Source organism: Methanohalophilus sp. WG1-DM (assembly GCF_004104135.1).
GTDB classification, from domain to species: Archaea; Halobacteriota; Methanosarcinia; order Methanosarcinales; family Methanosarcinaceae; genus Methanohalophilus; species Methanohalophilus euhalobius.
On the sequence record NZ_RRBA01000003.1, the window covers coordinates 114,092 to 171,762 of the forward strand.

Below are 57,671 nucleotides of genomic sequence, written 5' to 3' on the forward strand. Positions count from 1 at the left end.
GCGCAATAAACCCAGACCCGGTCATGCGGATTTTACCTATATGGAAAAATATGGCCACAGAGACCACAGGGGGGGAGGACGGTCGTCAGGACGTGAGACCATTGGCAGGGTAGCAGCCGGCGCAATTGCAAAAAAATTACTTGGAGCATACGGTATCGAAGTAGTTGCACATGTAATAGAACTCGGAGGAATACGGGCAGAAAATATCGATCCGGATATCAAAACTGCAATCGAAAAAAATCCTGTACGCTGCGCAGACCCTTCAGCTGCTACAAAAATGCTTGAAATGATAGAGAAAATGCGCAACTGCGGGGAAAGCACCGGAGGAATTGTGGAAATCCTTACCACAGGTGTACCGGCAGGATTGGGAGAACCGGTATTCAATAAGATCGATGCAGATATTGCGGCTGCAATGATGGGTATCGGTGCAGTCAAGGGAATTGAATTTGGTGCAGGATTCAAGGCAGCCCGAATGAGAGGCAGTGAGATGAACGATGCCTTTGAAGTTGACAACGAAACAATAAAACCACTTACCAACAACGCAGGCGGGGTGCTCGGAGGACTTACCACAGGCATGCCAATAATTTGCCGCTGTGCTGTAAAACCCACACCATCAATCTCATTACCCCAGCATACGGCAGATATGATGACAAAAAAAGAAGAAATTATAGAAATTAAGGGTCGCCATGATCCGACTATCCCTCCGAGAATGGTACCTGTCGCCGAGGCCATGATGGCAATTGTACTGGCCGATTATATGATACAGAGCGGCCGTATAAATCCGGATAGCATACTGCCTGAAAAATGAAAAGAAAGAGAAAGGAAAAGATTACAAATCCAGTTTTTCCATTCTTCCTACGGCTTCTTCTATACGTTCAACAGTCTGGGTGAGAGCGAACCTGATATAGCCTTCACCATAATCGCCAAATCCTACACCCGGAGTCGCGACAATTCCCGCTTCTTCAAGCAGGAGGGAAGAAAAGTCAATTGAACTATATTTTTCGGGAACCCGGGCCCATACATAGAAGGTGGCCTTTGGCGGATTCACATCAAGACCCATCGCGTCAAGACCTTTCAGCAGGGCATCACGTCTTTGCTTGTATACACTATTCATATCTGTGACACACTGCTGGGAACTGTCCAGTGCAGTAATTCCTGCCTTCTGAACAGCCTCGAATGCACCTGAGTCTATATTGGACTTGACCTTTCCAAAGCCGGTGATTATATCCTTGTTACCCACGGCAAAAGCAATCCTCCAGCCTGTCATATTGTAAGTTTTGGAAAGAGAATAGAATTCAACACCTACATCCATCGCACCATCAACACTCAGGAAACTGGGAGCCTCATAACCATCATAAACCATATCGGAATAAGCATTGTCGTGGACTATCACAACATCATTTTCCCGTGCAAAATCCACAACCTCTTCAAAGAACTTGAGGTTTGCTGTGGCTGAAGTCGGATTGTTGGGGTAATTCATGAACATGAGTTTGGTTTTCTCAAGTACATCCTTCGGAATCGAATCCAGGTCCGGAAGGAAATCATTTTCCTCAAGCAGAGGCATAATATGAGGTACACCACCTGCAAATTGGGTGCCTATCTTGTACACCGGGTATGCGGGATCAGGCACAAGGGCTACATCTCCGGGATTGAGGAAAGCAAGAGGGATGTGTGCTACACCTTCCTTGGAGCCAATCATTGTGAGGGCTTCGGTGGCCGGGTCAACATCAATTCCCTTTGTATCCTTACACCAACGAGCTGCTGCCTCCCTGAAAGCCGGCATGCCAGAATAGGACGGATACCTGTGGGTTGATGGATCGCGGACTGCCTCGCACATGGAATCGACGATATGCTGATGAGTAGGTTGATCAGGGTCACCCACACCAAGGTCTATTACATCCACTCCTTTTTCCTTTACCCTGGCTTTGGCTTCATCTATCGTTGCAAACAAATACGGTGGTAGTGCATTTATTCTGTCTGAGTACATTGCTTCACCTGAATTACAATCAAAAATTTTGATATAGCAGTATCAGTAGTCATATTGTAATGAAGCTATTTAAAAATCATGGGTGGTAAAAAAGAAAAAAGGTCACTTATTGCTCAATGGCTTCAAGGACATCTTTATTCCCAGGTGATACATCAGAGAACGATGATGATTCGGGAATTGACAGGGTGAAATCATATGTATAATCCAGTTCAACTGAGCCAGAGGTCAGATTACATGCAAGCACATGTCCACCGATTTCTTTGTTTGCATCTATGAAGTGGAAATGATAACCCGGCACATTGATGTTTTCAATATAATAGGGAAGAAGGAAGCCAACCATTGTACCATTAATATTTTCATGATGATACACAGCTTCCTCTTCTGCCACTACGTCCAGCAGAGGGCGATAGGGCTTACTCTGGGCAGGTACACTTCGTATACTTAGGTTTTCAAATGTTCCCTCTATTTTCAATGCATACAGGAGATTTGGGCCGGGAATGTTTTCTTTAATCATGGATTGGAGAGACGCATAATCCGTATTTGACCCAATTGTGATCGTGTCATCTGCTTCAAAGAAGGTCACTGCCGCAAAAGGAGTTGTAGCCGTATCGTTTACCTGATAAATGTAACCATCTGCTTTTGCCCGGTAAACTTCACCGTCAATAACTATCATTTCACCATCCAGCCGATCAAAGGTACCCAATCCAATATCACCCTGTTCCTTAAGATCGCGAACCTGCATATCCCCATCATAGGAGCCGGCAATTAAAGAGTCAATTGTGGATGTCTGGAAAAGAACATCATTATTGGATACGGCAGGTTCATCAGTTGTTGTGGTACAACCTGAAAAAGTAAGAAATAGCAGAATGCCCAGCAGCACAATACTCCAGATATTATTACTCATAGTGAAGTGTATGAAAATAAAAGTATAAATATTTTTTTTGTGTTGGGGTAAAATTCCATTTTTCCAACATTGGAAGCATAAATGTGCCGCTGCATTCATAACAATTTACAAATCCATTTTTTGTACTATACCAAAAATACCAAAAGGTTTAAACTTGAAACACAATGTATGAGTGAATAACCAGAATCATTTATATATAAAGAATGTGAAAAGAGAGAGAGAGAAATGAGAGAAATTATTGGGAATATTGTTTTTTGGCCAAATACCAAAAAAACATTTTTGCTTATATTAATACTAGCCATAATTGCCACTACAGGTTGTACGGAGGAAAACAGTTCAGACCAGCCTGAAAAAACAACGGTTGTTGTAAGCATACCTCCCCAGGCCGAATTTGTGGAAAAGGTCGGAGGAGAGCATGTTGAAACAATCGTAATGATTCCGCCTGGTGCAAGTCCTGCCACCTATGAACCAACTTCAAGTCAGCTGAAAGAACTCAGCAAAGCGGAAATATACGTAAAGGTTGATTCCGGATTACCTTTTGAAAAAGTATGGCTGGAAAAAATAAAGGACCTGAATGATGACATGTTATTTGTGAATTCTTCCAAAGGCATTGATCTGAGGCCAATGGGAGAAGGAATGGACCCCCATGTATGGAATGATCCCAATAATGCAATTATAATGGTCGATAACATATACAAAGCCCTGGTTGAGGTAGACCCATCCAACGAAGAAACATATACACAAAACCGGGATTCCTACACCGAGGAACTTAAGTCTCTTGACAGGGAGATTCAGGAAACACTTGAAAACAAATCGGGGAATAGTTTCATGGTCTATCATCCTGCATGGGGATACTTTGCAGAAAGGTACGATCTTAATATGGTACCCATCGAAACCGAAGGTAAGGAAGCAAGTGCCAGACAGCTCAGTGAGGTCATAACTTTTGCAAAGCAGGAAAACATAACTATTATCTTTGTGCAGTCCCAATTCAGTACACAGAGTGCAGAAGCCGTTGCAGAAGAAATTGACGGCAAGGTTGTGAAAGTGGACCCCCTTGCACGCAATTATACAGACAATATGTATAAAGTAACAGAGGCTTTCCGTGAAGGACTTAAATAACCATCAGCATGCAGTGGAAATAAAAAATATGTGGTCGTATTACCACGATGTACCTGCCCTCAAGGAGATAAATCTTGACGTGCAGGAAGGAACTTTCCTGGGAATCATTGGACCTAACGGCGGGGGAAAAAGTACTTTATTAAAAGTAATTCTCGGCCTGATAGAACCAGACAGAGGTGATGTACGCATATTCGGTAAAAAACCGAAGGAGGGGAGAAACATTGTAGGTTATGTCCCCCAGCACAGTGCATCCAGACTGGATTTTCCCATCAATGTATGGGATGTGGTAATGATGGGACGTATTGGAAAAGCATCCCTTTTCAGAAAATACAGTCCTGATGACCGGAAAGTGGTGAAGGAAGCCCTTGAAAAGGTCAAAATGTATGAATACAGGGACCGCCACATTGCCGAACTTTCCGGCGGGCAGAGGCAAAGGGTTTTCATAGCCCGGGCACTTGTCACAGAACCAAAACTGTTACTTCTCGATGAACCTGTGGCCGGAATAGATACAACTATGCAAAAGGAGTTCTATGAAATACTTGAAGAACTCAAATCCCGGGTTACAATCATTATGGTATCCCACGATATTAGTGCGATCTCTGTCTATGTAGATAAAGTGGCCTGCCTGAATCAGAAACTCTACTATCACGGTACTAAAGAAATAAAGCCCGAGGACCTTGAAGAAGCCTATAAGTGTCCCGTAGAAATGATAGCACATGGTGTACCCCATAGGGTATTGAAAGCCCATTGAGGAAATTGAACATGCTGGATATCTTACAATACACATTCATGCAAAATGCTATCGTTGCAGGCCTGCTGGCCAGCATAGCATGCGGGATTATCGGGGTATATGTGGTTGTCAGGAAGATCGTTTTCATAAGCGGAGGGATTGCACATGCCTCTTTTGGCGGTATTGGGCTGGGCTATTACCTGGGAATTAATCCCCTTTTCAGTGTCCTGCCTTTCAGCCTGCTTTCTGCACTTGTAATAGGTCTTGTCAACAGACGTACCAATATAGCCGAAGATACCGCAATCGGAATACTATGGTCTGTAGGTATGGCACTGGGAGTCCTATTCATAGGCCTTACACCGGGATATGCACCGGATCTTATGACCTACCTTTTTGGTAATATACTGACAGTCCCTGTAAATGATATCTATTTGATGCTAGTAATTGATATCCTGATCATTGCAAGTGTCTATCTGCTTTACAAAGAATTCATGGCCATAAGTTTTGATGAAGAATTTGCACAGGTTTCAGGACTGCCGGTTGAAAAGCTTAGTCTGTACATGCTTTGCCTGATAGCCCTTACCATAATAGTCATGATCAGAGTTGTAGGATTGATTCTTGTTATAGCCCTGTTAACGATACCGGCATCATTGAGCCGTGAATTTACAGATAAACTTGACAGGATGATGATGCTTGCTGTTATATTCGGCACGGTATTTACCTTTATAGGCCTGTTTTTATCCTACTACTTAAGCGTACCTTCCGGAGCCACTATAATATTAACAATGGCGGCTGGTTATATGCTGCATTTCCCATTCAAGGGAAAAAATAAAAAAACCGCATAAGATTAATGATAAAATATTAATTGAATCAGCCAGATATTCAATATTGTAATCTTTTTATGGGCGAGATGACAAAGGGTACTACAATGCAAAATCTTCTGGAAAGAATACTTGACACTATTTGCAAAGGCACATGGGTCGTTGACAAAGACGAGATTTTTATCTATTTTGACAAGGGAATGGAAGAAATCACCGGTATCAAAAGCGAGGAAGTGATAGACAAAAAACTGGAACAATATATGTCTGCCTCCCGCCACAGTGTTGGTGATGAAGCCCATTTCAGGGAAATGTTCCTGAGGGCAAAAGATTCTCTGAAACCCATACCCTACAAAACCATGCCAATCGTTACAAAGGGCGGCAACTTAAGTTTCCAGACAGGCAGATTGATTCCTTTACTCAACCAGAAAGGAAATTATGACGGGATGATCTGTACTGTAGAAAGCGTTAGCGAGCAGAAGATAAGCCAGAAAACCTTACGTAAAAGACTCCGTTCGGACAGGAAACTCGAGGAAATCTATAAAAACAGTCCTGTTGTGGCCTTCCTGTGGACCGCAGAGAAAGACTGGCCTGTGGAATTCGTATCCGGAAACATTTCCCAGTTTGGTTATACGCCCGAAGATTTCACTTCCGGCAAACTTATCTATGGAGACATAATATATCCCGATGACCTCGATATGGTACGCAGCGAGGTCAGCGAGCATGAAATTGAAGGCAAGATCTTTTTTTCCAAGGAATACCGCATACTCACCAAATCCGGAGAAATACGCTGGGTGATTGAGCGGTCCTTTATAGGAAGAGATGAAGTTGGAGAACCTTCGTACTACCAGGGCATCATAATTGATATTACAGACCGTAAATTGGCCGAAGAGGCTATGCGAGAATCTGAAAAGAAATACAGATTGATCTTTGAAAATTCTCCCCTGGGAATATTCCATTTCGATGAAAATGGTGTGATAACCCACTGCAATGAGAATATAATGCATATTCTCGAGATGACCAGAGACCAAATAATCGGTTTCAACATACTCAAGGATTTAAAAGACAAAAAGATGTATGAAGCTGTAAAAGCTGTATTCCTGAGACGTTCTGGTCATTATGAGGGAAAATATCATTCCACCACAAGTGAAAAAGTAACCCCTATAAAAGCCGATTACAGCCCCTACATATCAGAAGATGGCGAGCTGTTGGGAGGAGTCGGGATTGTTGAAGATATCAGTGACCGCATGAAAGCCGAAGAAGCCCTCCACCTGGATGAATCGCGCCTGGAAACCCTTGTAAAGCTTAACCAGATGACAGAAGCCTCCCTGAAAGAAATCATCGATTTTGCAAGAGCTGAGGGAGTGCGACTTACAGAAAGCAAGATTGGCTATCTTGCATTTGTGGATGAAGATATAGGTGCCATACAACTGAAATCCTGGTCCGATACTCCAATGAATCGCTGTAAAATTAAGGACAAGAAGATAGAATACAAGATCGAAGATGTAGGACTCTGGGGAGAAAGTATACGACAAAGACGACCATTTATAAATAACGATTACAATAGGCCACATCCCAGGAAAGGCGGATACCCAAAGGGTCATGTGGAACTGATTCGCCATATGGATGTACCTATTTTTGAGCGAGGCAAGATTGTAGCCCTTGCCGGAGTGGGGAATAAGAATGAAAATTATGACAGTTCTGATGTAAGACAGCTTACCCTCCTCATGCAGGGGATGTGGAGAATCGTACAGCGCCGCAAAACTGAAAAGGAACTTGAAAGATCAGAAGATAAGTTCCGCACAATATTTGCCAGCACCAATGATGCGATCTTTGTGCATGACCTTAAAGGCAACATTATGGAAGTTAATAAAGCGGCCTGTGAAACCACGGGATACAGCAGGGATGAATTACTCCGCATGAAAACAAAAGAAATAAACACCAGTCTTTCTATGGAAGAGATACCCCAAAGGATCAAAGAGGTCAAAGAAAAGGGGCATGCCATCTTTGAGGCTACATACAGACACAAGGATGACACTACAATTCCTGTAGAAATCAGTGCCCGTATGATAGAGTATAATGATAAACCTACAATACTGGTTGTTGCCCGTGATATTACCGAACGTAAAAGGGCCGAAGAAGAACTCAGGAAATATGCAGAAGATCTGGCAAAGGCAAATGAGGAATTGAAATCGCTGGATAAAATGAAAGATGAATTTCTTTCCAATGTGAGTCATGAATTGAAAACCCCTCTCACATCGATCATGGGTTATACAGAACTTCTAAATGACGGCAGCCTCGGGGAACTGGGAGAAGAACAGAAACATGCAGAAGAAACCGTGATGCGTAATACAAAAAGGCTGCAGAGACTCGTGGATTCACTGCTATATCTCAGTCGCACACAGGCAGGCACTGTTCAGTATGATTTTGAAACATTGAATATATCCGAACTGGCAGACCAGATTATAGAGGACCTGCAGATCCAGACTAAAGAGAAAAATCTGGAAATGATTAAGAAAATCGAACCGAACCTTCCTCAAATAAAAGGAGACCGGGACAAACTTACTGATATGTTCACCAATATAATAGATAATTCGATCAAATTCACTCCAAAGGGCGGTTCAATTACTGTCTTTGCAAACAAAGAAGATGGATACATACATATCAATATCAAAGATACGGGAATCGGCATACCGAAAGATATGATAGACAACTTATTCCAGAGATTTTACCAGATTGATTCTTCCCAGAAGCGTAAATACGGTGGTACAGGGCTTGGTCTCTATATCTCCAAGACCATAGTAGAGGCACACGATGGAGAAATTTGGGTGGAAAGTGAAGGTAAAGGAAAGGGAACAGAAGTGCATATTAAACTTCCTGTAGGCGAAAAATAAAGAATTACTTTTATCAGAACAGCTACTTTTATTTGATAAGACCTTGAATAGAAGGGCAGTCAGAAAGTCCCATTAAACCACTTTTCATGTGGGCAGACCCCTTAAAATTGTTCATTTGAGGAATAATCATGAGTGATATTTTACGAAGAGGACGCCTTGATTCTCTCCCGGACGAGGAAATAATGCGTTATACTTCATCCATGGAAGACGATAAATGGATATTTGATTCTGATGTCCTGGTGGATTTTGCCCACACGATCATGCTGAAAGAGCAGGGAATCATCCCCACAGATGATTGTGCCAAAATCCTGGATGGATTGAAGCGCATCCGCGAAGAGGGTATCGATTCCCTTGACCATAGTTACGAAGATATACACATATCCCTGGAAGCCAGACTTATTGATATGGCAGGAGAAGACGTAGGTGGAAGGATGCATTCCGGCCGCTCCCGCAATGATGAAGTGGCCACCTGTATCCGCCTGAGACTGCGCAAAGAAGTACTGGAACTGGCAGAAGAGATGTTGCAGCTTGTTACCACTATGGCAAAAATTGCGTCTGAGAACTATGATACCATCATGCCGGGATATACACACCTGCAGCATGCCCAACCTACCACACTGGCCCACCATATTATGGGCCACGCGGAGAGCCTGGGAAGAGATGTGGAAAGAATACTTGGATGCCTTGACAGGATCAACCGTTGTCCCCTCGGAGCTGCGGCTTTTGCTTCCACAGGCTTTCCGATCGACAGGAGCAGGACTGCAGAGTTGCTCGGGTTTGAAGAAGTAATGCAAAATTCCATGGATGCAGTCAGTGGCCGGGATTTCCTGCTGGAAACGGCTTCTGTACTTGCAAATATTATGGTAGGGATGAGCAGGATATCAGAGGAACTGGTCCTGTGGTCTTCTACGGAGTTTGGTTTTATTGAACTATCTGATCAGTACGCATCCACCTCATCAATAATGCCACAGAAAAAGAATCCTGATACTGCAGAGCTTGTGAGAGGCAAAAGCGGGATCGCTGTGGGAAGTCTGATGTCATTACTCACGGTCTGCAAATCCCTGCCGATGAGTTATAACAGGGATATGCAGGATGCCAGCCCCCATATCTGGAAATCCGTGGAAAACACACGTGCATCGGTGAGGATCATGGCAGGTATGCTGGATAGCATGAAGGTTGACAAGAATACTATGAAATGGCAGGCTTCAACCGGATTTACTACAGCCACCGAACTTGCCGATACCCTGGTCAGGGAATGCGGGATACCTTTCAGGACTGCACACCAGATAGTGGGAATTCTGGCAAAAGGAGATGTCGAACCAACCCTGGAAGATATAGAAGCGGTGGGGCGCACGGTCCTCGGGGAAAGCCTTACAGAAAAGGGATTGAATGAAGATATGGTAAAACAGGCTCTGGACCCAATGCTCAACATCCAAAAAAGAAAGGTCACTGGAGGACCTGCACCAGAAGCCATGAAAGCATCAATCGACAATTTTGGTATTAAAACCAGAATGTGGATAGAAGAGGTTGAAAGGATCAAGGACCATACCACAGATTCCATTGAAAAGCTGATGCAGATTGTCGAAGATTACATACAACAAAAATAAGATAATAGATTCATTGCAGGGATAATTATGGATTACAAGGAAGGAGACCGGATAAGGGTCGAGAAGGGCGGAGCTGCCTATGAGGGGGTTGTAATGCCCAGTGTCACCGGCCATATTGTGTTGAAGATGGTCAGTGGATACAATGTAGGAATCGAGCCGGATGGTGCACAGATCACATTCCTGGAGCCTAAAAAGGAAATTCAGAAGCCTGAAAAGCAAGTCAAGGTTACCAAAAATAAAGGGCTTAAAAATGTGGTTTTCATTTCCACAGGAGGTACCATTGCCAGTAAGATCGATTACCGTAGCGGTGCTGTGAGCTCACAGTGCTCTGCAGATGATATTGTCCGGACAATCCCCGAACTTGATGATATTGCCAATATAAGAGGCCGGGTTGTTACGAATATCCTATCCGAGAACATGAAGCCAGAAGTATGGACAGAACTTGCCCGGGTCGTATATGAAGAAATTGACAACGGAGCAGAGGGCATAGTAATTGCCCATGGTACCGATACGATGATGTATTCTGCAGCAGCCCTGGCATTCATGCTTGACACGCCAGTTCCTGTCGTTTTTGCAGGTTCCCAGCGCAGTGCAGACAGACCAAGCAGTGACAATGTAATGAATGCAATCTGTGCAACAAAAGTTGCTGTCAGTGATATTGCACAAGTTTGCACAGTCATGCATGAGAGCAGTTCCGATGATCGCTGCGGCATCCATTACGCTACCAGAGTCCGGAAAATGCACACTTCACGCAGGGATGCTTTCCAGTCCATCAATTCCCGCCCGATTGGTTTTGTGGATTATGCCACAGGACAGATTACCACAGAATCAGAATACACCGCACGCGGAGAGACAGAACTGGCCCTTAGGGATAAGATCGAGCCTGAATGTGCTATTGTCAAGTTCACACCCGGCGCAAGACCCGAAATCCTGGGCAATTATATCGATGCAGGATATAAGGGCATTGTAATCGAAGGAACCGGCCTGGGCCATGTGTCCACCGACTGGGTCCCTGAGATCAAGCGTGCAACACAAGCAAACATACCGATAGTGATCGCATCCCAGTGCCTGCACGGACGTGTCTGTGACCGTGTCTATGATACCGGCACGGATATGCTCAAAGCCGGAGCAATCGAAGCCGAAGACATGTTACCGGAAGTTGCCCTTGTAAAACTTATGTGTGTACTGGGCCAGACATCCGACCTGTCAGAAGTCCAAAAGTTGATGCAGGAAAAATGGGCTAACGATATCTCGGATTGCAGTCTAGAGTGAAATACCAATCGTTTTTCTCTACAATACCTATTTCCGGTATTCCAGGGGAAGGAGTTCCGGAATGTTTTTTATCAGAATAGTGTCCTTTGCAGAGGTAGCTTTCCTGAATTCATGGCATACGCAAAACATAGATTTCGGAAAAAAGAGAAAAAGTGGTGCCGCAAGTGCTGCGGCGGCGGTAGGTTTCAGGTTAAGGTTTAGAACCTTACTGTTGCATCACGAAGCATCTGCTGGGTTTGTACGTCAATAATCTTGAGGTCGATAGAGTCACCTGATTCAGCGACATTTTCTGTGGCACCATTTGTGGTATCAATAGTTGAATTATTTAGAGTGCCAATATAATAAGTTGGATCATCTGTAGAGGTGCCGTTATTAAAGATATAAAGTGACTCACCAACTTCAAAACTCTCCAAATCTGCATCACCTGTTAAAATCGATGAATTTACAGAGTTATCACCTATAGTAATCCTGGTGTTTGTGGTCTTCAAGTTAATTGCATCTCCACCCTGATGTTCCAATTTAACTACATTTTGATCAGTACCACCGGTGACAGTTACAGAATCAGAGCTGGCTTTCAAACTTGCCTGTGGTGCGGATTCAGGACTGTCAAGTCCGAATACGAACGCTGCTATAACCGCTGCGAGGATGACAGTAATGGCGACCATCAGAATGACACCAATGACCGGGGATACTGCATCGTCTTTTTTAAACATTTCTGGAATCTGCATTAAATCTCTCCTTTTCAGTCTTTCTTATTCTTTTTCTGCACGACCTTCTCCAGCTTGCGAGTCCACATTTCATCATCCATGTCAGTGTACTCACACTCGAGGTAATGTTGCACTGCAATACTGAGGGCATCCTTGGTAGAAGTTTCATTGCTTTTCTTCTTCAGTGCCGCGAGCTGCTCGTCAGTCAGTACAGTTTGAGCATGTACAATTTTCATTTATTACACTCTCCATATATAAATTGTGAGTATCGGTTCAGGTTCCTTCTCATTATGATAATAATGAGATTATGCTATAAGAGGTTTGCTAGCGAAAAAAGCGAGAGGCGTACAAAGGTGTAAATAAAATGATATTGCGGCAACTTAGCCGCATTATCCTGTCAACTAAGTTTCAGATCAGGTTACTATCTTATCCAGCTGTTCTGTTTCGATGGCTCTTCTGACCTCGTAAGCCACCCTGCGTCCCGTACTCATGGTTTTTCTCCACAGAGTGTTGCCGTAGGGGTGGCCCACGGACATGTGCACATTGGTACCGCCGCCAACCCGGGGTGCCACATCATAGATGTAGAAGTTCAGGTCCTTGTCCACGCAGGTCTGCAGGCAGAATGGACCGATTACACCGGGATCATAGTATCCCCTGGAAGCATCCACATACATTTCCGCAAGTTCGAACACCTTCTCCAGCAGGGATTCCCTCAGGGTTGCAGTATTGTGCCCGCAAACCGTATACTCGGGTGTCAACTGGTGCTCTGCCAGAGCCATCTGCTGGGGAGCGGGCAGCCTCACATGGCCGTCCAGGCTCGTCTCGAATCTCCAGTCAATGCCCAGCAACTCGATCGGGTTCATTTCCTCTTCAAGCGGGGAATAGAACAGGTCAAAATTGAACACCGGCCCGATAACATAGCGCTCAATACGTGCCTCTGCAAGCCCATCCCGGGTGATGACTCCCTGTTTGATCAGGGATTCGGATTTTTCAAGATATTCCTCATAACTTGAAGCCGTAAAGAATCCGCGCTCCAGTTTTTTCACAGCATGAGGCAGTTTGACAATACAGAGTTCATCGATATCCTGCGGATCACCGATCTTCTCCGGGAAAGGCATTCCCGCTTTTTCCAGAAGCCAGTAATAATCCTTCTCCAATCCCCTTTCCTCACTGCGCAACATGTTCCTGCTACCCACAAGCGGAACTGCAAAATCATTCTCTATCTCATCGATTCCACAGTATGAAGTAAAGGAGCGGTTGGGAATGAAAAGCACATCATTGTCCACAAGGCTTTTCTGGTTTTTCTCAAGCAGGACCTCATCGAAATTATCATAGTTCACATAATCATCGACCACGCCACGTACAACATTGCCATTCTGATCTCTTTGGGCGCGGAAATAATCCGTATAGGTCTTTTCACGGCCCTTCTGGCATATAGCATGCGTGTGGAAACCCTCCTCTACAGCTCCGTCAAAAACATCAAGGGCTGAGTGGGAAGCTACTGCACCTATCCGAATATTATCTGTATTATAATCATTAACTATATCGATGATCTCTTTCCTGTCAATCATGGGAAAATCCTCGTGAATCTTTCTGGAACATAATAAGAATCTGCAATAAAAGATTTGTTGTAAACCCTCAGACAAAGGCAATGAACATGGGGGTCACGAATGTCTCGATCACTGATGCCACCAGCAAGAGAGGTGCTACAAAACGTATGAAAACAGCCACACCTGCTGTTATTTCCTGTTTTACCGATACTGCCTGGCCCCGCAGTTTGGCAAGAGTGGTCAATCCTATACGTACTCCGATAGCAACCGAGAGAAATATCATCGGCAGCTCGATCAAGCCATGGGGAATTATCGCCAGTAAAACATATGAAAGGCCCTCCTCAGCACCGGTCACATAAGCCACTGCACCCAGCACATAACCGTTATAGGCCAGGAATAAAAGAGGAATGAAACCTATACTCACACCCAGCAGGATAACCGCCAGGCTTTTCAGGGCATTGTTCAGGAAAATAAAGAGCATTATCTGCAGGGGAGAAAGTTCCTTGATGATATCCACCAGGCTTTGTAATTCCTCCAGGGACATGTCCGCTGAAGCAGGACTCATGGAAGTATAAATGTAACCCGCCAATGCTGAGATGAAAAATACCGCAATGGACAGGACAAAAAGGCTTTTCAGTGAAATAAAGTATCTCTGCAGGTCTTCAGCAACCAGAGAGCCGGGAAAAATATCATTGCGTTTCATTTCAGATACCCAGTGCCATCCTCAGTGTGTTTCTTGTAGCAGGAGACAATCCCAGTACAATAATAACCATCTTTACGAAAGTTCTTAAAGATATTGATTCTTCGCTATCGTTAAACTGGGTATCCAGCACATAGATCACCGGGATGAAGATCGCAAGTTTGAGGGGATACATCACAAGTGCCGTGCCTGTCAGATCGATCAGGTAGGAAGGCACAACATGTTTTTCATAATATCCCAGCATATCAATACCGATAAATGTGGAAGATGCATCCATTAAATGAACCCAGAGAATGGTGAAATTGAGCCTGTCTGTAATCAGGCCGATTCCCTGCCAGCGTGCCAGGCCGTAAATGGAAAAAGCAATCAATGTTCCTATCACCAGAATCAGGACAAGCGCATCGGGTCTTACAATATCCTCAAAATAGAGCAGGGCGTACAGGTTGAATAAAAACCACAAACCTCCTGCAGCGGCAAATGTCTTTTCCCAGTCGCCTACAACATCCAGGTCATAGAGTTTTTTGGATACTACCAGACAGGCAAGAGTCACAACAAAAACCACAAAGTAGATGTTGGGGGTAATAAAGAGATATTTCAGGGGAGCACTGAAGACATTGGCATCCTCAAGCACCCTGAGGGACGAACCTGCCAGGATAAAGGGAATTATGGTCAAAATGAAGCGTTCATCCACTTCAACTTTCATCCGGTCAAGCAACTTTATAACACCAAAAACACATGCACCAAGAATCAGGGCCCATGTTAGTGTATTAACCGGGTTGTAACCACTATCATAGATAATGGGATCAATATAATACTTATTTACAAATTGCAAAATCTTATCAGTTAATGTATTCATCTATAAATCACAATCCGAAAAATCCCGTTGGGGCTAATATACAGAAGAATCCGGCTGGAAGCACAATTATAAAAGAGATAGATATAATATAAGTGTTTTTACAAATAAAAGCAGGGTAATTCAATTGAACGAACTCAAGAGCAACAAATGGATGCAACTTCCCCGGGACGTTCTGGTCGGCAGCAACATGTTAGGAAAGGTAGCCGATGTATGCAGTGATCTCAAACTCGGCCGCAATGCGCTGATCGTAACGGGCCAGAAAACCCGGGATATCGCAGGTATTAAGGTCGCAGAAGAACTTGAAGAGACCGGCAGGAGTGTCCAGATCCATGTCTCGGCCAGTGCTTCCATGGAAGAAGTGGAAAATGTCATGGAAATTGCCAGAGAAATGGATACAGATTTCCTGCTGGGAGTTGGCAGCGGCAAATCCATAGATGTAGCCAAACTGGCTGCTACCAGACACAATGTACCTTTCCTGAGCATACCCACAGCCGCTTCCCATGATGGCATCGTCTCGTCCAGGGCTTCCATAACACATAATGGTGAGACAGCCTCCATTCAGGCAAGTGCACCCATGGCAGTAATAGCCGACACCGAAGTCATCGCAAAAGCCCCATTCAGGTTACTTGCAGCAGGCTGTGGGGATATTATATCCAATTGTACAGCAGTACTTGATTGGCAACTGGCACACAGGTTGCAGAATGTTTCATTCAGTGAGTACTCTGCAGCTTTAGCCAGTATGACCGCAAACATTCTCATAGAATCCGCAGATTCCATAAAGCCTGAACTTGAAAGCTCGGTTCGGATGGTTGTCAAAGCCCTTGTATCAAGCGGGGTTGCCATGAGCATCGCAGGTTCATCCCGGCCTGCTTCGGGCTCGGAGCACATGTTCAGCCACGCATTAAGCCGCATCGCTCCAAATCCTGCCCTGCATGGAGAACAATGTGGTATCGGGACGATCATGATGATGTACCTGCATGGCGGGGACTGGCAGGAAATAAGGGATGCCCTCCGGATAATTGGTACTCCCACAACGGCCCATGAATTGGGCATCGAAGATAAATATATATTACAAGCGCTTGTTGAGTCTCATAAAATTAGGCCGGAAAGGTACACAATACTCGGGACCGGGATAACACCTGACGCAGCCGAGGTGGTGGCAAGGACCACCGGAGTAATTTCATGATTATTGATCATTACAGGTGATACTTATGGATGAAGAAGATACCATGATTACACTCATCGGAACTCAACTTGCCCGGGAAGGGGAAGAGTTCATATTTGAAGGGGAAGCTCCAGAATGCGAAAAATGCAAACTCAGGAATACATGCATGAATCTGGAAAAGGGACGCAAGTATGTAGTCCGGAAAGTAAGGACAAATACCCTGCACGAATGTTTTGTTCATGAACAAGGAGCATACGTGGTTGATGTTGCAAAAGCTCCGATCATTGCTGCCATTGATTCACGCAACGCTGTCCAGGGTTCCACTATCAGCTATAAGGAACCAAAATGTGACACAGATGACCAGGAATTGTACGACCTGTTCCACCCTGCAGGAATAAAAAATGGCGATAAATGTACAGTTGCAGAAGTCATGGGAAATATTGAAAGTGACCAATGCAGCGGATATAAGAAAGTCAGACTTAGGTTTTGAAAAATCCCTATATAATTTATAATGCGAGGGGCTAGAATGCCAGAAACTAGTGATAAACAGATATTTCATGAATTTTATACGGAAAAGCGATGGAACAACTGGCTTCAAAAAGTTGGAGAAAGCAATTTCAAGCTTGAAGAATCCGGGGATACTCCCGAGAATGATAGTGCTATTTTTGTGAACATGCAGGATGATGTGATCCTGGCATGCCTGAAGGTCATAGCTACCTGCCAGCGTGGAGAAAATTCTGTAGAAGAAACCCTTGATATCCTCTCCAGTATCGAAGAAATCGTTCTGAAAAAGGTAGATTCCATATCCGAAGACACCGATATGATGATCGAATCCCTTCAGAATTCTTTGCTGGCAACATTCGTCTCCTTCGAATGTTACCTGAACGGGGACTTTGATAAGGAATCAAAAATATCCGACCTCATAAAAAGTGCAGTCGAAGCCGAACATGATGAGGATTTCGAGGCCGCCCTGGGATATGTTGCAAGGATAGGTGCCCTTGTACTGGATGGCAAGGAACTTCCGGGCAAAGAAATGGAAGATATGCCCTATGGAATTGTTGCCGAATGGATGGACGGAATTGATTCCATAGAAGCCGCAATGGTAGGTACTGACAGTTACAAGGAAGACGATGGAGAATACGAAGTTGTCTGAACCTCACCCTTTTTGATCCCCTCCACCCTTATTTTTAATTAAAGTTCACCCTGCAAGATCGATCCGAATTATTTTTATGTAATCACTCATTCATAGGGAGTAACACAAACACCCTACGAAAGTAAGACTGGTGTTTTAATATGCATATTACACTGACAAAAAAGAGGTATTCCACATGAGTGAAAAAATAGGAATTCTAGCAATCGGACATGGAAGCAGACTACCCTACAACAAAGAAGTAGTTACAAACATCGCCAACACCATCGCAGAAAAACACCCTGAATATGTAATCCGTACAGGTTTCATGGAAAACTGCGGCCCCTCCGTAGAAGAAGCCATGAAAGAATTCGAGGGAACCGGAGTTACCAGGATTGCAGCAGTTCCCGTATTCCTCGCATCCGGCGTACACATCACCGAAGATATTCCTGAGATTCTCAAACTCGACCCCCAAACAAACGAAGGAAAATTTGAGGTCGATGGCAATGAAGTTCCCGTTGTTTACGGAAAACCCCTCGGTAACCACGAAATGCTTGCAGACCTTGTCTTTGAAAGGGCAAAGGAAGTAATCTGAAATAATTTATGAGACCACATGACAGCAGGACAGAGACATTTCATAGTGCTTGACCTGAATCACGGTGGCCTGTTGATAAGCAGTAAACTTGCAGGCCACGGATACAGCGTAACCGCAGTGGATGTTTACGGCACACTCCCCCCAAAAAAAATCTCTGACCTGCCTGCTGGAGTAGAGGTGGTTAGCAAGCCACCTCTGCCGGACAAAAACGCTATTATAATCACACCTGTCCATCTGGACCCCAACTATCCTGTTCTTACAAAAGCCAGATCGCAGGGAAATACCATCTATTCTCACCATTACATCACCGGCTGGATACTGCGTGAGGAGGGTATCTTCAGTCAAGCAAAAGTAATCGAGATCACCGGGGTTAAAGCCAAGACCAGTACTGCAACCCTTCTGGCCAGGATACTTTCCTTTAAGGAAGAAGTCATACTACATACAACCCGGGGCATAGAATACCTATCAGAAAACCAACACATCATGCTCCATAAAGGTCTCAGTATAACTCCCGCAAGCATACTTGAAGTTGTTAATATTGTCAGAGAGCAGGAAATTGAGCCATCGGTTTATGTGCTGGAAGAATCCCTGGGCACAACTGGCATGGGTGAAATGGGCATACTCACAACCCTCAGCCCTGACTACAGGATTGCTTCAAACAGCAAATGGGCAAGTGAAGCCAAATGGAAGATTATGCAACATCCTGTTGTGATAATGAATCATCAGGACACCAGCCTCATAGAAAATAACACAAAGACTGAGATCATAACATTTGCTAACGGCAATCAAAACGCCGATCTTATCAGCAGAATATCCAAAGAAACTATCAGTATTACTTATGATGAAAAAAACATCGACTGCAAACTCCAACCCGGTTATAATCCTGAAGAATATGCAATTGCTTTTGCCGCCAGCGCATGTGCCGGCCTGCGGGCAGGAGCAGACCCGCACGACATCCAGAGAACCTTTGAAGGATTTAGTGGTTTAGAAGGAAGAATGCAACGGGTGGAGTTTCAACAAAGGAGACTCATTGATAACTCCAGTTCGGGATTGGATATTGATTCAGCAAGATCGGCCATTGAGATGGGACTGAATAAATCTGCAAAAAACGTGCTGATTATCGGAGAACATGCCGCACAGGTATGCGAAGGCTTTGCTCCGGAAAACGTCCAGATCCTGCTTTCAGAATACAGACAGTTCCTTGACCATGTGATCCTGATAGGCAAACGCATGGAAAACTTAAGTTCACAGGATATCATTCACAGGAAAAACCTGCAGGAAGGCCTGGAAAGTGCCCTTTCGTTAACCGACAGCGGCGACACCATTATATCCTGCGTTAAATGTTTCAGGTAAAAAAGAGGAGAAAAATGCAGCAGAAGAACCTTTCTATCATGCATCCCCGCCCGAGTTCCATAGTCGCGGCGCTGTACACTTTGAGAGACCTTAATGTTGAAGTCGCAATCCTCCACGGGCCACCGGGTTGTTCTTTCAAGCATGCAAGATTGCTGGAAGAGGACGGGATCCGGGTTGTGACCACTGCCCTGGACGAAAACGGTTTCGTGTTCGGAGGACATGACCGACTTGTGGATATGTTACAGAAAGTAGAGGAAAGGTTCAGCCCGAAACGCATCGGTGTCGTCGGGACATGTGTGAGCATGATAATCGGCGAGGAACTCCATGAAGCGGTCATGGAAGCAAATCTGGATGCCCCTGTAATCGAAGTAGAGGTCCATGCCGGCTACAATGATAACACCAAAGGAGTATTGTTTGCCCTGGAATCCGCCCTTGATGTAGGAATAATCGACAGGCAGGAATTTGAAAGACAGCAACATCTTCTCAATGAAGCCACAAATGTCGAAAAAAAATATGGAGCAGCAAGCAAAGAGTATCTTGAACCATCCCGCGGTGATGTAAAATATACTGTGGCAAAAAGAGTCATAGAAATGCTCAAAGCAGGCAAGAAAGGAATCTGCATCCTCAATGCCAAAAAAGAGACCGCCTACATGTTTGCTGATATAACGATGGCCCTGCATGAAGTGGCCGTAAAACTCGGTGTTGAGGACAACATTGTCAATTTCGCAAATCTTGATACGGAGCTTGGGTTACCCCGGGTACGCCAGCATGCAGAACATATTCTTGCAGACATGCATGATAACGTAAAAATAGATGAAATAATAGGCGGACTGGATGAATATCCCATTGCAGGCCAGCAGGTCAGGCAACTTATAAAATCAAAATACAAAGATTTCGATTTTGCCGTGATCGCCGGTGTACCCCATGCAATACCAATGGAAGCGCTTGAAGGCATGGAACTTATATCTATCACTAATGGACCCAGACAGGTTCATCCCCTGAAAGATATGGGGCATAAACATGTGCTTGTGGAGATAGACCTCCATCCAAAAACACTGGGTGTGACAAATATTGTGGAATCTGAATTCGGAGCCACATTAAGGCAACTTGCCAGGGAGGAGTGAAATGAATCCACAGAAAAGGATTGCAATCTACGGTAAAGGCGGCATCGGGAAATCAAGTACTGCATCCAATGTAGCCGCTGCGTGTGCCGATGAGGGCTATAATGTCATGATCATCGGATGTGACCCCAAGAGCGATTCATCCATAACCCTCCTGGGAGGAAAACGTATCCCCACTATCCTGGATCTACTCAGGGAGGGTATGGAAATAGAAGAGGAAGACGACGTGGTTTTTGAGGGATACAAGGGAGTGAAGTGTGTAGAGGTCGGTGGACCCGAACCGGGTATAGGTTGTGCCGGCAGGGGAATCATTGTTGCAATCCAAAAACTCAAGAAGATATCCCAATCCATGAAAGAAATGGATCTTATCATTTACGATGTGCCCGGGGATATCGTCTGTGGCGGATTTGTCGCTCCGATAAGGAAAGGGCTGGTCAATGAGGCCTATGTCCTCACCTCCGGGGAATACATGCCCCTTTATGCAGCCAACAACATTTGCAAGGGATTGTCCCGTATCAATACGAAACTTAGCGGTGTGATATGCAACTCACGCAGCGTCAGCCGGGAAGAGGAGATAGTTAGCAAATTTGCAAATGAGATTGGAAGTGAGCTGGTGGCCTTTATTCCCAAGGAGCAGATTGTCCAGGACTGTGAAAGGGATGGCTATTCCGTGCTTGAAAAGGCAGGGGATACTGATATAGCCGAAGTGTATCGCACCCTTGCAAGAAATATAATGGCCAGCGATTGTGCGGTCGACCCACGGGCCCTGACAGACGAGCGCCTCAGGGAACTTAGCCGGTAAGGAATTGGTATGCCCGACCAATATCTTATGGAGATGCCCCGTCTGCTGATATCCGCAGACCGTTCCTCTTCCGGTAAAACGACAATTGTTGCCGGAATGCTGGCAGCCCTTACTGCAAAGGGATACAGGGTACAACCATTCAAAGTCGGCCTGGACTACATAGATCCGAGTTATCATTCTGAAATCACTGGCCGGAATGCCCGCAATATAGACGGCTACCTCATGGATGAGGAAGGCATCCGTGACGTATTCACCCATGGGTGTGAAACTGACAAGAAGGCAGATGTTGCCATCATCGAAGGCGTAAGGGGTCTCTATGAAGGCTTTGATAGTTTCACCGACACTGGAAGTACTGCCCAGATAGCAAAAATACTCAAATGTCCGGTAGTGCTGATAATCAATGCCCGCAGTATCACACGTTCAGCCGCAGCCCTTGTAAAAGGTTACACCTCTTTTGATGAAAATATAAACATTGCAGGAGTAATCCTGAATAATATCGGAAATCCCCGCCATGCAAAAAAGGCCAGTGAAGCCATTGAGCACTACACCGGGATTCCCGTACTTGGAACCATCCGCAGGGATAATGCAATGCAGATATCCATGCGCCACCTCGGACTGATTCCGGCTCTTGAAGGACGCAGACGTATCAGTGACCTGGACCAGCGAATAGGGACTATCCGGGACAGGGTGGACGAGGGGGTGGATATTGCAGAGATACTTAAAATTGCAAACTCTGCAGAACCTGTCGAAAAACCTCCAAGGAGCATGTTCACATCCCGTGACATAAACGGAAAAAGGCCTAAAATCGGTGTGGCACTTGACGAGGCATTCAATTTTTATTATTATGATAACATCGAATTGCTCCAGCTGGCAGGTGCAGACCTGGAATATTTCAGCCCGGTCCATGATGGTAAGTTACCGGATGTTGATGGATTGTATATCGGAGGAGGATATCCCGAACTTTTTGCCCCCCAGCTTCAGGACAATGAATCCCTGCGCCGGGAGATTCGGGAAGCATCCAGATCAGGAATGCCCATTTATGCAGAATGTGGTGGGCTTATGTACCTGACAGAGAAACTCACCACCGGCGTAAAAGGAAAAGGCACATACCATATGGCAGAAATGCCCGAAGCCACAACCGAAATGGTGGGAGCATTACCCGGCCACACCCTTATGGGACATACACGTGTGGTTAGTTACAATAACGGTCAAATCGTAAAGGATGCGATCATAGGCAGAAAGGGTAATACATTCAGGGGCCATGAATTCCACCACTCCGAGATAAGGGACATCCCGGATAGCACGGATTTTGCCATTAAACTTTCCCGGGGCATCGGAATCAAAGGTGAATGGGACGGGATGACAGTAGAAAATACACTGGGATCGTATGCACATCTGGAAGGCGTTTCCTACCGTGAATTTGCCAGGTCCTTTGTGGATTCTATACTGAAGTAAAACCAACCTATAAATAAAAGCAAATCTCATTGTGCCATCGCTATTTACTGTATACCGGGTGCTCGGCTTGATTGGAAAATTGAAAGAAGACAGGGTTGTTGCCGGCAAAGAGGCAATTGAAGAGATATATAAAACCAGTTATTACGGCAGACCCAAAAAAGACAATTTAATACTCACCCTGGTTGAAGCAGCACACCTGCTTTACCGTAAGAAACTCGAAATCGAAAAAGAAGGCAAATCACTTGGATTTGAAGAGTATTTCAAGATTGCATCCCTGTTAAACCCAAATTTTGAACTCAAATATATTGTGTATAAGGACCTTCGAGAGCGTGGGTTTTACGTTCAGCCTGGAGTTGCGGATTTCAGGGTATATCCACGGGGTGGCAAACCCGGAAAATCTTCATCCAGAAGTTATGTATATGTTCATTCGGAAAGAGTTGCCCTTCCTCTGTCCGTTCTTTTGAAAAATCTGGAATCAGCCTGTAACGTGCACAAACAGCTCATAATTGCAGTTGTGGACGAGGAAAGCGACATTACCTATTATGAAGTGCAGGAATCAGACCCTGCAGGTAATATGGAACAGCTGTATCCTTCACTGCATACTCCTGCAACTATGCTTGAGGATCGTGTCATTGTCTGGGACGGTGAAGCTTCCGGTAAACTGTACGAAAATGGTTTTTATGGAAAACCCCTGGATCAAAAAAGGCTACAATTGTCCCTTGTAGAGGGGGCTTTCCTGCTAAAGAACAACATAATTGAAGTAACCACACGAAAAGATGACAACAAACTCAATTTTGATGAATTCTGCGAAAGGGCCACGCATATAGAGCCTCTTTTCCAGAGGAAATACAGGGTATATGAAGACCTCAGGACCCGGAAACTCGTACCTAAAACCGGATTCAAGTTCGGTACACATTTCAGGATTTACAGCGAAGTGAAGTCCCCATCAGAGATTCCCCACTCCGAATACCTGGCCCATTCGATTGGTACACAGCATGAATTTTCCCTGCCGGTTATGTCAAGGGCAATCCGGCTGGCCAACAGTGTGCGTAAAAAAATGCTCTTTGCAATAGAAGCCGATGAAATACGTCATATTGATATTACACGTGTGAAAATGTAAAGACCCAAAAACACAGGCAAATAAAAAGACGAGCTTATTTCAATCCCGGGAACAACTCAAGCGAAGGTATAAGATGAGAAATGAAAAGGATACAAAAATGGCAATCGCTCTGCTTTTTATAGCAATACTTGCAGTTGCAATTACCTATGCTCTGTATCCCTATATTGAAGCTTTTTTTGCTGCCCTGATTATTTATGTAATAATGAAACCCGCGCATGATTTGCTGACAAAAAGGCTGAAAATCAATAACCGGGCTGCCTCCATTGTATTGATCGTGCTATCCATTGTAATTATAATAATTCCCCTGTACTACCTGATAATCCTTCTATCCCAGCAGGTAGGGCAGGTGCTGGAAATTGTAACAGTAAATATGGATATTATCTACGGGTATTTGCAAAAAATAAATGAACTGGTTCCGGCTCTGGACCTGGAACAGAAAGCATCGGATCTCGTCACAACAATTGGGGGATTCGTAAGCCAGCTTGTGCTGGAAACCATTCAGAACCTGGGAAACCAGCTTATCGGCCTGATTATAATGGTTTTCCTGTTGTACTACCTGTTTACCACGGATGATAAGACACTTAAGGACCTGACTTCCAATATAATCCCTTTCAGTGACAGCAACAAGGATAAATTGATTGGGGAAATGAAGAATATCATCCATTCCACAATAATAGCCACTTTCTTCATAGCAGCCGTGCAGGGCGGATTACTTGCATTCACCTTTTATCTGCTTGACATCCAGGGAGCAATACTATGGGGATTCGTCACACTGATTCTTTCAATAATGCCTGTTGTAGGTGCCCCTCTTGTATGGGGCCCGGCAATTATTTTCAAAGTAATCGAAGGAGATTTGTTTGCTGCAGGTGTCATTTTTATAGCAGGAATGGTAATCAGCAACATAGATAATTTCCTGCGTCCTTATATTCAGGATAAGGTAGGTGCAATCCATCCCTTTGTTTCCCTGTTGGGAATTTTCATAGGAATATACCTATTCGGACTGGTTGGTATCGTAGTTGGGCCACTGGTTCTTTCTTCCTTCCTGCTGATGTTAAGAATGTTCTATGAGGATTACATCAAAACCTGATATTCAATAACTGTTGACTTTTTTCCTGATGCCCCTGAACATCTGTCCTACCACATATTGAGGAGGTGTCAACTTACCCCCGGGTTTTACACGCCCTGCTTTTATCGCAGAGAGGACGGAATCCACCGATTCATCCTCTACATCGATGTCAGTATAGGACCTGCCAACCATACATGGCTCATGAGCATCACTGCCTCCTACTTGCGGCAATCCCAGCCTTTCGGCAACTATCTTTGCCCTTGTATTGGCATAAGGGGTTAAACAACGAGAATTGAAAACTTCAACTGCATCCACATCCAGACCTTTCAGATGCCCGATCCCATGAGAGGTTTTTTTGTAGGGATGAGGTATGATTACAACCGCTCCCAGTTTACGTGCAGATTCAATCGTGGAAAATACATCCATTCCCGCAGGCACACTTTCCGATGCACCCAGCACAAGCACATGGCCTTCAACAGAACTTACTTCCTGCCCGGGGATTACCAGTATATCCGAAGCAATTTCTAAAGCCCGTCGTGCACAGGTAAAACCACCTTCAACACTGTCATGATCACATATAGCAACCCCATCCATCCCGTTTTTTTTAGCCCATTTTAGGATGGAATCAAATTGAGAATCACTATCTTTTGAAAAACAGGAGTGCACATGCAGATCGATCAACATATAGTAAAGGCTATGCAATCTGAATTTATAAATCTTTGGAGGTGGTTTCAGCCGTATTACCGGAAACTTAATCTTTTTTCGAGAGATCTGGCTTTGTGATAGACCTCATTTCTGGCCTCCACATCCATGACAACAGTATTACCATAATTTATACTGTGCACGATTCCTTCCTCAAAAAGCCAGGAAACAGCAGACATGCTTTCACCTGACATAGGCAACTCCAGGGTAAACCGTTTCCATTCAGGCAGATGGGAGGAAATAATATCCTTGAGTTCATCCAGCCCTTCACCGGTCTTTGCAGAGACCACCACTGGATTGGGAGCCAGGTAGGCGATCGATCTGAGCCGGGAGCTGAGTTCTTCGGAAGAAAGCCTGTCAGCCTTGTTGATAGCGGAGATGATTGTGGCTTTTTCGAGACGTTCCCAGAATATTTCATGGGATACGGCGAGTTTTTTCCTTATAACATCTACCGGCTCACTGATATCCACCACAAGCAGGATGATGTCCGCCCTGAATACATCTTCCAGGGTTGAGCGGAATGCATCCACCAGAAAATGGGGGAGATCTTCTATAAATCCCACGGTGTCTGTGAGGAGGGTCCATCGGCCATTAATATTCAGATATCTTGTGGTGGGAGAAAGAGTGGTAAAAAGCATATTTTCCACCTCCACATTCTCATCTACCAGACTCCGGAATAATGTGCTTTTTCCCGCATTCGTATAACCTGCAAGGGACAACAGGGAAAAACCTTTGGAATGCCGGTAACCACGCAGGTTTTCACTGTCTCTCTGTCCTGTGCTGAGTTCTTTTTTAATGCGGCTTATACGTTTCTTGACATCCTGCTCATAGGAGTCCTCATAGCCTCCCAGACCCATGAAACCGGGGCGCTCTTCCATTTTTAGCAGGGATACGATTTTCCTGGCTCTGGGAAGTTCATATTCCAGCCTGGCAAGTTCAACCTGCATACGGGAACGCCTGGTGGTGGCCCGGCTTGCAAAAATTTCCAGGATCAATTGAAACTTATCTATTACCTCGCACTTACACATCTCGGAGAGGTTATAGACCTGGGTTACAGAAAGGGGATTGTAGAATATTATTTTTGCAGGTTTTTGTGACAGGGCCAGCTCTGCAACCTCTTCTGCCTTACCTTTGCCTATCTGGTATTGTCGGTCAGGGTAACGGGTCTGGATCACTTCAGAGACTACATTATAATTTCCAGCCCTGGCAAGTTCCCTTAATTCAGCAAATTTGCGTTGGTTTTGCGACTCACTGCAACGGGGAATTCTCCTCTGTACAAGAATTACATCTTTCATATGGTTTAACTCTGGATTATGAAAATATAGTTTATAGATTATCTTTGATTGGTTCCCATGACCGGGGATCAAGAAGTAAATTGCGACTGCTCAGGGATATATGGTGAGCGATTTCAACACCCATCCTTTCACTCAGGGATTCTGGATATTTGAAAGATGCGGTGAACATACTGTTTGAAAGCCATTCAGGCTGGTTGAAAAGATCTCCTTCCTCTGCCACTATGATTACTCCTCCCATTCCTTCAACTGTTCTTTCAATCATCTGTACAACATCCACAACCTCGGGTGGGTTGTCACTCACAAATGGTTTGATATTTACACCATGTATCTGTTTCACATGCCCTCCTGACACCGAAAGGGATACAGCGGCACATACCATCAGGTATCTGGAATTATGCCGATGCCGCCCTGATATATCTACAGCAATTATTCTTTCCATTTTAAATTCCCGATTATCTGAAGTATTCCGCCCTTAGTAAGATTTTTAGTAATAAAATATTTGTCTTTTTAGCATGCAGACCGTAAAGAAGATTTTTTAAACATAAGTTAGATCGTTGTAGGACATAAATGAAAATGAATTACGATTTTATATATTGGATGATATAAAAACAGTAATTTAATACCATTTCCCCCCTAAATCAACAAATTAAGAGAATGTTGCTTCTTAGAACAACAAGTAAACCAATTTAAAATTAGACTGAATAAAACTAAAAATAGTAATTAAAACCTGAGGAAAGGCCATTTCCCTTGCTTTTCCCATCATTGATGAGGCAGTAGAAGGATCATATTGGGATAAATTAAAAAAGTTGACCCTTATGGTCCTGCCTTCATTTTTAAGAGTTTACTTTAAGAGTCTTGCCATATCCTCTTCTACAGTAGTGTTCGGTGTTATGTTGAACTTCTCCACCAGCACATTCAGCACATTCGGGGAAACAAATGCCGGGAGTCTCGGTCCAAGGGTGATATCCTTTATTCCAAGTCTCAGGAGGGTAAGCAACACAAGGACTGCCTTTTGTTCATACCATGCAATATTATACGAGATCGGTGCGTCGTTGACATCTTCAAATCCAAGCCTGGCCATAAGTCCCTGTGCAATAATTACCAGAGAAAATGAATCATTGCACTGGCCCGCATCCAGTACTCTTGGGATTCCGTCAATTTCCCCCAGGTTAAGTTTATTGTAGCGATATTTTGCACACCCGGCGGTAAGTATGACAGTATCTTCGGGCAACGCCTCTGCAAAATCTGTGTAGTACTGCCTATCCTTGCGGCGTCCGTCACACCCTGCCATGACAATGAACTTCTTTATCCTGCCGGTTTTGACAGCATCAACAATTTTGTCTGCATTAGATAATACGGAATTGTAGGCAAAACCGCCCGTTATGGTACCTTCTTCCAGTTGCACCGGAGGTTCACATGTCTTTGCCTGCTCGACGATGGCAGAGAAGTCTTTCTTACCATCTTTAGCCACGATGTGTGTGGCACCGTCATAACCTACAGAGCCGGTAGTGTATAATCTGTCAATGTAGGTCTTCTTCGGAGGAACTATACAGTTGCTTGTCAATAATACTGGTCCGTTGAAACTCTCGAATTCCTGCTTCTGGTGCCACCATGACCCACCATAGTTGCCCACCAGGTGTTCGTACTTCTTAAACTCAGGATAGGCATTGGCAGGCAGCATCTCACCGTGGGTATATACATCGACACCGGTTCCCTCAGTCTGGTCTAATAATTGTTTCAGGTCATTCAGGTCATGTCCGCTTATGAGAATTGCAGGGTTGCTTCTAGTTCCGATATTGACCTGAGTCGATTCCGGATGCCCGAATGTAGTGGTATTTGCCATGTCAAGTGCTGCCATCACATCAAAACCCTTTTCCCCGCATCTCAGGACCAGGGAGATGAGTTCCTTTTCAGTTAGGCTGTCATCCGTGGTTGCCACAAGGCCTTTCTCAACAAATGAATTGACCTTTTTATTGGTATGTCCAAGCATCATAGCATGATGGGCATATGCTGCAATTCCTTTGATACCAAAGATCAACAATTCTCTTAATGACCGGATATCTTCATCCTCTGTTGCAAGTATGCCGGTATTCCTGTCATTGAGGTTTTCCGGGGTCACAGTTGCTATCCCGGGCAAATTGTTCTCATCAAGTGCATTGTTATCCAGAAGTTTCTGCTTGATCTCCTTCTGAAGCTCGAATCCCCTGTCAATACGTTCCTGAATACCGGTTGCTCTGAAATCGGTATTTGTTATGGTTGAGAACAATGCATCGAACATAAAATCATCAGTGCTCGTCTCAGAAATGCCTGCCTTTCTTGCTTTCTGGTTGTAGAATGAAATGCTTTTAAGCACATAGATCAAATCGTCCTGAAGATCTGCAACTTCCCCCTTCTTACCGCATATACCGTTCTTAGTGCAACCTTCCCCATTCATTGTTTCTTCACACTGATAGCAGAACATTTTGTCACCTTTTTTGTTACGAATATAGGTATGCAACCAGTTATCCGTCTGAAATTGTGGTCGCCGCTTTGTAAGTTAACACTGACATATCTGAGATATGACTATTTATAGAGACAGTTTCCACTTTGATACTTCTAAAACCCACTCCTCTATAAGCTATGTTGTCACACCTACTTAAAATACCGGTGGCAAAGAATCAGATGTGATTTTATTTTCTTATATTTCGTCCTATAATAACCCCATAGTTTCCACTGGAATTTATTATTCCAAACTCAATATATGCAAATTATATAATGTATTTATTATGTACAATTGTGCTTTTGAAATTTTTTATATTATATGTGCCAAGCTCTTCCCTAATATTGTTGGAAATATAATTAGCGAAAAACAGTGGCCTGTTCTAGATTAAGTATTCATAAAAGGTAGTTACAAGAAAAAGAAGAATAATAATTAAACACCAATCTGTCACTATTATTCTGTTCATGCTTTTATCTTTTGCAAACCCCTTACTTGTTACAATACCCGAGAGCAGGTTTTGCAAATTTTATTTTTTTGATGGCACCGTTAGTGTAAATGTCGTTCCTTTTCCTAATTCACTTTCCACCTTGATTTTACCTCCATACCTTTCAACAACTTTTTTGACAATGTATAAACCAATCCCAGTATTCCCGGTACTTCCAGCCTTGAAATTTTCATCAAATATTTTGTCAAGGATATCTTTTTTCATCCCAGCCCCGTAATCCCTGATACTGATCTCACTATAGTCTTTGTTAGGGGATATCACAATATCCATTTTTTCTGTTTTGCCATGGTTAATGGCATTTCGAATCAGATTGTCAATTACAGAACTGAATGCTTCATCAGCTACAATCTTACCGTAACCGCTAATATTGAACTGGATGGGGTAATTGGAACTTACTTCTTCTATTATTTCACGGGTTTCATATACTGCAAGTTTGCCTCCTTTGGATACCGTATATTCCAGATTTTTCATGTCATTAACCAATTTTATACTGGCTTCTACAGATTTCATGACTTTGCTCAGATAAGTAAAATCGCCCTTTTTTTCTGACAGGTATGTTGCCATCTGAATCACGTTTAGATGATTCAATATGTCATGGCGCAATATTCGATTGATTACCTGTAAAATATCCTTAATTTCAGTTTGTTGAATTTCTATCTTTTTTCTTTCAGCAATAGAGTGAATTACCACTACATACCCACTTGTTATTCCGGATTTTTCTTCAATTGCAGAAATACTGAGTTCTACAAAAAACGGTTCCTGGCTATAGGAGAAAAGTAATAGTTCTTTATGATGTAAGGGAAATATGCTTTCCTGCTGTGATAATGTAAATACACCATTTTCAGAATTTGATGTTGTTTCTTTAAATTGCAAAACTTCATCGATTGGTTTGTTGATGATGTCCTGGTTATTACCAATAAAAGAGAATGCTTTTTGATTAACCAGTGTAATAATAAAATTCTCATCTGTCACAATTACAGGATCTGCAATATTTTGAAGTGTGACTTTGAATCTCTCTATTTGATATTCCAGATTTTTATTTGTCTTTACAAGATCACGTTGAGTATTTACTAACTCATTATTCAACTGTGACATCTGATCATATATTTCACTGTCATCCATGCCTATCCCTTCACAAGAATATACAAATCCGGCTTCTTCTGCTATGTTTATTTCAGCAACAAATCACTCAAACGTTATTTCCTGTCAAATAATTCATTTGCCAGCGCCACCGACTGCTTTGCATCCGGAGCATAGAGATCCGCACCCACTTTTTCCCATAATTCAGGATCGATGTTGAATGGATGTCCACCTACCATGATAGTTGTATTTTCCAGATCTTTTGAATTCCTCAATTCCTGAACCAGTGCCTTTAGCTTATGAACATTGATTGAAAGGGTAGCAGAAACAATAACAACCTGCGCATTTGTATCATTAACTGTCTGTATTATACTTTCTGCAGGCGTATTTGCTCCCAGGTAATAACTATTCCAGCCATCCATCTCAAAGAAGTCTGCAACCATTCTCACGCCCAATTCGTGTAATTCATTACCTATGCAGGTAGCCACAACGGTCCTATCCTTATTTCCCTGTGAAATCATTTCTGGATAAAGCCGGGACATAATGTGTTGAGTTGAAGCAGTAATATAGTGTTCTTTGGCAACGCTTATCACGTTGGTTTGCCAGAGTCTTCCCACTTCATATTGTGAAGGCTGGAATATATTAAGATAGATATCTTCTATAGTCGCTCCTTTTTCAAGAGCACTGAAAATTAAGTCGGATGCAGCATTCTTTTTTCCTTCAATAAGCAGGTCAATATATTTGCCTGCTAATTTACCATAATATGTATTTCGATCAATATAAGATACTGTATCATTTTCTTTTTCTTCAAATGCCATTAACCCGGCATCTAGATATTCATGTATAATATCTGCTTCTTCCTTTGTAAACTGGTTTTCAGCAACTTTTTCGGAAACAACTTCTTTTATAATCTGAAAGTTTGTGATCAGGTATTTTTCCGGAATTCCCAGGTTATGCATAAGGACTTTGACCCATTGCATGTAATCCAGGAATAGAGGTTTACTATGAACACAGATAGCTTCTCCCAGGTAGAATATGTGATATCTACAATCCTGCAATGACAGTTTTTTTCCTTTTTTGCCATACTTTGCAGTCAATTCGGGTTGCCGGGCATATTGTCTTTCGACAACCTTTTCTGAAAGAGTGTTACAATTGGTATACAAAAATTGGCCCATTGATGTACATTTTTCAGGTATTGTATTACTGAGTTGCATATTTTATCCCGGGGTTTTATTTCCTAATTCAGTTTAAGCGGCAATGTAGTATGGCTATAAATCTATTTTTATAAAAGAGGATTCAGATTAACGTTCCTCTTCCAGAACTTCTATAAAAATTGTTCTTATTATTGTTCCATTGGCCTGTTTCCCAGGCAATTTATTCTGAAATATCTGCTTATTTTTAGATAGCTTCCGCTCTCAGGCCATCACCCCCTTTTCTTTTTAACGTCCTCATTTGATGCAAATTGAAACAAAACACCGTAACCATCATTTTTAGGTTTACTCTTTTCACTGTCGTAACCATCATCTTTCCCGCTTTGAATACGCCTTTTGTCACCGCATACACCCTTTCACAGGGCATTCTCTATACACTAATCCTGTAATTGCGCATTATCTGTCTGATATTCAGTGGCTTTCCTCTTACCGCTCTTTGCATCGTTGCTGCAAATCCTTTTGCCGCCACTCCGAAATATCCCTTAATTTCCATCCCTGCTTCTTCTTGTTTTTGCCTCATCACCTCTCATTTTCTCCTGATTGGCATGTCCAGGTTCTGCAACAATAAAGGTTGCATCCTGAATCATTCCCTTTTTAAATCCTCTCCCTGAATGACCATACAGTTGTGTCATCAGGTATTCGTTTTGGAAAATGTTGCAGATTAAAAATCTGCAACTCCTGTTAAATCTCTGATTCAACATGACCCAGGAATTTTCTGAATGAAATACGATCAATACATTGTCGTTCAAGTTCTGGATCAAAAAAGACCATGCCATTGTTGTAATACAAGCATTTTGAACATCATTACAACATCATTTTCAGGTCGACCACCTTTGTCTGTCCTGTTGATATACATAGATTCCAGTATGGGACGAAATGGTTTCCGCCGCCATATGTCATTTCCACCATCCAATACAAGGACCTGTGAAAAGATTGAATTAAGACCAATACAGTGTATTGATGCTGTTCTTAAACCACTTCTAGAGAATATCGACCTTAGGATAAACGGTTCACTTACCTCCAAAGATCTATTTTACACTGCCATGTGTATGGCAGTGGATAAGAGTTCAGTTTATTCTGCATCAAAACACTATCAAGAGATTCCATGTGAAACATCTTTGAGATATCATCTCAGGCAACTAAGTCTTGAAGAACTTATCCAGGCAAATGAGAATATTCTTCTTCACAGTTCTGTCGGTACTCTAAAACCAGGTCCAATAACCATTGATGAACACGGGGGGTTCAGGTTTGTCAGATTTATTCTGTTTGTTGAAAAATGGCTTAGGAGAAAGTTAAGAATTCAGCTAGGAGTGCAGTGTTTAAGGTAATTCAATAGGGGTAGGAAAAAGATGGAGGTAAAATTAGAGAACTACTGAACTTTCTTTTTTAGTGATATCATCTACTATACAGACACCACCTATAACCTCTCTCCCTATTTTGATTGGTGAAAACCATTTGTGGTACATTCGTTTTAATCCATTTTCACTGATGCTGCAGGCACCATTGTATTCACAATATTCGCCATCAAGGCATCTTCTGTACCACTCTTCAAGTCTGCCGTCAACAGCATCATGAAACACATTTCCGCCCTTGAGATCGTCCTCGCTGCACTGAAGCAACTTTGGAAATACTTCATTAAAATATGTTATATTTCCTTTTTTGTCAAAAGTGACAATACCAAGTGGCGCATTCTGGACAATGCTTTCGTTGAATTGTTTGAGATAAGCGATCTCATCCATCATCCTCTGATGTTCTGTAAGGTCATCTGCTACACCAACCGCTTCTAGGACCTTTCCGTTCTTCATCAAAGGGCTGATGCTGATGTTGAAATATTTATCGTGTCCTTCGTCATCAAGGAACTTCAGCATCCCTGTGCTCTTATTCCCGTTCTTGAGATTCTCAATAATATTTTCCAGTTTTTCAGCGTCATCTTTATGAACGAAATCCAGTATATTGTGTCCAATTGTTTCACCTGGGCTTATTTTTAGGTAGTCATAGCTCACTGGATTGACATAGGTGAAGTTTCCTGCAGGATCAATGGAGAACACAAGGTCGGGGTTTGTTTCAACGAGTGTCTGGTATTTTTCCTTTGACCTCTTAAAATCACTGATTATTCTGTCGACTTTACGGATCGCTCTTTCCTGCATTTTTTGAGTGGTGCTAATCAGATGTTGCATTTCAGCTGATATCGAGTCGATGCTCTCCAGTTCAGGTGCATGGTCGCCCATTTCAATTGTTGCTTCTTCGATAACATCGGAAATAGAAACTCCTCTTTCCTTTGCAACTTTTTTTAACATGTCATATACAGGGGTTTTGATTGTTGTACTCGAATATCCTTCAGTCGGCATATGTGCTCCATATATTTTCTATATTAATATATGTATTTCTCTACTCTGAGCTATCTCCAATTAGAGGTATAAAATAAAGTTACATGGTATGTTTTATATGTTACGGTAAGATATACCATAAACTTTTTATTTACACAGGATATACTTTTTTATGAAACCTATTAGTGGAGGTATAGGAAGTGAAGAAAATATACGACAAGATGGCCAGAGAGGCCATAAATGCACAGAAGGCTGTTATAAGCACGATTAAAGATAAAAGAGGAACAGAGTTCAAAGTGACTGACGCAAAACCGTATGTGGATGCTGTCAATCAGATGTCTCCAGAGGGTGAGCAAAGCAAGGAAGTATTCGATTTGCATATTAATTCGGTCAATGCTCACTATAATGTCCTGACATCCCTTACTGACACAGTTAGGCCGGAAGATGATCCCTTCGTTGAGCATTACCAGACACCCCCTGTCCTTGAAATTCTCTATGATGAAGACCCGGCATTCAGGGCATCCGTCGAGAAATTTGTTGATGCTATTGGAAAAGCTGAAGCCCTTATAGGGAAGGAATCAATAAGAAGATATGGTGGATTCTATGGTCCGACCTGTGTTGTGGATTTTGCATTCAGTCCCGGAAGTACCAGCAATGTCGTCAACAGGATTCTTCAGAACCTGGACATCCCTGTTGATCACAAGCGCGCAATACTCTCCTCTAAATCCTGGGGTATGAATACCTCGTACGGTATTGGTGCCCAGTTCCAGACCTCTTTGGAAGAAGGCAAGACTGCTGCCGATGCAGTGAAAGATGAGATTGAAATGCTCAAAATGGTATACGATACACCGGTGGAAGCCCAGGCACTGCTCATGGAGCAGCATGGCCACACCTCCTTCGATGTCAAAAAATATATGGAAGGATATCGGAAAAAAATGGAAGGCACTGTGAAAGCTGCAATGGATGAGGAGGTTTTCTACGGAAACATAGTAACCGTTCCAGCATATGGTGTAGGGGACGTCGCGCACCACATCTCTCAGTCCATGTTCAATATGACAAAAGATGATATGACGATGGCCATCCTGGAGGCTGTCAGCGGTGTGCTCTATGACACACTAGAAAGTGCAATGGGCAAGTTCAAGAACGAGTATTCTCCACTGACAATCGCTACCGATGCTACAGCAGGTGCTACCACTAAAATTCTCTGGATGGATGGCTTCACTACAATGATGGTCAATGATCTGCTGGTAAAGAGATTCCACAATTATGTCCTCACCAATCCTGCAAGGGATGCTGCAGCAGAGTTGCATAACGTGGATTTCATAGACCTGATCGAGAAGGGTGAGCGCATTATCGACCACAAACCAAGGGGAGCCGGATCGGTAGTCCAGGGCATACCTATTGACTACAGTGCGATCGAAAACAATGATGTGATAAATAACCCGCAGCGTTATGCATATCCTGCATGTGCGATAACTGTCCGTTTCTCCTCCCTTATGAGGCTTGCTGACTTCCCATGCCTGCTCACAAGTGAGCCTGTAACCGCAACCCTCATGACGAATATAATTTCTCTGCATAAGGAGGACCCACACTCCCCGGCAAGGGTGTGTAAGTTCTGCACTGCAAACTACTTTGATTACAAGTGCAACTATTGCAACTGGAAGGAAGCAGTGTGAAAAGCCTAGAGATAGTGTGCCTTCTTTGAACACTATCTTATTTTGAGAGGTGTCTTTATGTCAGAAATAAGTTTGTTCAAAAGGTCCATTGCTGAACTCATAGGTACCTATGTGCTGGTGTTCCTTGGTACCGGATCTGTAGTGACCGCTATGTTGCTGGTGCAAGGTGCGAACCGGATCCCGGAGAATTCTTTTAATGTTGGTCTAAACATCGAAGCCTGGTTTGCTATAGGCATTGCTTTTGCCATAGCGATAATTGCAATGATATATGCATTTGGGCACATATCGGGTACACATATCAATCCTGCAGTGAGCATTGCACTGTGGGCCACAGGACGTTTTCCTGCAAAGGATATGATAGGTTACACCGTTGCTCAGTTAATAGGCGCAAGTCTTGCATCATTTACAATTGTGGCAATTTTAGGTTCCCGTGCAGTTGATACTGGCCTGGGGGCAACTGCAATGTTTGACGGTGTCAGCTATAGTCAGGCAATGCTCTGTGAAGCAGTAGCAACTTTCTTCCTGATGCTGACAATTATGGGTTCATCTGTCGACAAAAGAGCACCAGCAGGTTTTGCGGGACTGGCAATCGGTCTTGTAGTTGCTGCGGACATAATTGTTGTGGGGAACATAACAGGTTCATCGCTTAACCCTGCCCGTACTTTCGGACCGTATCTTGCTGATTTTATGCTAGGAGGTACAAACTTCTGGTGGCAGTTCCCAATCTATATCATCGGACCAATAGTTGGAGCTCTAGTGGCTGCTTTTGTCTATGACTATGTAACAGAATTGAAAAGTTGCGAATGATGTAATTCATTCTTCGTTCTTCTTTTATTTATTTCAGTGCAACTATTCAACTCAATTTACTTCTGCCAAACTGATTCCCCATCATTGATGAGGCAGGAGAAGGACTTTTCTCATATAAAGATCGATTAAAAAAACAATTGACCCGGAAAGGGTCCTGTCTCCATTTTTAAGAGTTCATTTTAAGAGTATTGCCATATTTTCTTCTACAGTAGTGATCGGTGTTATGTTGAACTTTTCCACCAGCACTTTCAATATATTTGGGGGAAATAAACGCCGGATGAAAATACGGACAACTATTTAATCATAAAAATTCAGTTATATGAGGAGAAAGACAATATTATGGCAGTAGACAACCTATACGATGTAATTATTATCGGAGCCGGACCTGCCGGGATGTTTGCAGCCAATGAACTTTCCGGTCATGGTTTGAAAATCCTGGTAATTGACAGGGGCAGGGATGTCGAAAAGAGACATTGTCCTATGGAATCCGTTCAACACTGTATGCACTGTACCCCCTGCAATATCATGTGTGGAGTTGGCGGAGCGGGGACATTTTCTGACGGGACCCTGAATTTAAGACCGGATACCGGAGGAGATCTTTTAGAATTCACTCATGATCAGGAGAAGGCATGGGAACTTGTGGATTATGTGGATAATATATTCCTGCAGTGTGGTGCCACAGAAAAAATGATCTCACCAAAGGGAGAAGATGTAGAACAACTACAACGCCGGGCTGCGTCGGTGGGAGCAAAATTCATCGATATAAAACAACGGCATATAGGAACAGATAACGCACCTGCTGTTATTGGGAACTTTAAAAAGAGACTTGATGAAAATGGAGTGGATTTTCTCCTGAATACTGACGTGAAAGATCTCTGGATTGAGAACAATGTCTGCAAGGGTGTTTACCTGAATAACGGCAGGACAATAGAATGCAGTTATACGCTTCTTGCACCCGGCAGGATTGGGGGAAAATGGGTCAATGAAATGGTTGATAAACATTCCATTGATGCCCGGTTTGCAGGTGTGGACATCGGCGTTCGTGTGGAGGTTCCTGCAATCATAATGGATCCTGTGACCAAAATTAACCGTGATCCGAAATTCCACATCCAGACCCGCAAATATGACGATTTCATACGTACTTTCTGTACCAATGAACACGGTTTTGTTGTCAGGGAAGAGTATGAAGGATTCATTGCCATCAACGGGCATTCAATGCATGACACGGTTTCTGAGAATACCAATTTCGCATTCCTGGTACATATCGAACTGACAAAACCCATTGAAAACACAATAAAGTATGCCAGGTCGGTGGCAAAACTGGCAACCACCATAGGAGGAGGCAAACCTGTCCTCCAGAGAATGGGAGATCTGAGAAGAGGGCGGCGTTCCACTGAAGCGCGTCTTACAAGAAATCCGGTGGTGAATACCCTAAAAGATGTAACGCCAGGAGATATTTCAATGGCCATGCCGCACAGAATAGTTATGGATATCATAGAGGGACTGGAAACCCTTGACAGGATCATCCCCGGTGTGGCTTGCGACTCCACCCTTCTCTATGCTCCGGAGGTCAAGTTTTATTCCATGAAAATACAGGTTGACGGGAATATGCAATCAAGTACCAGGAACCTGTTTGCAGCCGGGGACGGAGCAGGATTGTCCAGAGACATAGTTAATGCTTCTGCAACCGGAATCCTGGCGGCAAGAGGAATATTGGAAATATCCGCCCGGTAACAATTACAGTTTTAGTTCCCGGCTGTTTTTCCAACACCGCAATACTTACAATCGGAAACACTGCAAAGCGGATTGTCAAACTTCCATTTGAGACCCCATCCCTTGATTTCCTTGATTATTTCGATAAATTCCTGTCCACTTTCACTTAACGAATAGAAGGATTTTACAGGGATGGCCGAGGAATCAATTTTCTTTTCGACAAGTCCATGTGACTCAAGTTCCTTCAGGCGGGTAGACAGCATTTTTGGTGTAATATCTCCCAACATTGCTTTGAGTTCATTGAACTGTTTCTGGTATCTATCTCCTTTATGCAATTCCAGTAGAATACACAGCGTCCAGCGTTTGCCAATTATGTCCATCATCTTGTAAAGGGTGCAATCTTTCATAGTATCTAGTTAGAAACCTTCTATTATATAAACCAGTATCCTAATAATACTTAGTATCAAGAAGATACTTTGCTAGATATAAATGTTGCAAAATATCTATAAAGTGTGGAGGAAAATATGTTTTGTTACCAATGTGAAGAAACAGCAAAAGGAGAAGCCTGTACAAAGGGTGGAGCATGCGGGAAATCAAATGAAGTTGCAGATCTGCAGGACCAGCTTATTTATATGCTTAAAGGTCTTGCCGCTGTCAACCAGAAAGCAAGAGACACAGTTCCCGAAAATCCGGGACTGAAAACCCGATTAATAAATGCCCTGAAAGGAAATGAGCAAGAGGAAGGAGAACCAGAAGATTATATTGATTCCCGTTTCATGGAAGAAGCCCTTTTCTCAACAGTAACCAATGTCAACTTCAGTGCCACTGATTTCAAGAAGTGGATTCAGGATGCATATGATAAAAGGGAACAGATTAAATCCGAACTCCAGGCACATGGAGTGGACCTGAGCGAACTTCCACAGGCTGCAACGGTCAACCCGGATGAACTTGGAAACACGGATTCAGTCAGCATCCTGGCAACTGAAAATGAAGATATCAGATCCCTGAGAGAATTACTGGTATATGGTCTAAAAGGTATGGCTGCTTATGCATACCATGCCCGTGTGCTTGGTCACAAAGATAAAGATATTGAGGCTTTTGTTGACAGGGCACTGGTAGCCACTCTTGATGACTCCCTATCCGTAGATGATCTCACAGGCCTGGTGCTGGAATGTGGAAGTTTCGGTGTCAAGACGATGGCAATGCTGGATGAAGCCAACACTGCAACTTATGGTCATCCGGAACCCACAGAGATTAATATTGGAACCGGCAGCAATCCGGGAATCCTTATCAGTGGGCATGATCTGAAGGACATGGACCAGCTCCTGAAACAGACTGAAGGCAGCGGTGTAGATGTATATACCCACGGTGAAATGTTGCCTGCCAATGCCTATCCTGAATTTAAGAAGTACGAACACCTGGTGGGCAACTACGGTGGGTCATGGTGGCACCAGAAAACCGAATTTGAAAAATTCAATGGTCCTGTACTTATGACCACAAACTGTCTTGTACCTCCCAAGGATTCCTATTCAGACCGGATATTCACAACAGCAATGGTCGGATCTGAAGGACTCAAACACATCGAAGAGAAAGAAGACGGTACAAAAGATTTCTCTGAAATCATTGAAATGGCAAAACAATCCAGACCACCCGAACAACTGGAAAATGGCGCAATTCCTGCCGGATTTGCACACAATGCCGCCCTTTCAGTTGCCGACAAGATCGTGGATGCAGTAAAAGCCGGCCAGATATCCCGGTTTATTGTCATGGCAGGGTGTGACGGGAGACAACACGACAGGGAATATTATACTGAATTTGCAAAACAACTGCCACAGGATGCGGTAATTCTTACAGCAGGTTGTGCCAAGTATCGGTATAATAAGCTGGACCTGGGAGACATTGGCGGTATACCCAGAGTACTGGATGCGGGCCAGTGTAATGATTCCTACTCACTGGTTGTCATTGCCCAGAAGCTGGCTGAAGCCTTTGAACTGGATGACATAAATGATCTGCCGGTTTCCTACAATATTGCCTGGTATGAACAAAAGGCAGTCCTTGTCTTGCTTGCCCTGCTAAGTCTTGGCGTCAAGAACATTGTACTGGGGCCGAGATTGCCGGCGTTTGTTTCCCCGAATGTGTTAAACGTGCTGGTTGAAAATTTCAACATCAGCAAGAACACAACTGTAGAAAATGATCTGGGGAGGCTGCTCTAAAGCCTCCCATCCCCTCTATAGGAGAATTTAATATGCAAATCCGATACGTAAAAGATGCCGAGCAAAAAAAGAATCCGCATGGTGCAGATGTGCGAAAGATGTATGCATCAGACCATGGCCAGGCAATGCACATAACCCTTAAGCCAAAACAGTCTCTGAAAAAACATATTACTCCGGTGGATGTGTTTTTCTATATACTTGAAGGCAAGGCCAGAGTTGAAATTGGCGATGAAGCCGAGATTGTGGAGAAGGATTCAATTATTGAGAGTCCTGCAAAGATCCCACATCTGGTAGGTAACGCAGGTGGCGGAATTCTGCGTTTTTTGGTTGTGAAAATGCAAAAGCAGGAAGAATCTACCCAACTCCTGTAATTTATTTTTTAGATATAATATTCCACTGAAAACCTGTATATTACGTGCAACTTTTCCAGGGAGCGCACTTCTATTGATGGCATGTCACTATCAGGCGTGAAACCCGTTTCTTCAAAATCCACGAAAATGACATTGCATTTGATGTTTTCATGAAGTTTTTCCATGAAATAACTTGCTTTTTCCATAATTCTTTGGATCAGTTCCTCTATCTGGTCTTTTGTAAAGCTGTCACAGCAGGCGGGCACATATTTAACTTCAGTGCTCAAATGTTCGCGGTCATGCAGCGTCATGGAAAATCCATCAATCTGTGCTCCTTTTATTGCATAATCCCCAAGTTCAAAACTCCTGGTAATGGTATTTTTCATTCTTACCCTCCTGACTTTACTATGTACGTTTTACGTTAAATTGCTTTTCAAAAGAATACAGCCTGAGCAATCCAGTTCCACTCCATGCCACAAAACCGACTATAAATCGACAGGTTATATATTTATATAATAGAGTTCTTATATATTTTAGAGTCATAATTATACACAATTTTCAGGAGATCATTTATGGATTATGAGAAGATATTTTCAGACACATGGGATGTTTTCAAAGAAAACTTCATGACATACATCATTGCTACATTGGTCGCCATGATCGGTTCGATTCTTATTGTGACAATTGCCCCGCTGTTCTATGGGCTGGTTGATATGGCTGTCAGGGGCGTTAAGGGAGAGCCTATTGATTACAAAGATGTATTCAGTGGATTTGATCATTTCGTGAGAAGTTGGGGTTTCGCTATTGTGGCGGCTGTTCTGTTATTAGTTGGCTATATGCTGCTCATAATACCGGGAATTATCCTTTCCATACTGTTACTGTATGCTTTTCCGTTACTTGTCATCAGGGGCTACAGTGGAGTTGATGCCATCAAGGAAAGTATTGAGATTGGAAAAAACAATTTCCTGGATACGGCAATCATCTCCATCATTCTCTGGATAATCAGTGCCATCGGCAGCTATGTAGTTATTGGTTCACTGATTACTACTCCGATTGTTGTGATCGCATCTGTGGTAGTCACATATCGTATGATAGAAAATAATGATACCTCATATACCTATGTGGCAGATTTTGAAGAAATTGATGACACATCATCTGATACAAATGAAGGGGTACAGAGGTCCCTTTAATTTTTTCTTTTGTTTTTTTGTGTACATAAATTTTACATATTGGTACACACAGAAGGCACTTTCAATACTATCAACATTCATCGCCATATTTTTATAATTCATATTATTAAATAAACATACTTGAGGAATCGGTAACATATAGTTATATTCTGGCATCTTTTGAATGGACTGAAATATGATGACATACAGGTCAAGGAAAGATAATACGCTTAAAACAGGCTTAGATGGCCAGATTACAATCGATTATCTGGCCGCAATTACAATTTTTATATTTGCAATTTTTTTTGTGTTCAATTATACTTCCGGGTTGTTTACGCCATTTAATTCTGAATCAGATGAAGTAACCCTGATTGCAGATCGTGTGGCAGTAACTATCACAGAAAAAGAAATGGGTTCTGGAGATATGACCACTACCAACCTCATAAACAGCGAAAATACGGAAACTTTTTTTTCATTGTTAAATAACAGTTATGAAACGACTTTGTCCTCTCTCGGGTTAAAAGGGGAATTTAGTAGTTATGATCTGAATATAACTCTCGAACATAATTCATCGACAATATACATGGCTGGAAAGCCACTGCCTTCTGTTGGAAACATAGGACAAACAAAAAGAACTGTTCTTTTTGAAAATTCAGAAAACAATAATGTGCAAACCGCCACAATATCTGTCAGGGTGTGGTAAATTGGCACTGAAATTTATTTTTCGTAATGATGATTCGGCACAACTTCACACACTTGAAGCCATAATGGCAGCGATGGTAATGATCGGGGTACTCATATTTGCCGTTCAGGCAACCACAATTACTCCTTTGACATCTTCTACAGCAAATGCACACATTGAATCACAGCTATATACCCTGGGCCAGGATATGGTAATGGCACTTGATCATTCACAATATGATCAGGATTCTCAACTCAAAAAAGAGATCATAGGGTGGAGTGGTGATGAATATGTCTGGAACGCTACTCATTACATATCCAGGACAAACAGCAGTGATACTATCAGTGGTCCGGTCAAAGAATTACTGCAGCAAACTCTGGTAGCAAAAGGAATCGGCCACAATATGGAATTTACATTCAGGCTGGATTCAGAAAATACTCTCACATCGCCTTACATATACAACGGTGACCCCTCTGATAATGCTGTGATAGTTTCAAGGAAAGTTGTACTTTCAAATAACGACCTTGCAAATCCCTCTTCCTTTGAGAACAGAACTTCAATTCCAGATATGGACAATACAACGGATTTCTACAATATAGTTGATGTAAAACTCACAATGTGGCGTATGTAAAAAAGGGAGTGAATGATGGATAAATCTAATGATTCAGGACAGATGTTGCTGCTCGCTGCATTTACCATAGGATTTATGGTTGTAGTTTCAACTGTCATGCTAAATAATATTATTTATGCAAGTAACATAGCCTCTGAATCAAATAATGATATAAGTTATTTTGAAGTATCCAATATTGCCCGTATGACCGATGAAGCAACAAAGGCAGCCTATTACAATGCAACCACAGGTTCTTCTTTCAATCATACAGTCTTCAGTCGCTATCTTGAAAATTATTCCCGTGAAGTTACGATATTATATGCATATAAGGGAGTATCGTTTTCATTTACCAACAGTACTCTCCAAGATGCATATTTTACAAAAAACGGTTTATCCTCAGGGCAGGAGAACTGGACGATAATCGATAATGTGAATGCTACGGATAATTTCACAATGGAAGTTAATACCAGTAATCTGGGGGATATATCAGAACCTTTCGAGGTGCATGCCTTAGATCAATCCGGTTCATCCATCTGGTTTATGAAAATGTATGAGGAGGGGAGTAATATAAAGGTTAATGTTTCAAATCAAACCTATAACATCGACCATATCCCAATAGATATCAAAAATGAAACTTACCAGTTTGACAACAGTACAGCAGGGAAGACATACAGTCTGAAATATTTAAACTCAAGCAATGTTATTGGACTGTATTCACTATCAGGAGAACTCACTGACGGTGAATCATTCAGGTGTGAGAGATACAAGATGATCAATGCAACGGTGGCTATCTCTTCAAGTAAAAACAAAATCAATGTGACCTTGCCCGTAACGGTCCCGTGAGTGATTAATATGCAAAAAATATACCATGACAGGAGGGCAGTTTCTACAGCTATTGGTTTTATATTGACATTTGTAATAACGATCATGGTATTTATGTCTGTGATGAATTCTTCCTATGTAATGATGGATCGGAATGAACATTCCGTTATGCGGGAACAATTCGAAATACATGGCAGTAGCATTGCTCTTCAGCTTACTAAGATTGATACAACAATAAACCTTACCAGAAAATCCGGAGGTAATGTTGAAGAAATACAATCCGATATTGTGTTACCTATGAAAATAGCGGATGAATATTATTATATGCAAATTTCAAACCAAACACATGAAATAATATTTGAATCCGACGGCATTGCTGAAACCAGGGTCCAGATACCCTATGAATTGACAACAACAGATATAGAATCCGCTACGATAAACAGTGTAACAGGTGAGCATTACTTCTTTTACAACAGTACTACGGAGATAATAGAAGTCCACTAAAAAATGGCGATCTCATGCATATTGTTCCCAAAAAAATATTCAAGTCCGAAGGAGCAGTGTCAGAAGTAGTTGATACCATATTGATACTTGGAATAATGCTAATAGCCATATCTATAATAGGAGTTGCAGGTTATCCTGCTCTTCAAAATATCCAGGAGCACGGCCATACCGAAAATATAAAGCAGAGCCATATTGTACTAGGTGAAAATATAAACAAAGTCGTTTTCGATATGGCTCCCTCACAATCAGTTGAACTAAAAATGTATGGAGGCAATGCCCTGGTCAGCGGCACCAGTACTATCAATGTAACAATGCAGACCTGGAATTCTTCATCTGCAGGTTTGGAGAATCAAACATTCAAGAGGCAAATGCGAGAAATAAAGCATTCTTATGAAGAAACTGCAGTAGCTTATGAAAATACGGGTGTCTGGGCAAAATATGGAAATGAAGGCACAATTATGGTCAAAAAACCCGGTTTTGTCCTTTCTGACAACAATATGATAATACCTGTTGCTGCAGTAATGGGTTCAAATGGAATTTCGGGAGAGGGATTGATCAGAGTTATTGCAGACGGAGGGTATTCATCGGTATTTTCTTATGAAAATGTATCATCTGTAGATATTACTGTGAAAAGTGATTATTATACTGGCTGGGAAAATTACCTGAATGAAACAATGGGTATGCAGGTAATAAACAGAGACGAAACAAATACAACTGTACATTTAAGGAAAGAGGATTTTTCCGAAAATATAGACGTATATATAACTCATTCACCTATGAAGGTGAGAGTGGAATAATGGTGGATATATGATACGAATAAGTAACCTATCCGTCTCCTGTAAGGCAGTCTCTTCTGTTATTGGTATTCTGCTCATGTTTGCTCTTACTGTGGTATCCATCAGTGCAATGATGGTTTACAGCGTCCCTGCAATTGATGAACTGAAGGATAATTCCAAATCACAAAACGTAGAACAGGCTTTTACGATTCTTGACTCCCGTATGAGTAAAGTAGCCCTCGGAGAATCTCCTCTCCAGACTACATCGTTTTCCCTCATGGGAGGCGAAGTTGGTGTTAACGGTGAATATTCCGACAACAGTAATATAAGAATCGTCATCCAGAACACTACAAATTCTACCCCTATAGTCAATTGCTCATTGGGTACCTTTGAATATACTCTCGATGAAAGGAAGATTGCTTATGAAGGTGGTGGCGTCTGGTCAAAGTACAGGGAAAATGGCGGTTCTGTAATGGTTTCACCCCCGGAATTTCATTACAACGGGGAAACACTCACTTTACCTATAATGACGATCAATGGCTCCTCCTCAACGTCAGGAGAAGGAGAAGTAAACATTGCCGTAACATCGGACAACAGGCCTTTTGTCTTGTATCCCAACACATCCATATCGCCGTCAAGAACAAATCCCGTGACCTCTGACAAGGTCTATATCTATATTGAAAGTGAATATTATGATGCATGGGCCAATTATGCGGAGTCAATGACCTATACCAATGCAGAAAAAGATGATGTGAATAAGACCGCAATTATTGAACTGGATGTAGTTCCCCCCATGGGAACAACAACCCTTACCAACCAGATTGAAATAGGGGCTGTAAATGCATCAAAGACTCTGCCTATCTATGATTTTTATATGAATTTGGAAGCAGCTGGCAATCAAGACCTGAATCCATCCAACTACGAAATAAAAGCAATTTCGGGTACAAAGACTCTGATATACAGCCTTTCCAAAAGTGGTGGTAATGACCAGTTGGAGATTGAAGTTACCTATAAGGATAAATCCGTGGGATCTGAGTATATAGAAAAATGGGAAGGGAAGGATGTATTTCAGGTAAATAACGGCGAAAGCACAGTGGATTTCCTAAATGATTCATTTATGATGAAATATGCTCCTCCCAACCAAAATGGTGCAGACCCGGATTTTTCATGGAATTTTTCGGGAGATACAACTGAACTTCCCGATGTTGTTATCAATAGCACAAATACATCATTTTCGCTTAATAATCTCACACAGCACTATTTGAAATTGTTGACAAAAGATGGTTCTGTGGTGTTTAATATTAATAGTCCTGGTAATAGTGATCCGGTAGATTATGACACTTCTTCAGTGACAATAGACTATGATGTGAAGGCCGGAGGAATCACTTATTTACATGTAACACAGAATGAACTTGAAATGGATATAATAAACTGAATTATATGGAGAATGTTTATTTAAGAGTTACTCAAATACGCTTGTACCATACATTCATATTCTCAAGATTACCGGATATATTGGTATTTTGAACAAGTTTTCCGGTAAATTCATACCCAAGCCTTGCAAAAACAGTATTCATACCATAGGACGCGGCCCGGGCGATGGTATACAGGGTAAGGATCCCTTTCTTATCCATTTCTTTTTCCATTCTTGAGAGGAGAGAAGTGGACATCCCCATTCCCCTGAACTGAGGGAGTGTAGCAAAGTCGGTCATTTCCGCATTCCGGTTTTCAAAATCGATCTCGCAAGAGGAAAGGGCAACTATGTTACCTTTATATTCAACTGCGAAATATACAACATTATCTTCCATGGTCTTTTTCAGGTAGGCCGGGTCCTGGATAGGAAAAGGATATGTAGGAAATACTTCGGCGTAGATCTCTGCCATTGCAGGTACATCCGCTTCCGTACACATCCGTATCAGGAAACCTTCGGGTAATTCAGGATTCATGATGTCTCCTGCCTTATCTTTGGCAGTGGAGATAATCCGGTCATCCTCAACCTGTGTGTCTTCCTGCCTGTTCCCTGTGAAATATTTACACATGAACAGGGCTTCCTTCTTGCCGGAATAGTAGCCGGGTACTCCGGCCTCCTTCACATATCCCTTTGCTTCAAAAACATCTCTGGAATCTGCAGGGACTTTTGCAAATATCTTGTTGTAGCCGCGTTTTTCTGCCAACCGATCCATTTCAGGTATAAGATCCGGCAGATCGCCAATATCCAGTTTCATAAGGTAAATACGATTATTGTACGTACCGTGCTGGATCAGGGAGTTGCCTATTTTTTCGATTATATCACTCAACGTCCCTTCTCTCCATTCTTTCGGTATCTTCCGGTACAAGACTTACAACTTCATCATGATCGGCAAGCAGTTTTGCAATACCTGTAGATTTATATTCAGCTGCATCATCAAGTTTAAGCTGGAGTTTACACTCTTCACATTTACGGTCACAGTATATCGGCTCATAGGAATCCGGTTCTTTATAGGAAGTGATCACACCTTCATAGTTACGCAAAATAACCCTGTTGGTGGACCAGGATATGAGATAGGAAGGCATGACAGGTATCTTACCTCCTCCGTGGGGAGCATCGATAACATAGGTCGGAACTGCAAAACCACTTGTGTGGCCGATGAGGTGTTCCATTATCTCTATACCCTTGCCCACCGGAGTGCGGAAATGGGACAGGCCTTCCGAAAGGTCGCACTGGTAGAGGTAATAAGGACGTACACGGTTTTGCACAAGTTTCTGTACAAGCTTTTTCATGATTCTGTGGCAGTCATTCACTCCTGAAAGCAACACCGTCTGGTTTCCGAGGGGGATTCCTGCATCTGCAAGTTTACGCAGGGCTTCTCTGGAAGATTCTGTTACTTCACGTGGATGGTTGAAGTGGGTATTGATCCAGAGAGGATGATGCTTTTTGAGTATTTCTACAAGATTATCAGTTACCCTGTAAGGAAGCACCACAGGCATCCTTGTACCGATACGAATTACCTCTACATGAGGTATTTCTCTCAATTGTGTCAGAATCCAGTCCAGATAAGCATCAGGCAACATAAAAGGATCTCCGCCCGAAAGCAGGACATCCCGTACCTGTGGGGTATTCCTGATGTATTCCAGTCCTTCAGAGACTGCATCTTTGGTAGGAATGGAATCCACATCTCCCACTTTTCTCTTACGTGTACAGTGCCTGCAGTACATCGAACAGGTGTTACTTATATGGAACAATACCCTGTCCGGATACCTGTGTGTGATCCCCTCAACAGGACTATCCTCCTCCTCAGAGAGAGGATCTTCAAGGTCATCTTCATCGATGTCCAGCTCCTTTGGTGAAGGAAAAGCCTGCAGGAATATGGGATCATTCCTGAAATCATCGGCGTCTATAAGAGAGAGATAATAAGGAGTCACGGATAATGGGAATTTTTCCAGGGTTTGTTTGAGTTTATCCTTTTCCCCGGGTTTGAATTTGATGCCAAGCAAGGTTTCAAATGTATCTATATCACCGATGGAATGCTTGAGTTGCCATCTCCAGTCTTTCCAGTTGGCAATAACAGTATCAGAATCGATTTTTTTAGCTATTTCTTTTTGTGTTTGTGTGTGCTGTGTCATAAATGTACCACATTTTTAACTTATAATTACTTATTGAATGAATTTGCCTGCAAAAGTTGCATAAGACCATACGCACAGCTAAAAAATAACGCAGGCAAAATGAAATTAAATAGGTATATCACCTTTGTTGAGCAAAATATCACAACTAGTAGAACCGCATGTTGTCTATTTATCGGTTTATATAGTGGAAGAAGATATATATACTTTACTGAATGGTTCCAATCAATTATGTAATCAGATATTCAAGTAATCTGAAATCCTGAAATAAATGATAAGATAACCAAATACCAGCATCATAAGGGATATTAACCATGCCCAGCGCAGAATACGCGCAAGGTTGTGGGGTTGTGTGATTCTAAAAAAAAGCCTGTCGGCCAGTCTAGGCCGATCAGGTGCTGCGGTAGGCATTATGCCTTAATCCTCTTTAAGCGGAAGGTGTTTTCACGTTCCATCTCGTCCAGCCGGAAACGGATGAAGTCCATTGCTTCCTGCATTTCGGGAATTACTTTGAATTCAAGGGCATTAACACGCCTTTTTGTTTTCTCGATGTCGTCAAGTAACCTCTTCATAGTGGTCTCAATCTCTGCTGCAAGAATAATCTTGTCAACAAGGATCTCATATGAATCGACAGTTTCATCGATGTAGGAGCTTGTCCCGAGAATACCGTATCCCCTTTTGTTGATGGGTTTATGCACACTGGATGCTTCGATCTTAGGGACCACCACACCCATAATATTGTGGCTTTCAAGACTTATTTCTGGTCCATCTTTGAGAGCAAGAGCAGTGGATTTTATTACCATTCTGCCCTCGACTGCCTCAGCGATCCCTATTTTTTCAGTGGCATTATCATAGGCGTCATCCAGTTCGTTCCTTACACCCTTGGCCTTGTTCAAAATCTCAAAGAATTCCAGGATAAGACCATCCCTTTTCATTTTAAGCAGCTTGTGGCCGCTCTGGGACAGTTTTATCTTTTTCTTCAGTTCAATAAGTTCGGAACGAGTTGGTTTAACATCCTTTGTGCCCATAGTGGATCACTCTTTGTTCACTCTGCATTTTGATGTGCAGGGTGATATTTATCGATATACTTGTTGTCTATCCTGGTAAGCTGTGCTTCCGGAAGCTCGGAAAGGATTTCCCATGCTATGGACAGGGTATCTTCGATATTCCTGTCCTCATCTTTTGCCTGTCTTACAAAACGGTCTTCGAAAAGATCGGCAAATTCCAGGATTCTCTGGTCTCTTTCGGAAAGGGATTCTTTACCGACGATTGCAACCAGTCCACGAAGATCACGTCCTTCAGCATATCCGGCATACAACTGATCGGATACTGCCTTATGGTCATCTCTTGTCTTACCTTCCCCTATACCGGAGTTCATCAGACGGGAAAGGGATGGTAGCACATCGATTGGTGGGTAGATACCCTTCCTGTGAAGATCACGGGATACTACAATCTGGCCTTCGGTGATATAACCGGAAAGATCGGGTATCGGGTGGGTTATATCGTCACCAGGCATAGTCAGGATGGAAAACTGGGTTACAGATCCCTTGTTACCTTTGATTACACCTGCACGTTCATAGAGGGATGCAAGGTCAGTGTACATGTAACCGGGATATCCACGTCTACCGGGCACTTCTTCACGGGCTGCACCCATCTGACGAAGTGCTTCACAATAGTTTGTAATATCAGTCATGATTACAAGTACATGCATATCGTGTTCGTATGCAAGATACTCTGCTGCTGTCAGTGCCATCCTCGGGGTGATTATACGTTCGACTGCAGGGTCATCTGCAAGATTGAGGAAAACTGTCGCTCTTTCAAGAGCACCTGTCTTCTCAAAGTCTTCCATGAATGACTGGGCTTCCTCATTGGTGATACCCATTGCAGCAAACACCACAGCGAAATCTTCCTCAGAACCGGGTACTTTTGCCTGTCTTGCAATCTGAAGAGCAATCTCATTGTGTGGCAGACCTGATCCAGAGAAGATAGGAAGTTTCTGTCCTCTTACAAGAGTGTTTGTACCGTCAATCGTGGATATTCCTGTCTGGATAAATTCATCAGGTGGTCTCCTGGAAAAAGGGTTCATTGAAGCCCCATTCACATCTACCCTTTTTTCGGGGATAATTCTTGGACCGCCGTCAAGGGGTTCTCCAGACCCGGAGAGGATACGACCGAGAAGATCTTTTGCAACAGGAAGTTTGATGGTATCTCCACTGAATACTACACCGGATTCATCATTCAGACCCTGAGTTCCTTCGAAAACCTGTACAACAACCACATCTGCGGAGGTATCAAGGACCTGACCTCTCTTGGTGGTCCCATCAGGGAGATTAATCTGAACAAGTTCCCCATATCCTACAGGCTCTGTTTTTTCAAGGAATATGAGTGGTCCTGCAATATCTACAATGGTTTTGTATTCTTTGGTCATTTTCAGTTGCCTCCAAGCTGTGTGAACTCTTCATCCATCTTTGCCATGATTGTTTCAAGGGCTGCATCAAAGTCTTCTTCATATTTGACCTTGGCAAGTTCATCCTTGGACTCCATTTCCATGATCTTGTTGATGGGGACACCATTTTCCATTTTATCGGTTGCCTTTTCACCAAACTGCGATACAGATTTCAGAAGTTTATACTGCCTGTCAAAGGGACAGAATGTGTCCACGGGATGGAAAGCGTTCTGCTGCAGGAAGTATTCACGAAGCATCCTGGCAATTTCAAGGGTAAGCTGCTGGTCCTCAGGGAGTGCATCTGAACCTACGAGTTGCACGATTTCCTGAAGTTCTGCTTCTTCCTGAAGAATATCCATTGCATTATCCCTTAGTTCATTCCAGTCGCTGCCGACATTTTCTGTAAACCAACCTGCAAGCCTGTCATTGTAAAGACTGTAACTGGTAAGCCAGTCAATTGCAGGGAAGTGTCTCTTCTGGGACAGTTTTGCATCCAGTGCCCAGAATACCTTTACGATACGCAGGGTATTCTGTGTAACCGGCTCGGAGAAGTCACCACCGGGAGGTGAGACTGCACCGATGACAGTAATGGAACCATCAAGACCTGCCAGGGAATGGACTGCTCCTGCACGTTCATAGAATTCAGAAAGCCTGGCGGACAGATATGCTGGATATCCTTCTTCACCGGGCATTTCTTCAAGCCTGGAAGAAATTTCCCTCATTGCTTCTGCCCATCTGGAAGTTGAATCTGCCATGAGAGATACATCATAACCCATGTCACGGTAATACTCAGCAATGGTAATACCTGTATAAACAGATGCTTCACGAGCAGCTACAGGCATATTGGATGTGTTTGCGATAAGAACTGTACGTTCCATGAGTGGCCTTCCGGTCTTTGGGTCTTCCAGTTCCGGGAATTCATTCAGTACATCGGCCATTTCGTTTCCACGTTCTCCACATCCGATATAAACCACAATATCAGTGTCACTCCACTTTGCAAGTTGCTGCTGTGTAACAGTTTTTCCTGATCCAAAAGGACCTGGGATAGCTGCTGTACCACCTTTTGCCACAGGGAACATCCCATCAAGGATTCTCTGTCCTGTTACAAGAGGTTTTGTTGGCGAGAGTTTCTTGTCTACCGGCCTGGGATCTCTTACAGGCCATTTCTGCATAAGGGATAGTTCAGAGCCGTCAGAGAGTACACAAACAGTTTCATCGACTACGAATTTACCACTTTTGATATCTTCTACAGTTCCTGACTTTCTTGGAGGGACCATTATCTTGTGTTCGAGATTGGGTGTTTCCTGTACGACACCGATAATATCTCCGCCTTTGACACTGTCTCCTTTGGATACTGTAGGGGTGAATTCCCACTTCTTCTCCCTGGTAAGACCGTTTGCTGTTACTCCTCTTTCAATGAAGTCTCCCATCTTTTGCTGGAGAACTTCCAGAGGTCTCTGTATACCATCATAAATACTTTCCAGAAGACCTGGACCCAGTTCTACTGAAAGAGGCATTCCCGTATTTGCTACAGGCTCTCCCGGTTTTATGCCGGATGTGTCTTCATATACCTGAACTGTAGCCTTTTCACCCTCTATACGGATTACTTCACCCATCAGTCCTTCATGACCTACTTTTACCACATCATACATCTTCGGCTTGATACCGGTGACTGTGACAACAGGTCCTGCCACTCGATAAATTTCACCATTCATTTCCACAAATCTACACCTACCGCTTGTTTTATTTTATCCCGTAAGTTGGAACTTTGGCCGGTTCCGCCAAGGGTTACCAATGTTGGTTCGACGGATTCACTTAAAGTGTCTCTCAAGGTTTCCGGTAGTTTATCAAAATCATTACTGTGCATTACAAGGATGCCTACGGAGGGATCATTGAAAATTTCCTTTACCTTTTCCTCCAGGCTGTTATCATCATTGATTTCATACACTTTATGCACACCGGCTAATCTGAAACCGGTTACGAATTGACCATCACCTACAGCTGCCAGATCCATCAAATCACCAATTGATTTCTGATTATCTCGTCATCGAGGTTAACTGCCTTTCCTCTGATGATTATTCTCAGATTGTTTACTTCGTTCTTTTTATTGATCATATAATCCATGATCGGAACGATTGAAAGGGGATATTCATGTGAAAAACTGGCAGCGGACTTTATACTGTACTTGGTGAGGCTTGTTTCCAGATCGACAAGAGATTCCATATCAGGAGATGCAAAATCTGAGATCGCATCCCAGTATGGATATTTTTCAAGTGAATTTATAAAATCTGCAAAAGGCAGAGGAACCAATGAGTTTATTTCCTTCAGACTAAGCCGGAGCCCACCATCTATAACCAGATCTTCAAGTTCACCATCTTCAATACCTTCTTTCTTCATCCTGAACATTGTTCTAATATTCTTTATGTCAATCTCAGTACGAATAAGTTTGGAGAATAGTTTACGATCACTTGACTTTGGTGTACCGATTGCATTGAACAATCTCTGGTAATATAATTTGTCAAGTTGATTTTCAATTTCAGGAAGATTCGTTCCGTCATAATTCATAAGAATTGGATAATAATCCGTATTGCTGAGTGCATCTATAACATGCTCATAAGATTCTTTCTCAGCAAGTTCTGACAGGAAATTATACTTGAATTGGCCGGCAGAAACGAGATTATCCTTTATCTCTTCAATCGGCGCATTGTAATACTTGCCTCTGAGAATAGTTTTGATATCCCAGATGTCATAATTTTTCAGATATTCCGTGATGAGATAGTTGAGTTCACCCTCGGAAATATCAATCAATTTAGAGAATGTGACTGCAAGATTTCTGTTTAATGCGTGCTCGATGAGATCTACTCCTTCAAATTTCCGCGCAAGTTCGTCTACATCCTGCTTATACTGGGTTTCTCCGATAAAACGGGTAATTTCATCAAGATCCATGTTCATAAGCCGTGAATATGTCTCTTTTGGAAGCAGATTGCTCTTCATTGCACGTACACGCGCAGTTACATAAGCATAATTTGATCCTCCGCTAGTTGTTGCAGAGGAACTCTTATTTCGGAGTCTCTGGAAAAGCCTCATTTTGATATCACCCGAATAAGATATCTGAAATCTGTTTCAGGTTCTGCTCATATACGCTGTCAAGAATTCCATCATAGGTATAATCAAGCCTGATACTACCATCCTCATTCTCTATAACAACACCTCCAACACAATCGATGTTGCCTGCATACTCTAAAGAGGACAGTTTTTTCACCAAATCTTCTGATTCCTTATTGGAATAGATACGGCTGCCTTTAGATTCATGACTTTCTATGATATTCTTGAGAAGTGTTTCCTGTTTATCCGCAGATAACCCTGCAATCTCATTGAATGCCTGGTTATAGGCTTTTTCAAGCACTTCTTTACGTGCATTGAGCATTGTCCTTTTGACTTCGAGATTTGCACTGGATAATTCTTGCCGTTTCATACGCTGAATTTCATCTTCCGCTTTGGCAAGACGTTTCCCTTTGATTTCTTTGGCGGATTGCTTTGCATCCTCTATAATACGGGACGCTTCGGCATCTGCCTCTGCATTAATATCAGAGACCTTCGCCTGCGCAACATCCATGACGTCTTTAATTACTGTTTCGAGTCCCATGCTCTCACACCTTAAAAAGAAATTAAGAGCATTTTTGAATGCTCTCAAACTTCGCTTAGCTTATCAGCAGTGCAACGACAAGTCCGAAAATGACAATGGTTTCAGGAATTACAGTAAGGATAAGGCCCTTACCAAAAAGTCCTTCATTTTCGGCCATGGCGCCGATAGCGGCGGCACCAATATCTTTTTCAGCAATACCGGATGCCAGTCCTGTAAGGCCAACTGCAAGTCCTGCACCAATTGCTTTAAGTCCTGCCGGATCCATTATTGCTTCTTCTCCTACCATATTATTATTCCTCCGTGTACTTTCTTATATATCCAAATGGGCTGTACTCTTTGCCCCCGCCTTCATAGAATTTAGTAAAGAATTCGACATACTGAAGCCTCAAAGCATGTAGACCGGGGGCGATTATGCTTAAGGCTGTATTGAGTGCATGTCCGAATATGAATACCAATATTGCAAATACCGCTGCTATACCTCCCTGTGGCCAGATCATTTCAAAAGCGATGAGGTTCACAGTGGATGCAATATAAATTGATGAAAGGCCCACGGCTATCAAACGTGTGTATGACAGGGAGTTACTCAACAAACCGGGTAACTCAATGGGACCTTTAATACCTTCTCCTTTAGTCAGCATTATGAAACCTATCACGAATATTGCGGCACCTACAGCAATTGGTAGGTATCCTACATATCCGAGAACTGCAAGCACAATGCCAATCTCAACTACTATCCAGCTGCCCTTTTCAAGCATCGCTGCATTGAAGCCGTGTTTCTTTTTCTCATTGATAAAACCAAGGATATACCCCAGGTTTATGTGAGCAACACCAATGAGAGCAGTAAGCACGATAAGGGTCATTACCAGATGTGTTCTGTGTATAGGGTATGTGATCATTTCCCCACCGATAGGAGACTGGAACAGGTTTATAGTTTCAAATCCGGCTATGAGACCGGGTTCAATTCCATGTGCCCCATGCAGGCTTGCAAGAGGGAATCCCAGAAATTCTCCATAAAGGATACCAAAGATCAAGGTCGATACCTGACAGTATATCAATATATTCATCAGGGGTTTTATTGCATCGGAATTAAACAGTTTTTTAACTCCAAATGCCAACCCCAGAAGAATTAAAGCATAACCAATATCTCCAAGTATCATTCCATAAAACAGTGGGAAACTGATAAATATTAATGCAGTTGGATCAATTTCTTTGTATTTGGGCCTTGCGTAAAGGTTCATTATTGTTTCGAAAGGTTTTATGATCCCTGCGTTATTGTACTCTACCGGCACTTCCTCCTCTTCCTCTTCTGTAACCTCCTGCTTGGAAACAAATACTCTTCCATTAGTAGAAGATTCAAGTGTCCGGGTCATTCTGTTGTACTCATCTGATGGAACCCATCCGTCAATTACAAAAGTATGCTCTGATGTGGCAATCTTCAGAGGTGCTTCGGATTTCTGGGATTCAATGGATAGAATTTCATCACTTGCAAGTATGAAATCAGAATAACGTTCCTTTATGTCAGAAATACTCTTTTCAAGTGAAGTGATTTTCTCATTGATAGTGTTTCTTTCACTTTCTATATCAGCAATTATCTCCGAAGGAGTCCCTTCCATATTTGGAACACGTATCTCACGAAACTCGTAATCAGCCAACATCTCAGCCACGATTTCTTCTTTGTCTTTCCTGACAAAAAGAGCAATAGTGTGTGTATTTGGATCAAATTCGAGTTCATAATCATTTGTAATTCCAGATATTTCAGAACTGATGTCTCCCTTTACAGTACCTGCAAACACAGATAGGCTCTCATAACCTCTGTAATTTTTAAGATCTATGGGGATTGAAACAAATGGTTCGAGTTCTTTTTGGAGAGAATCCAGTTCTTTTAACCTTGTTTCATAACTGTTCTTTTTTTCGGTCTTTTCATCAAGTTCACTTTCCAGGCGAGCCAGTTTTTCATCAAGCTCTGCCCACAAAACATTTGTGTCCTGTTTTGGAACTTCTTTTGGCTTGATACCAAGAAAACTGGAAATTGACCTCAGTTGAACAAGTTTTTTGGAAACTTCCCCTGCATTCTCAAAGGGTTTCCCTATCTTGAAAGTAGAATCTTC

The 57,671-nt window shown here is 42.8% G+C and carries 56 protein-coding genes and 1 pseudogene (2 of these 57 running past the window's edge); 30 read left to right on the forward strand and 27 right to left on the reverse strand.

Annotated features, from left to right (window positions below; translation table 11 throughout):
• Positions 1 to 808, forward strand: partial view of a chorismate synthase gene (gene aroC / locus CI957_RS03650; protein ID WP_105459957.1) — the 3' portion only. It extends 293 nt beyond the left edge of the window; only the last 808 of its 1,101 coding nucleotides appear in the window; its start codon lies off the left edge, out of view; the stop codon is at positions 806 to 808.
• Positions 809 to 829: 21 nt separating this feature from the next.
• Here aroC and CI957_RS03655 read toward each other — a convergent pair whose 3' ends face one another.
• Complete coding sequence (locus CI957_RS03655; protein WP_128754233.1) at positions 830 to 1,987, reverse strand: LL-diaminopimelate aminotransferase; 1,158 nt, start codon at positions 1,985 to 1,987, stop codon at positions 830 to 832.
• 106 nt (positions 1,988 to 2,093) lie between these two features.
• Entirely contained in the window at positions 2,094 to 2,891 is a 798-nt protein-coding gene (gene budA, locus CI957_RS03660) for an acetolactate decarboxylase (protein WP_164909018.1), read from the reverse strand.
• A 225-nt stretch (positions 2,892 to 3,116) separates the two neighbouring features.
• Between budA and CI957_RS03665 the strand changes: the two genes are divergently transcribed.
• The 6 genes from CI957_RS03665 to gatD all read left to right on the forward strand — a co-directional run bounded on the left by CI957_RS03665 (position 3,117) and on the right by gatD (position 11,331).
• Entirely contained in the window at positions 3,117 to 4,010 is an 894-nt protein-coding gene (locus CI957_RS03665; RefSeq protein WP_096711784.1) for a metal ABC transporter solute-binding protein, Zn/Mn family, read from the forward strand.
• Positions 3,994 to 4,761 carry a metal ABC transporter ATP-binding protein gene (locus tag CI957_RS03670; RefSeq protein WP_241645873.1) on the forward strand — a complete coding sequence of 256 codons (768 nt, stop codon included), beginning with the start codon at positions 3,994 to 3,996 and terminating at the stop codon, positions 4,759 to 4,761. Before CI957_RS03665 ends, CI957_RS03670 begins: the two co-directional genes overlap by 17 nt.
• Positions 4,762 to 4,772: 11 nt before the next feature.
• Positions 4,773 to 5,585, forward strand: a complete 813-nt coding sequence (locus CI957_RS03675) for a metal ABC transporter permease (RefSeq protein ID WP_096711785.1) — start codon at positions 4,773 to 4,775, stop codon at positions 5,583 to 5,585.
• Positions 5,586 to 5,641: 56 nt separating this feature from the next.
• A complete protein-coding gene (locus CI957_RS03680) occupies positions 5,642 to 8,452 on the forward strand; it encodes a PAS domain S-box protein (RefSeq protein WP_164909019.1) in 2,811 nt (936 codons plus the stop codon).
• 128 nt (positions 8,453 to 8,580) lie between these two features.
• Entirely contained in the window at positions 8,581 to 10,059 is a 1,479-nt protein-coding gene (gene argH / locus CI957_RS03685; protein WP_096711787.1) for an argininosuccinate lyase, read from the forward strand.
• Positions 10,060 to 10,086: 27 nt separating this feature from the next.
• On the forward strand, positions 10,087 to 11,331 hold the full coding sequence (gene gatD / locus CI957_RS03690) for a Glu-tRNA(Gln) amidotransferase subunit GatD (protein ID WP_128754236.1): 1,245 nt from the start codon (positions 10,087 to 10,089) through the stop codon (positions 11,329 to 11,331).
• 197 nt (positions 11,332 to 11,528) lie between these two features.
• On the opposite strand, the gene CI957_RS03695 is transcribed toward gatD, so the two are convergent.
• The 5 genes from CI957_RS03695 to CI957_RS03715 form a co-directional block, all read right to left on the reverse strand.
• Complete coding sequence (locus CI957_RS03695; RefSeq protein ID WP_128754237.1) at positions 11,529 to 12,059, reverse strand: type IV pilin; 531 nt, start codon at positions 12,057 to 12,059, stop codon at positions 11,529 to 11,531.
• Between the two features lie 14 nt (positions 12,060 to 12,073).
• Positions 12,074 to 12,274, reverse strand: a complete 201-nt coding sequence (locus CI957_RS03700; RefSeq protein WP_096711790.1) for a DUF5371 family protein — start codon at positions 12,272 to 12,274, stop codon at positions 12,074 to 12,076.
• 177 nt (positions 12,275 to 12,451) lie between these two features.
• Positions 12,452 to 13,609 (reverse strand): formate--phosphoribosylaminoimidazolecarboxamide ligase family protein, encoded by a 1,158-nt coding sequence (locus CI957_RS03705; RefSeq protein WP_128754238.1) that lies wholly within the window; start codon positions 13,607 to 13,609, stop codon positions 12,452 to 12,454.
• A 67-nt stretch (positions 13,610 to 13,676) separates the two neighbouring features.
• Positions 13,677 to 14,291 carry a stage II sporulation protein M gene (locus CI957_RS03710; RefSeq protein ID WP_096711792.1) on the reverse strand — a complete coding sequence of 205 codons (615 nt, stop codon included), beginning with the start codon at positions 14,289 to 14,291 and terminating at the stop codon, positions 13,677 to 13,679.
• Position 14,292: 1 nt separating this feature from the next.
• A complete protein-coding gene (locus CI957_RS03715; protein ID WP_096711793.1) occupies positions 14,293 to 15,144 on the reverse strand; it encodes a DUF63 family protein in 852 nt (283 codons plus the stop codon).
• A 124-nt stretch (positions 15,145 to 15,268) separates the two neighbouring features.
• Here CI957_RS03715 and CI957_RS03720 point away from each other — a divergent pair, with 124 nt between their 5' ends.
• The 10 genes from CI957_RS03720 (at position 15,269) to CI957_RS03765 (ending at position 24,971) form a co-directional block, all read left to right on the forward strand.
• Positions 15,269 to 16,330, forward strand: coding sequence for an NAD(P)-dependent glycerol-1-phosphate dehydrogenase (locus CI957_RS03720; protein ID WP_373420702.1), 1,062 nt, complete (start codon positions 15,269 to 15,271; stop codon positions 16,328 to 16,330).
• A 25-nt stretch (positions 16,331 to 16,355) separates the two neighbouring features.
• On the forward strand, positions 16,356 to 16,799 hold the full coding sequence (locus tag CI957_RS03725) for a UPF0179 family protein (protein ID WP_096711794.1): 444 nt from the start codon (positions 16,356 to 16,358) through the stop codon (positions 16,797 to 16,799).
• Between the two features lie 36 nt (positions 16,800 to 16,835).
• Positions 16,836 to 17,462, forward strand: coding sequence for a DUF2150 family protein (locus CI957_RS03730; protein WP_096711795.1), 627 nt, complete (start codon positions 16,836 to 16,838; stop codon positions 17,460 to 17,462).
• A 175-nt stretch (positions 17,463 to 17,637) separates the two neighbouring features.
• Positions 17,638 to 18,033, forward strand: a complete 396-nt coding sequence (gene cfbA / locus CI957_RS03735) for a sirohydrochlorin nickelochelatase (RefSeq protein ID WP_096711796.1) — start codon at positions 17,638 to 17,640, stop codon at positions 18,031 to 18,033.
• An 18-nt stretch (positions 18,034 to 18,051) separates the two neighbouring features.
• The gene (gene cfbE / locus CI957_RS03740) at positions 18,052 to 19,386 is read left to right on the forward strand and encodes a coenzyme F430 synthase (RefSeq protein ID WP_096711797.1); all 1,335 of its coding nucleotides are present in this window, start codon (positions 18,052 to 18,054) and stop codon (positions 19,384 to 19,386) included.
• A gap of 14 nt (positions 19,387 to 19,400) precedes the next feature.
• Complete coding sequence (gene cfbD / locus CI957_RS03745) at positions 19,401 to 20,510, forward strand: Ni-sirohydrochlorin a,c-diamide reductive cyclase catalytic subunit (protein WP_096711798.1); 1,110 nt, start codon at positions 19,401 to 19,403, stop codon at positions 20,508 to 20,510.
• A 1-nt stretch (position 20,511) separates the two neighbouring features.
• Positions 20,512 to 21,309, forward strand: a complete 798-nt coding sequence (gene cfbC, locus CI957_RS03750; RefSeq protein WP_128754239.1) for a Ni-sirohydrochlorin a,c-diamide reductive cyclase ATP-dependent reductase subunit — start codon at positions 20,512 to 20,514, stop codon at positions 21,307 to 21,309.
• A gap of 9 nt (positions 21,310 to 21,318) precedes the next feature.
• Entirely contained in the window at positions 21,319 to 22,764 is a 1,446-nt protein-coding gene (gene cfbB / locus CI957_RS03755; RefSeq protein ID WP_128754240.1) for a Ni-sirohydrochlorin a,c-diamide synthase, read from the forward strand.
• Positions 22,765 to 22,843: 79 nt separating this feature from the next.
• Positions 22,844 to 23,884 carry a tRNA-intron lyase gene (endA, locus tag CI957_RS03760; protein ID WP_128754241.1) on the forward strand — a complete coding sequence of 347 codons (1,041 nt, stop codon included), beginning with the start codon at positions 22,844 to 22,846 and terminating at the stop codon, positions 23,882 to 23,884.
• Positions 23,885 to 23,957: 73 nt separating this feature from the next.
• Entirely contained in the window at positions 23,958 to 24,971 is a 1,014-nt protein-coding gene (locus tag CI957_RS03765) for an AI-2E family transporter (RefSeq protein ID WP_128754242.1), read from the forward strand.
• 3 nt (positions 24,972 to 24,974) lie between these two features.
• On the opposite strand, the gene CI957_RS03770 is transcribed toward CI957_RS03765, so the two are convergent.
• The 7 genes and pseudogenes from CI957_RS03770 to CI957_RS03800 form a co-directional block, all read right to left on the reverse strand.
• Complete coding sequence (locus CI957_RS03770; RefSeq protein ID WP_096711802.1) at positions 24,975 to 25,634, reverse strand: PHP domain-containing protein; 660 nt, start codon at positions 25,632 to 25,634, stop codon at positions 24,975 to 24,977.
• A 56-nt stretch (positions 25,635 to 25,690) separates the two neighbouring features.
• Positions 25,691 to 26,947 carry a GTPase HflX gene (gene hflX, locus CI957_RS03775; protein ID WP_128754243.1) on the reverse strand — a complete coding sequence of 419 codons (1,257 nt, stop codon included), beginning with the start codon at positions 26,945 to 26,947 and terminating at the stop codon, positions 25,691 to 25,693.
• A 31-nt stretch (positions 26,948 to 26,978) separates the two neighbouring features.
• Positions 26,979 to 27,386, reverse strand: coding sequence for a DUF2209 domain-containing protein (locus tag CI957_RS03780; protein WP_128754244.1), 408 nt, complete (start codon positions 27,384 to 27,386; stop codon positions 26,979 to 26,981).
• A 402-nt stretch (positions 27,387 to 27,788) separates the two neighbouring features.
• Positions 27,789 to 29,408 carry a hydroxylamine reductase gene (gene hcp, locus CI957_RS03785; RefSeq protein WP_128754245.1) on the reverse strand — a complete coding sequence of 540 codons (1,620 nt, stop codon included), beginning with the start codon at positions 29,406 to 29,408 and terminating at the stop codon, positions 27,789 to 27,791.
• Positions 29,409 to 29,952: 544 nt separating this feature from the next.
• Positions 29,953 to 31,053 carry an ATP-binding protein gene (locus CI957_RS03790; protein WP_096711809.1) on the reverse strand — a complete coding sequence of 367 codons (1,101 nt, stop codon included), beginning with the start codon at positions 31,051 to 31,053 and terminating at the stop codon, positions 29,953 to 29,955.
• Positions 31,054 to 31,127: 74 nt separating this feature from the next.
• Positions 31,128 to 32,225 carry a B12-binding domain-containing protein gene (locus CI957_RS03795; protein ID WP_096711810.1) on the reverse strand — a complete coding sequence of 366 codons (1,098 nt, stop codon included), beginning with the start codon at positions 32,223 to 32,225 and terminating at the stop codon, positions 31,128 to 31,130.
• A gap of 184 nt (positions 32,226 to 32,409) precedes the next feature.
• Positions 32,410 to 33,114, reverse strand: a pseudogene (locus CI957_RS03800) (transposase); the annotation flags it as partial.
• 1 nt (position 33,115) lies between these two features.
• Here CI957_RS03800 and CI957_RS03805 point away from each other — a divergent pair.
• Positions 33,116 to 33,550, forward strand: coding sequence for a hypothetical protein (locus CI957_RS03805; RefSeq protein WP_241645875.1), 435 nt, complete (start codon positions 33,116 to 33,118; stop codon positions 33,548 to 33,550).
• A 33-nt stretch (positions 33,551 to 33,583) separates the two neighbouring features.
• On the opposite strand, the gene CI957_RS03810 is transcribed toward CI957_RS03805, so the two are convergent.
• A complete protein-coding gene (locus CI957_RS03810; RefSeq protein ID WP_096711806.1) occupies positions 33,584 to 34,570 on the reverse strand; it encodes a PAS domain-containing protein in 987 nt (328 codons plus the stop codon).
• Between the two features lie 179 nt (positions 34,571 to 34,749).
• Here CI957_RS03810 and CI957_RS03815 point away from each other — a divergent pair, with 179 nt between their 5' ends.
• The 3 genes from CI957_RS03815 to CI957_RS03825 all read left to right on the forward strand — a co-directional run bounded on the left by CI957_RS03815 (position 34,750) and on the right by CI957_RS03825 (position 38,766).
• A complete protein-coding gene (locus CI957_RS03815; protein ID WP_128754246.1) occupies positions 34,750 to 36,225 on the forward strand; it encodes a DUF2193 domain-containing protein in 1,476 nt (491 codons plus the stop codon).
• A 57-nt stretch (positions 36,226 to 36,282) separates the two neighbouring features.
• Positions 36,283 to 37,032 carry an MIP/aquaporin family protein gene (locus CI957_RS03820; protein WP_128754247.1) on the forward strand — a complete coding sequence of 250 codons (750 nt, stop codon included), beginning with the start codon at positions 36,283 to 36,285 and terminating at the stop codon, positions 37,030 to 37,032.
• A 339-nt stretch (positions 37,033 to 37,371) separates the two neighbouring features.
• On the forward strand, positions 37,372 to 38,766 hold the full coding sequence (locus CI957_RS03825; RefSeq protein ID WP_128754248.1) for an NAD(P)/FAD-dependent oxidoreductase: 1,395 nt from the start codon (positions 37,372 to 37,374) through the stop codon (positions 38,764 to 38,766).
• Between the two features lie 11 nt (positions 38,767 to 38,777).
• On the opposite strand, the gene CI957_RS03830 is transcribed toward CI957_RS03825, so the two are convergent.
• Positions 38,778 to 39,152: a helix-turn-helix domain-containing protein gene (locus CI957_RS03830; RefSeq protein WP_096711814.1), complete on the reverse strand. Its 375-nt coding sequence runs from the start codon at positions 39,150 to 39,152 to the stop codon at positions 38,778 to 38,780.
• 117 nt (positions 39,153 to 39,269) lie between these two features.
• Here CI957_RS03830 and hcp (CI957_RS03835) point away from each other — a divergent pair, with 117 nt between their 5' ends.
• Both hcp (CI957_RS03835) and CI957_RS03840 read left to right on the forward strand, forming a co-directional pair.
• Positions 39,270 to 40,958 carry a hydroxylamine reductase gene (gene hcp, locus CI957_RS03835; RefSeq protein WP_128754249.1) on the forward strand — a complete coding sequence of 563 codons (1,689 nt, stop codon included), beginning with the start codon at positions 39,270 to 39,272 and terminating at the stop codon, positions 40,956 to 40,958.
• Positions 40,959 to 40,990: 32 nt separating this feature from the next.
• The gene (locus tag CI957_RS03840) at positions 40,991 to 41,329 is read left to right on the forward strand and encodes a cupin domain-containing protein (RefSeq protein WP_128754250.1); all 339 of its coding nucleotides are present in this window, start codon (positions 40,991 to 40,993) and stop codon (positions 41,327 to 41,329) included.
• A gap of 8 nt (positions 41,330 to 41,337) precedes the next feature.
• Here the strand turns inward: CI957_RS03840 and CI957_RS03845 are convergent, their stop codons facing one another.
• On the reverse strand, positions 41,338 to 41,694 hold the full coding sequence (locus CI957_RS03845; protein WP_096711817.1) for a hypothetical protein: 357 nt from the start codon (positions 41,692 to 41,694) through the stop codon (positions 41,338 to 41,340).
• A 186-nt stretch (positions 41,695 to 41,880) separates the two neighbouring features.
• Between CI957_RS03845 and CI957_RS03850 the strand changes: the two genes are divergently transcribed.
• The 7 genes from CI957_RS03850 (at position 41,881) to CI957_RS03880 (ending at position 47,306) form a co-directional block, all read left to right on the forward strand.
• Positions 41,881 to 42,498, forward strand: coding sequence for a glycerophosphoryl diester phosphodiesterase membrane domain-containing protein (locus tag CI957_RS03850; RefSeq protein WP_105459930.1), 618 nt, complete (start codon positions 41,881 to 41,883; stop codon positions 42,496 to 42,498).
• 175 nt (positions 42,499 to 42,673) lie between these two features.
• The gene (locus CI957_RS10590) at positions 42,674 to 43,180 is read left to right on the forward strand and encodes a hypothetical protein (RefSeq protein ID WP_164909021.1); all 507 of its coding nucleotides are present in this window, start codon (positions 42,674 to 42,676) and stop codon (positions 43,178 to 43,180) included.
• Position 43,181: 1 nt separating this feature from the next.
• Positions 43,182 to 43,790: a hypothetical protein gene (locus CI957_RS03860; protein ID WP_241645877.1), complete on the forward strand. Its 609-nt coding sequence runs from the start codon at positions 43,182 to 43,184 to the stop codon at positions 43,788 to 43,790.
• Positions 43,791 to 43,802: 12 nt separating this feature from the next.
• On the forward strand, positions 43,803 to 44,612 hold the full coding sequence (locus CI957_RS03865; RefSeq protein WP_128754251.1) for a hypothetical protein: 810 nt from the start codon (positions 43,803 to 43,805) through the stop codon (positions 44,610 to 44,612).
• Positions 44,613 to 44,621: 9 nt separating this feature from the next.
• Positions 44,622 to 45,095, forward strand: coding sequence for a hypothetical protein (locus tag CI957_RS03870; RefSeq protein WP_128754252.1), 474 nt, complete (start codon positions 44,622 to 44,624; stop codon positions 45,093 to 45,095).
• A gap of 56 nt (positions 45,096 to 45,151) precedes the next feature.
• Positions 45,152 to 45,892: a hypothetical protein gene (locus CI957_RS03875; protein ID WP_241645879.1), complete on the forward strand. Its 741-nt coding sequence runs from the start codon at positions 45,152 to 45,154 to the stop codon at positions 45,890 to 45,892.
• A 10-nt stretch (positions 45,893 to 45,902) separates the two neighbouring features.
• Positions 45,903 to 47,306 (forward strand): hypothetical protein, encoded by a 1,404-nt coding sequence (locus CI957_RS03880; protein WP_128754253.1) that lies wholly within the window; start codon positions 45,903 to 45,905, stop codon positions 47,304 to 47,306.
• 31 nt (positions 47,307 to 47,337) lie between these two features.
• Here CI957_RS03880 and ablB read toward each other — a convergent pair whose 3' ends face one another.
• From ablB to CI957_RS03930, 10 genes are all read right to left on the reverse strand, one after another.
• Complete coding sequence (gene ablB / locus CI957_RS03885; protein WP_096711824.1) at positions 47,338 to 48,168, reverse strand: putative beta-lysine N-acetyltransferase; 831 nt, start codon at positions 48,166 to 48,168, stop codon at positions 47,338 to 47,340.
• On the reverse strand, positions 48,161 to 49,474 hold the full coding sequence (ablA, locus tag CI957_RS03890) for a lysine 2,3-aminomutase (protein ID WP_128754254.1): 1,314 nt from the start codon (positions 49,472 to 49,474) through the stop codon (positions 48,161 to 48,163). Before ablA ends, ablB begins: the two co-directional genes overlap by 8 nt.
• 407 nt (positions 49,475 to 49,881) lie before the next feature.
• A complete protein-coding gene (locus tag CI957_RS03895; RefSeq protein WP_096711826.1) occupies positions 49,882 to 50,499 on the reverse strand; it encodes a V-type ATP synthase subunit D in 618 nt (205 codons plus the stop codon).
• A 17-nt stretch (positions 50,500 to 50,516) separates the two neighbouring features.
• The gene (locus CI957_RS03900) at positions 50,517 to 51,899 is read right to left on the reverse strand and encodes an ATP synthase subunit B (protein WP_096711827.1); all 1,383 of its coding nucleotides are present in this window, start codon (positions 51,897 to 51,899) and stop codon (positions 50,517 to 50,519) included.
• Positions 51,900 to 51,901: 2 nt separating this feature from the next.
• The gene (locus CI957_RS03905) at positions 51,902 to 53,638 is read right to left on the reverse strand and encodes an ATP synthase subunit A (protein ID WP_096711828.1); all 1,737 of its coding nucleotides are present in this window, start codon (positions 53,636 to 53,638) and stop codon (positions 51,902 to 51,904) included.
• Complete coding sequence (locus CI957_RS03910; protein ID WP_105459924.1) at positions 53,629 to 53,931, reverse strand: V-type ATP synthase subunit F; 303 nt, start codon at positions 53,929 to 53,931, stop codon at positions 53,629 to 53,631. Before CI957_RS03910 ends, CI957_RS03905 begins: the two co-directional genes overlap by 10 nt.
• Positions 53,931 to 55,004 (reverse strand): V-type ATP synthase subunit C, encoded by a 1,074-nt coding sequence (locus tag CI957_RS03915; RefSeq protein ID WP_128754255.1) that lies wholly within the window; start codon positions 55,002 to 55,004, stop codon positions 53,931 to 53,933. Before CI957_RS03915 ends, CI957_RS03910 begins: the two co-directional genes overlap by 1 nt.
• Positions 55,005 to 55,011: 7 nt before the next feature.
• Complete coding sequence (locus tag CI957_RS03920) at positions 55,012 to 55,563, reverse strand: V-type ATP synthase subunit E (protein ID WP_128754256.1); 552 nt, start codon at positions 55,561 to 55,563, stop codon at positions 55,012 to 55,014.
• Positions 55,564 to 55,618: 55 nt separating this feature from the next.
• Entirely contained in the window at positions 55,619 to 55,849 is a 231-nt protein-coding gene (locus tag CI957_RS03925; RefSeq protein WP_172425447.1) for a V-type ATP synthase subunit K, read from the reverse strand.
• Between the two features lie 4 nt (positions 55,850 to 55,853).
• On the reverse strand, positions 55,854 to 57,671 hold the 3' portion of the coding sequence (locus CI957_RS03930; RefSeq protein WP_128754257.1) for a V-type ATP synthase subunit I. Its footprint extends 117 nt past the window's final position; 1,818 of the gene's 1,935 nt are visible here — the last part of the coding sequence; the start codon falls outside the window, past its right edge; the stop codon is at positions 55,854 to 55,856.

Bases quoted from the DNA above. Each gene is read 5' to 3' on its own strand.
- gatD (WP_128754236.1), top strand. From the start codon at position 10,087: ATGGATTACAAGGAAGGAGACCGGATAAGGGTCGAGAAGGGCGGAGCT.
- CI957_RS03695 (WP_128754237.1), bottom strand. From the start codon at position 12,059: ATGCAGATTCCAGAAATGTTTAAAAAAGACGATGCAGTATCCCCGGTC.
- CI957_RS03870 (WP_128754252.1), top strand. From the start codon at position 44,622: ATGCAAAAAATATACCATGACAGGAGGGCAGTTTCTACAGCTATTGGT.
- CI957_RS03725 (WP_096711794.1), top strand. From the start codon at position 16,356: ATGGATGAAGAAGATACCATGATTACACTCATCGGAACTCAACTTGCC.
- cfbE (WP_096711797.1), top strand. From the start codon at position 18,052: ATGACAGCAGGACAGAGACATTTCATAGTGCTTGACCTGAATCACGGT.
- CI957_RS03880 (WP_128754253.1), top strand. From the start codon at position 45,903: ATGATACGAATAAGTAACCTATCCGTCTCCTGTAAGGCAGTCTCTTCT.
- CI957_RS03820 (WP_128754247.1), top strand. From the start codon at position 36,283: ATGTCAGAAATAAGTTTGTTCAAAAGGTCCATTGCTGAACTCATAGGT.
- CI957_RS10590 (WP_164909021.1), top strand. From the start codon at position 42,674: ATGATGACATACAGGTCAAGGAAAGATAATACGCTTAAAACAGGCTTA.
- cfbB (WP_128754240.1), top strand. From the start codon at position 21,319: ATGCCCGACCAATATCTTATGGAGATGCCCCGTCTGCTGATATCCGCA.
- CI957_RS03795 (WP_096711810.1), bottom strand. From the start codon at position 32,225: ATGCAACTCAGTAATACAATACCTGAAAAATGTACATCAATGGGCCAA.
- CI957_RS03770 (WP_096711802.1), bottom strand. From the start codon at position 25,634: ATGTTGATCGATCTGCATGTGCACTCCTGTTTTTCAAAAGATAGTGAT.
- argH (WP_096711787.1), top strand. From the start codon at position 8,581: ATGAGTGATATTTTACGAAGAGGACGCCTTGATTCTCTCCCGGACGAG.
- CI957_RS03700 (WP_096711790.1), bottom strand. From the start codon at position 12,274: ATGAAAATTGTACATGCTCAAACTGTACTGACTGACGAGCAGCTCGCG.
- CI957_RS03845 (WP_096711817.1), bottom strand. From the start codon at position 41,694: ATGAAAAATACCATTACCAGGAGTTTTGAACTTGGGGATTATGCAATA.
- CI957_RS03680 (WP_164909019.1), top strand. From the start codon at position 5,642: ATGGGCGAGATGACAAAGGGTACTACAATGCAAAATCTTCTGGAAAGA.
- CI957_RS03765 (WP_128754242.1), top strand. From the start codon at position 23,958: ATGAGAAATGAAAAGGATACAAAAATGGCAATCGCTCTGCTTTTTATA.
- CI957_RS03805 (WP_241645875.1), top strand. From the start codon at position 33,116: ATGTCATTTCCACCATCCAATACAAGGACCTGTGAAAAGATTGAATTA.
- CI957_RS03825 (WP_128754248.1), top strand. From the start codon at position 37,372: ATGGCAGTAGACAACCTATACGATGTAATTATTATCGGAGCCGGACCT.
- CI957_RS03675 (WP_096711785.1), top strand. From the start codon at position 4,773: ATGCTGGATATCTTACAATACACATTCATGCAAAATGCTATCGTTGCA.
- cfbD (WP_096711798.1), top strand. From the start codon at position 19,401: ATGCAGCAGAAGAACCTTTCTATCATGCATCCCCGCCCGAGTTCCATA.
- CI957_RS03665 (WP_096711784.1), top strand. From the start codon at position 3,117: ATGAGAGAAATTATTGGGAATATTGTTTTTTGGCCAAATACCAAAAAA.
- CI957_RS03730 (WP_096711795.1), top strand. From the start codon at position 16,836: ATGCCAGAAACTAGTGATAAACAGATATTTCATGAATTTTATACGGAA.
- budA (WP_164909018.1), bottom strand. From the start codon at position 2,891: ATGAGTAATAATATCTGGAGTATTGTGCTGCTGGGCATTCTGCTATTT.
- CI957_RS03655 (WP_128754233.1), bottom strand. From the start codon at position 1,987: ATGTACTCAGACAGAATAAATGCACTACCACCGTATTTGTTTGCAACG.
- CI957_RS03895 (WP_096711826.1), bottom strand. From the start codon at position 50,499: ATGGGCACAAAGGATGTTAAACCAACTCGTTCCGAACTTATTGAACTG.
- CI957_RS03790 (WP_096711809.1), bottom strand. From the start codon at position 31,053: ATGGATGACAGTGAAATATATGATCAGATGTCACAGTTGAATAATGAG.
- cfbA (WP_096711796.1), top strand. From the start codon at position 17,638: ATGAGTGAAAAAATAGGAATTCTAGCAATCGGACATGGAAGCAGACTA.
- CI957_RS03910 (WP_105459924.1), bottom strand. From the start codon at position 53,931: ATGGATCTGGCAGCTGTAGGTGATGGTCAATTCGTAACCGGTTTCAGA.
- CI957_RS03925 (WP_172425447.1), bottom strand. From the start codon at position 55,849: ATGGTAGGAGAAGAAGCAATAATGGATCCGGCAGGACTTAAAGCAATT.
- CI957_RS03705 (WP_128754238.1), bottom strand. From the start codon at position 13,609: ATGATTGACAGGAAAGAGATCATCGATATAGTTAATGATTATAATACA.
- CI957_RS03900 (WP_096711827.1), bottom strand. From the start codon at position 51,899: ATGACCAAAGAATACAAAACCATTGTAGATATTGCAGGACCACTCATA.
- hcp (WP_128754245.1), bottom strand. From the start codon at position 29,408: ATGTTCTGCTATCAGTGTGAAGAAACAATGAATGGGGAAGGTTGCACT.
- CI957_RS03915 (WP_128754255.1), bottom strand. From the start codon at position 55,004: ATGAGGCTTTTCCAGAGACTCCGAAATAAGAGTTCCTCTGCAACAACT.
- cfbC (WP_128754239.1), top strand. From the start codon at position 20,512: ATGAATCCACAGAAAAGGATTGCAATCTACGGTAAAGGCGGCATCGGG.
- ablA (WP_128754254.1), bottom strand. From the start codon at position 49,474: ATGACACAGCACACACAAACACAAAAAGAAATAGCTAAAAAAATCGAT.
- CI957_RS03920 (WP_128754256.1), bottom strand. From the start codon at position 55,563: ATGGGACTCGAAACAGTAATTAAAGACGTCATGGATGTTGCGCAGGCG.
- hflX (WP_128754243.1), bottom strand. From the start codon at position 26,947: ATGAAAGATGTAATTCTTGTACAGAGGAGAATTCCCCGTTGCAGTGAG.
- CI957_RS03840 (WP_128754250.1), top strand. From the start codon at position 40,991: ATGCAAATCCGATACGTAAAAGATGCCGAGCAAAAAAAGAATCCGCAT.
- CI957_RS03810 (WP_096711806.1), bottom strand. From the start codon at position 34,570: ATGCCGACTGAAGGATATTCGAGTACAACAATCAAAACCCCTGTATAT.
- CI957_RS03710 (WP_096711792.1), bottom strand. From the start codon at position 14,291: ATGAAACGCAATGATATTTTTCCCGGCTCTCTGGTTGCTGAAGACCTG.
- CI957_RS03830 (WP_096711814.1), bottom strand. From the start codon at position 39,152: ATGAAAGATTGCACCCTTTACAAGATGATGGACATAATTGGCAAACGC.
- hcp (WP_128754249.1), top strand. From the start codon at position 39,270: ATGTTTTGTTACCAATGTGAAGAAACAGCAAAAGGAGAAGCCTGTACA.
- CI957_RS03780 (WP_128754244.1), bottom strand. From the start codon at position 27,386: ATGGAAAGAATAATTGCTGTAGATATATCAGGGCGGCATCGGCATAAT.
- CI957_RS03850 (WP_105459930.1), top strand. From the start codon at position 41,881: ATGGATTATGAGAAGATATTTTCAGACACATGGGATGTTTTCAAAGAA.
- CI957_RS03715 (WP_096711793.1), bottom strand. From the start codon at position 15,144: ATGAATACATTAACTGATAAGATTTTGCAATTTGTAAATAAGTATTAT.
- CI957_RS03865 (WP_128754251.1), top strand. From the start codon at position 43,803: ATGATGGATAAATCTAATGATTCAGGACAGATGTTGCTGCTCGCTGCA.